We start from the raw sequence: 53,123 nt of genomic DNA, 5'->3' as shown, positions 1-53,123 counted from the left end.
CGCGATGGGCGACTGGCGGCATAATGCCGAGCTGGTCGAGGAGCTGAACCAGGCCTCCGTCGATGCCGGCCTCGCCCGCGACCGCGCGCAGAAGCTGTTCACGGCCGGTCTGACCGGATATCTGAACGTGCTGACGACCGAACAGACCGCCCTGTCCGCCGAGGACCAAGCCGTCGTCGGCCGCCTCGCCCGCGTCCGCAACGCCGTCGCCCTCTACATCGCACTCGGCGCCGGATGGCAGGGCAAAGCCCTCACCGACACCAGACTCCCCGTCGAAGTCAAACAGCAGAACGCCTTCGTCAGAGCATTCACCCGATAAGGCACGGGGCTGCATCCCCGTGAAAGCATTTGGCTTTTGCGGGGAAACGGGACAAGGTTCTGACAGGATTACCTCGCCCTTGAGTTAGGATCAGTGATGGGCAGACTGTCTTTCAGGCGGAATATTCCCTCTGCCTTTTTTGCTCTGCTCACCCTCATCCCCTCCGCACAGGCCCGATCCATTCATGACTGCGTCGTGACGAGTGAAGTCGTGCCTTTCCTGAACCCCGCCGGCGCGCCCGTGATCCATGTCCGGGTGAATGACCATGACGTCGGCGCCTTTTTCTCGACCTTCACCACGCGCACGAGCGTCTGGGACGCGAAGGGATTTGATTTTTACCGCGAAGATCCCATCAGGACCATTTCCGTCACGGGCACGGGCGGCAACTATTCCACCACCGTCCACAGCCTTCAGATCGGTCAGGCCGTTCTCAAGGACATGACCGCCCTGCTGGTCGGCGAACGCCCCCCGAAAGCGCCCGACGGGCTGCTCCTGATGGTGGATATCGGGTGGGACATCCTCGGGAACTATCATGTCCTGATCGACCGTTATTCCCAGAAAATGGCCATCTTTACCTACGACACGGCAGCCGACTGCCCGGATATCGGAACCCTCATGAAAGATCCGGGGCCCTTCATTCCCCTGGTGTCGTTCGATGATGAGTCCCCCCAGCTCAATCAGATGACGGCCGTGCTGGACGGGCACAAGGTGGACATGCAGATCAATACCAGCGCCAACCGCTCCATCATCCAGCAATGGGTGGCCCGGAAAATGGGCATTTCACGGCGCATGCTTGCTCAGGATGACGAGATCCGCGTCGGCGCGGGCGACGTCCTGCTGGGGCACAGGCATCATTTCAGCACGCTGCAACTCGGCTCGCACACGCTGCATGACATCACGCTGGACGTCGTCCCGGATGCGGAATTCAATATTCTTGGAATGGATGTCCTCAAGCACTTCAACGTCCTGATCAATCCCATGAGGGGCAGGCTCTGGCTTGAGGACTTCAAGCCCCCGCCAGACTATGTCGAGGAGAAGGCTCTCCCCTGGTCGCCGACCCATGACCGGCTCAGCATCACGCATGCCAGCGAGGAAAAGCAGGCACCACCCCAACAGGAGCAGGGGACGACACCTGCGCCCCACCCCGCCGAAAATCCGTGATCAGGCGTCCGTCGAGCCGCCATCCACATCGAATTTCACACCCTGCGCAAGCGGCAGCGTCCGCCCGTAATTGATGGCGTTGGTCTGCCGGCGCATATAGGCTTTCCACGCATCCGAGCCGGACTCACGTCCGCCGCCCGTTTCCTTCTCTCCCCCGAAGGCCCCGCCGATTTCCGCGCCGGACGGCCCCATATTGACGTTCGCAATACCGCAATCGGAGCCCTGGGCAGACAGGAACTGCTCGACCTCGCGGATATCGGTCGCAAAAATGGACGATGACAACCCCTGCACAACATCGTTCTGAAGCGCGATGGCTTCGTCGAGCGTGTCATATTTCATGACGTACAGGATCGGTGCGAAGGTTTCTTCCAGCACCGGCCCCGTCTGCGACGGCATCTCGACCATCGCCGGACGGACATAGAACGACGCCTCGCCGTTCACATCGACGCGCGTTCCCCCATGAACCGTGCCACCTGCGTCCGCGGCGGCTTTCAGGCTGTCCTGCATCATTCTGAAGGAGGCCGCATCGATAAGCGGACCAACGAGTGCATCACCCTCGACCGGGTTGCCGACCGAAATCGCCTTGTAGACAGTGACCAGCTTCGGCACGAGCGTGTCATAGACGCTGGAATGCACGAACAGGCGACGCAGCGTCGTGCAGCGCTGGCCGGCGGTTCCCATGGCCCCGAAGGCAACGGCCCGCAGCGTCAGATCCAGATCGGCGGATGGCGTGACGACGGACGCATTGTTGCCGCCGAGTTCCAGAATGGAGCGCCCGAAACGCCGCGCCACACGCTCACCGACATCACGCCCCATCCGCGTCGACCCCGTCGCCGAGATGACAGGAACGCGACGGTCTTCCACCATCAGTTCACCGATCTCGCGGCCACCGACCAGAAGCGTGCTGAGCGCGGCCGGTGCGTCACTGCCGAAACGGGCTGCGGCTTTCAGGAACAGGGCCTGCGTGGCCAGCGCTGTCAGCGGAGTCTTTTCCGAAGGTTTCCAGATCACGCTGTCACCGCAGACCAGCGCCAGCGCGGCATTCCAGGACCAGACGGCCACCGGGAAATTAAACGCCGAGATAATCCCTACCGGCCCGGCAGGATGCCACTGCTCCGTCAGGCGATGATCCGGCCGTTCGGACTGGATCGTCAGGCCGTAAAGCTGGCGGGACAGACCGACCGCGAAGTCGCAGATGTCGATCATCTCCTGCACTTCGCCCAGACCTTCGGACGGAACCTTGCCCACTTCCAGCGTCACCAGACGCCCGAGCGCCTCCTTGCTGGCTCGAAGCTCCTCCCCCAGCAGACGGACTAGTTCACCGCGCCGCGGCGCCGGAACCCTGCGCCAGGCTTTGAACGCGTCGAGTGAACTGGCGATCGTCTTCGTCGCCTGCTCCGCACTGATTTCCGCGACCTCGGCAATCACCTCTCCCGTCAGCGGAGACTTCACCGTCAGGCTGCCCCCCGTATACAGGTCAGGCGACACGCCAAGGCTGTCGAGGAGCGCTGCCACTTCGCAACGGAGAGATGCCGTCATTGTTCTTCCTGTCCTGGGTCTTTCATACCGGACGCGGGACACGGCCGAGGCTGCATGAAGCTGACCGAAAAGCATTTCAGGCCCGGTCCCGCGTTCGTTCTATTCACAAACCGTTATGACAGGTTCGTCAAGATGACGCAGCCAGAGCAGACATTTCCGAACGCTTTATGGACCGAAACTCAGGCCTGGATATCCTGCAGGACCTGAAAGCCCTCGAATACGGGAGGCCCCAGCGTCAGCACCGGTCCCTGCCCGGCACCCGCATGCGCGGCCCGGAATTCTTCCGATCGGGTCCAGCCGATGAAGGCATCGTAAGACGCCCAGACGGTATGAGAGGCATAAAGGACGTAATCTTCCATCGCCGGCCCGCGAAGAAACTGGAAGCTGACAAATCCGGGCACGGTTCTGAGCAGAACATCACGGTCCAGCCATTTTTTGCGAAAAGCCTCTTCGCTGTCCGGCCGGACCCTGAATCGGTTCATGGCAATATACATCGCGGCATCCCCATTTTCTCACCCTGCATGACCTGAGTCTGCGGGGCATTTTAACGGGCAGGTCACCCCTGCAGTTTCGCCTGGATTGATCACCCATTCTTCTGAGATGGAACCCCGACGCAGCGTACACAAGGCACCCACCCGCAGCCGGGCCATCTTCCTGTCTGTGCCGGATGCCGGAAAACCGGTAGGATATCCGCAAGCAGGACCACGCAGCCGCATCCTCGGGGACGCAGACTCCGCGTCGATGGCGGCTCAATCAGAAGATCCCTCTGAAGGCAGGACCCATGCAGAATTTTGAATTCTACAATCCCACACGCATCATCTTCGGCGAGAACACCATCCCGAAACTGGCCGATCACATCCCTACCGAGGCGCGCGTCCTGATCCTGTTCGGCGGGTCGAGCGCGGAACGCAACGGAACACTGCCGGCCGTCCGCAAGGCGCTTGAAGGCCGCTTCACACGGGAATTCGGCGGCATCGAAGCCAATCCGACATTCGAGACCCTGATGAAGGCCGTGGAACTCATCCGGGAGGAAAAACTGGATTTCCTGCTGGCCGTCGGCGGCGGGTCCGTCATTGACGGAACCAAGTTCGTGGCCGCAGCCGTGGATTTCGAAGGCGATCCGTGGAGCATCCTCACGACGCATGGCGCAAACGTCAAAGCCGCGATGCCGCTTGGCACCGTCCTGACGCTGCCGGCCACGGGTTCGGAAATGAACAGCTTCAGCGTCATCAGCCGCCAGGCCACACATGAAAAGCTGGCTTTCGGCAGCCCGCATGTCTTCCCGCGCTTCTCGGTCCTGGACCCCACCCGCACCTATTCCCTGCCCGTCCGGCAGGTTGCGAATGGCGTTGTGGATTCCTTCGTGCACATCATGGAACAGTATCTGACCTATCCCGCAGACGGGCTGGCGCAGGACCGTTTTGCCGAGGGGCTTCTGCTCAGCCTGATCGAGATCGGACCGAAAGTGCTGAGCGAGCCGGAAAACTATTCCCTCCGCGCCAATTTCATGTGGATCGCAACGCTGGCACTTAACGGAATCATCGGTGTTGGCATGCCGGAAGACTGGTCCACGCACAGCATCGGCCATGAACTGACGGCACGGTATGACATCGACCATGCCCGGACGCTTGCAATCGTTCTTCCCTCCATGCTGCGCACACGGAAAGAGGCCAAGCGCGGCAAGCTGCTTCAGTACGCAGCCCGCGTGTGGAACCTGCACGAGGGCACGGAAGACGAACTGATCGAAGCGGCCATCATACGGACCGAAGAGTTTTTCGAAAGTCTGGACATCCCCACGCGCCTGTCAGCTTACGACATCGGGGAGGACGCCATCGAGCCTCTGATCGGGCAGCTTGAGGCCCATGGCATGACGGCACTGGGTGAGCATGCCGACATTACGCCGGACGTGAGCCGCCGCGTCCTGCAGATGAGCCTGTAATAAAGACGGGGGGCAGCGCAGGCTGCCCCCCGTTCCAGTCAGAACGTCGTACCGATGACGTCCTGCAGATGCTGGCGGTAGGCTGCGAGTGTTGCCTCCACATCCGGCGCTTTCATCACGTCCGTCGCAAGAAAGGTCGGGAGCGCGGACATACCCAGGAACTCGTGAGCCTTGTGGAATGGGAAATACACCCCGTCGATACCCCGCCCTTCAAAGAACTGGTTCGGATCCGTGAAGGCCTCTGCCGGCGCATTCCAAGTCGTTGACAGCATATAGCGCTTGCCCTGTGCCAGACCACCCGAGCCATATTTGCGCTCCGGATGGGCCCGGCTGCGACCATCATTGGCATAGAGCTTGCCGTGACCGGCCGTCATGACTTCGTCGATATACTTCTTGACGATCCAGGGCAGCCCCATCCACCAGCCCGGGCACTGATAGATGATCAGATCGGCCCAGATGAAACTCTCGACTTCCTGCTCCACGTCATAGCCGTCATCGATCTTCGTCTGGCGGATCTCATGGCCGTTCCTGGACAGGATGTCCGCCGCCAGCGCCTGAAGCGTGTCGTTCAGCCGTCCGTGGGAATGGGCGAAGACCTTGCCGCCATTAAGGAGAAGAATTTTCGTCATGATCGCGTATCCGTTCTGTCAGGCATCGGGGATGGGACTGTTCGAAGACCATGATGAACCGATAACTCCCTCTTGATAATTGTTTCGATCTCCACAAAACCTGTGAAGCAGTTTCATAGATCGGAAAACAGATGGATAACCGTTTCGGGGAGATGAAGATCTTTCTCCGTGTCGTGGAGAGCGGCAGCTTTTCCGAGGCCGCCCGCCTTTCCATGACTACACCGTCCACCGTCAGCAAGCTAATCGGGCGGGTGGAAAACCGTCTGGGGGTCCGGCTCGTAGAGCGCTCGACCCGCAGACTGTCAGTCACGCCCGAAGGTCTGGCCTATTACGACCGCGCACAGGCTCTGATCGCGGAACTGGATGACATGGAAGGGTTCCTGTCCAAGAAAACCGTCCAGCTCACGGGGACAGTGCGGATCAATGCGTCCGTGGCATTCGGGACGCTGGCGCTGGAGCCGCTGCTCCCCGCATTCTGGGACGCCTATCCGGATATCGTGGTCGATCTGTCGCTCTCCGATGAGATGACGGACCTGTATCTGGACCGGACAGATATCGCCTTCCGCGTTGGAAAACTGCAGGATTCCAGCCTGACCACCAGGCATCTGGGAAGCGTGCCACGGCTGATCGTCGGTGCGCCCGGCTATCTGGAGCGGTTCGGACGGCCTGAAACTGTGGACGATCTGGAGCATCATCGGTGTCTGGGTTTCAATTTCCGCCGGGCGGCGCCGGTCTGGCCGCTGCAGGAGCGGGGCAGGATCGTGGACCGGATCGTTCAGGGCCCCTTGCTCGCCAATAATGGTGAGACCGTCCGCCGGGCCGCGCTCCGCGGGGCAGGACTGGCGCGGCTTGCAGAATATCACGTGCGTGAGGATCTGGCGGCCGGACGCCTGGTGGAAGTTCTGGCGGAAAGCGGCACGCGGGACGAAGAAGAGATCCACGCACTCTACCACGGCGGAAAACAGGTACCCCAGCGCATCCGCGGCTTTCTGGATTTTGTCGTCCCGCGCCTTCAGGCCAGCCTCATACCGCTTGCAGAAAATCTATGAACGCAATTCCCAGATCCTGGCTCAGGGGGTCCTTAAGGCAGCCCCGCCTTCTCCCCTGAACCGGACAAGTTCGCGTCGGATAACCTGAAAGACCGTATCGCGCAGCCAGCGGTGAACTCCGTCCGTATCCACACGGGGATGCCAGGCCTGAAAGGACGTGACAGGCGGCAGATCGAACGGGAAATCGAAAGCCTCAAGCTGGATCTGGGAGAGTGGCAGGCGGTCAATCACGATATCGGGCAGCGGCAGGATCATATCCGTCTCGCGCATGGTCTCGATCATGGAATGGTAAGTCGGTACGATCATCGCGATGGGGCGGGTCAAGCCGTAGCGTTCCTTGAGAATAGTGTCGATCGGCCCATAAGGGCGTCCTTTGCGGGAGACACTGATATGATCGTAATCGACCAGCGTCTGCGGCGTGATGCCGCGCGCGAAAATGGGGTGCCCTTCGCGCACCATGGCGCGGAATGACGTCAGGAACAGGGTCTGACGCATGATTTCGGGACGCAGATCGTCCGTGGCGCCCACATAGAGGTCGATCCGGCTGTTGCGCAGGGCTTCGCTGGCCGGTTCTTCCGCCTCGGGCGAGAACACGATGCTGCACTCCGGGCAGTCCTGCTTGAGAGCCATCAGGATTGCATGACCGAACGCCCCGACGATCAGGTCATTGGCGCGGATCGTGAAACGCGGCGAGAGATGCCTCAGGTTCAGCGTTTCGCTGTCATTCACCAGTGCGTCAGCATCCCGCACGATGCTCTGAACCCGGTCGCGGATCCGGTTGGCGAAAGTCGTGGCCACCATGCGCCGGCCCGACAGGACCAGAATCGGATCTCCGAACACGGTCCGCAGCGTGGCAAGATGGCGGCTCATGGCGGCATCGCTCACCTTCAGGCGCCGGGCCGCCTGTGAGACGCTCTCTTCTTCCACGAGAACCTGAAGATAGCGCAGAAGATCGAGATCATAGCGCCTTTGGCTGTCGGTCCGCCTCGCCATCGCACACTCCGTTTCCCGCGGGTTTCAGGCACATTTTCACGCCTTCGTGTGAAAAATGGAAGGGATTTCTGCAACCCTTGCGGAAAGTGGAAACATCACTTGCCGGAAACGTGGGTTTTCGGACTCATACACTCCGGATAGTGGCTGTCTGGTAACGGAAGAGATCCATGGAACCAGCAGCTTCGTCGCCATCTGCCGCACCACCCGCGCAGCCCTCCTATATTCCGCCTTTCGGCATGCGGACCATTGTCGGCTGTCTGGGGATGCTGCTGGCCGTCCATGTGGCCGGCTTCAACGAACACATCACGGAAATCGGCCTCGCCGACATCCGGGGCGCAATGCATATCGGGCATGACGAGGGGACGTGGTTCACCTCGATCTACGAGGCCTTCAACATCGCGGCCATGGCGTTCACGCCCTGGTTCTACATGACGTTCTCGATTTACAGGTTCTCGATCTTCATGACGGCCGTGCTCGCCATGCTGTCGATCCCCCTGCCCTTCATGCCGGACATGATCTCGCTGTGTTTTCTCCGCGCGGCGCAGGGACTGAGTGCGGGATGTCTGCCGCCCGTCCTGATGACGGTCATGCTCAAATACCTGCCGCCCCCCATCAAGGTCTTCGGTATTGGTGGCTATGCGATGAGCGCCACTTTCGGCCCCAATCTGGGTGGACCGCTCGAGGCGATGTGGTTCGAACATGTGGGCTGGCGCTGGCTGTACTGGGAGGTCATTCCCTTCAGCATCATCGCCATTGCCATGATGGCCTACGGGTTGCCACGTGATCCGGTGCATCTCGAACGGTTCAGGAAGTTCAACTGGCGCGGGTTCTTCATTGGCGTGCCGTCCATCCTGTGTGTGGTGACGGTGCTGTACCAGGGAGACCGGCTGGACTGGTTCCGCTCACCCATCATTTCCCATCTGACATTCTGGGGCGGGGCGCTGTTCGTGGGGTTCCTGTTCCATGAGTGGCATCACCACAGCCCATTCTTCCGGCTTCAGTACTGGAAGAACCGCAACATCACGATGGCGCTCCTCACACTCGTGGCGGTGCTCATCATCTGCGGACTGATGATGGAAGTGCCGATGACGTATCTGGAAGCGGTGCGCGGATACCGGCCGATCCAGGCGACCCCGGTCGCACTGACGGTCGCGCTGCCCCAGCTCATCATGCTGCCGCTGACGGCCGCGCTCTGCAACTCCGCGCGCGTGGACTGCCGGTATGTGCTGGCGTTTGGCATGTCGTGTCTGGCGCTGGCGGCGTTCCTTGGAACCTGGCTGACACCGGACTGGGTGCGGGACAATTTCTATGTCCTGCAGGGGCTTCAGATCCTCGGCCAGCCGATGGTCGTGATCCCGGTGCTGATGCTGGCCACCATGTCCCTTGGCCCGGCGGACGGGCCGTTCATCTCGGGCATGGTCAACATGCTCAAGGGCATGGCCAATGCGTTCGCCGCCGCCATTTTTGAAATCCTGCTGCGCCGCCGGGAACAGTATCATTCCACGATGCTGCTGGACCGGGCGGGCAACAACGCCACGTCGCTGTCCGGCATGGGCGATCCGATCCATGCAGCAATCAGCAACACCTCTCCTGACAGCGATCATGTGGCGCGCAATGCGCTTCAGATTTTCCACACCTATCTGCACGAACAGTCGATCACGCTGGCGCTGGTGGACATCTATTTCGTCGTAATGTGCATCTGCATCTTCTACGTCGCGCTGACCGCCGTGCTTCCGAAACGGGTCTATCCGCCCGGCAAGGGGCCTGCTCCGGCCATGCCTGCCGCAGCCCGCGAACCGGATCCCGAACCGGCCCCCTCCTCCATTCCCGCCACCGCGCACTGACGGACCTGCCTCAACATGATTTATGGAAAACCCCTTCTTCTGGCCGGATGTGCGGTCATTGTCCTGACGGGTCTGGCCTGGACGGCTGACCGCTTCTTCGTGGGTGACGGCATCCGTCAGGAAACCAACGACGCCTATGTCACGGCCGATTTCACGACCGTGGCCCCGAAAGTTTCCGGCCGTATCGACCGGGTGCTGGCAGAAGACAACGAATACGTCCATGCCGGAGAAGAACTCGCCCATATCGAAGATGACGATTACCGTGCGGCTTTGGGAGCCGCCCGGGGCGATACCGCTGCAGCGCAGGGCGATGTGGACAACCTTCAGGCTTTGCTGGACCGTCAGGGTTCCATCGTCGATGCGGCGAAATATACCGTGCAGTCCGACGAGGCCGCACTGGTCTTCGCTCGGCAGAATGCGGCACGGTATCGCAATCTCTCCGCCGGTGGGGCCAGCACGATCGAGCAGCAGCAGGGCGCTGAAGCCCGGCAGCTTGAAGCCGTCGCCGCCCTCGCCCGCGACAAGGCCGAAACCAGCACGGCCGAACAGCAGGTCGCGGTGCTGAAGGCGCAGCTCGAAAAGGCACAGGGCGCGCTCCTGAAAGCCCAGAGCGCGGAACATCAGGCCGAACTGAACCTGTCCTACTGCACCATCCCCGCCCCCGTGGACGGTGTGGTCGGCGAACGTGGCGTGCGCGTTGGTGCGTATGTCCATCCGGGCACCGGGCTGCTGGCGGTCGTGCCGGTCCGCAAGGCCTATGTGCTGGCGAATTTTCAGGAAACGCAGCTGACGAAGGTCCAGACCGGCCAGAGTGCGACGGTCTGGGTCGATACGTTCCCCGGCCATCCGCTCAAGGCACACGTAGACAGTCTGGCCCCTGCAACGGGTGTGGCTTTTGCCGCCATCCAGCCGGACAACGCAACGGGCAACTTCACCAAGGTCGTCCAGCGCGTCCCGGTCAAGCTGACCTTCGATCCCGGCCAGCCTCTGGCGGAGAAGGTCCGCGTGGGCATGTCGGTCGAAGCACGGATCGACACGTCCTCCACGCCTGAGGGCATCCATGCCCATGACGAGCGGTATCTCTGGAAATGAGACCTTCCATGTTCCAGCCCTCCCGCTACCTTCTTCTGGCCCTGACCGCACTGTCCGCCTGCACGGTAGGACCGGACTATCATCGTCCCGATCCGCATGCACCGGCCCACTGGCACCAGAGCCTGACACCAGCCGCCAGCCATCCGCAGGAAACATCCGCCATCAATGCGCAATGGTGGAAAATCTATCGTGACCCGACACTGACGGCGCTCGAAGAGGACGTGGCGCGCAGCAACCTCGACCTGCGCGAGGCCGCCCTGCATTTCACCGAAAGTCAGGCTGAACGGAAGATCGCCAGCGCAGCGCAGATGCCGCATATGGAAGGTGCCGCGTCCTATGCCCGGGAGCGTGCCAGCACGAACGGTATTCTCGGCCTTCTGGGAACCATGGAGCAGGCCGGACCCGGTGAGATTGCCAGCGGACAGCAGGGTTTCGGCCCGGCTGCAGCGGACGGTGCAAAAGGCAATCCGTCGTTCAACCTGCCGCAATACGGGTTGAGCGCCTCCTGGGAAGTCGATTTCTGGGGGCATGTCCGCAGGCAGGTCGAAGCTGCGACGGCGGCGATGCATGAAACGGATGAACTGCGCCGCGATGTGCTGGTCTCGCTTATGGCCGAGACGGCGCAGGACTATCTGAACCTGCGCAATATCCAGACGCAGATCGGCATTACCCAGCAGAGCATCGACATCGCCCGGCACAGCGTGAAACTGACGGAACTGCGCTTTGCACAAGGTACGGCGACGAAGCTCGACGTCGCCTATTCCCGCGGGCAGATGCATGGCTTTGAGGCACGCCTTCCGGTCCTGAAAAGCCAGGAAGTGCATCTCGTGAACGCCCTGAGCTTCCTGACGGCGCGGGAGCCGGGCGCGCTGAAGGCCAGGCTTGGATCGTCTCAGGCGATCCCGCCCGTTCCTACTGATATTCCAGTCGGGCTACCCTCCGAACTGGCGGAGCGCCGTCCGGATGTGCGGGCCGCCGAAGATCATCTCCATGCCGCAACAGCCAGCATCGGCGTGGCGATTGCGGACTTTTTCCCGCGCGTGACGCTCTCGGGCAGTCTGGATATTCAGGCATTGCAGTTCAGCGGGCTGGGCTCATGGGCGTCCCGTCAGTATGGGTTCGGCCCCACCATGACACTGCCGCTGTTCGAGGGTGGCCGCCTGACCGGACAGCTTCATCTGCGTCGGGCCCAGCAGAAGGAAGCGGCGATTGCGTTGCAGCGCACGCTCCTGAAAGCCTGGGAAGAGGTCGATGATTCCATGGCGGATCTGAGCGCCGCGCAGGAGCGTCGCAACCGGCTGGAAGAAACGGTTTCGGAAGACGAGACCGCCGTGCATATCGCGCAGCTTCAGTACAGTCAGGGTGCGGGAGACTTCCTCAACGTCCTGACGACGCAGAATGCTCTTCTGGCGAGCCGGAGCGCCCTGGCAGAGTCGAGCGCAGGCGTGTCGATCTCGGTCGCCCATCTGTACCGGGCACTGGGTGGAGGATGGACGCAGAAATCCTGACGTCCATCCACACAGAAACCGTTCTCAGCCGCCGTTCAGGGCCGTGTTGAGAACGGCGGCCAGACGCACACCCGCCTGCTCCAGACGCAGTTCCATGATCGGCCAGGTCAATGCGGTGTAGTCCTTGCCGATATCGGCGCCCTTATTGGCCGGAAGTGCACCATAGGCCACGCTGCGGGCCAGAGAATGGCTCTCGTCGGCCCAGTTGACGGTGGCGCTGTAAACATCGCCGCCGTCCAGATCCTGCACCCAGTATTTTGTCTCATCCGGCGTGATCAGGGCGCCGAGACGATCGGCTTCCTTCTTCGCGCGTGACGCATCGATACTGTAGAACGGGCCGACATGCAGATCTGCCTCATGGTCGCTCACGCCCTCATCCCACAGGGAATGCAGGTTCATGTGGCCGTTGGCATTGTTACCGAAATAGGTCAGGCGGATGGCGTTCCCACCCATATCCTTGTTACGCTCGGCAGCATGCAGCGGCTGATGGATGTCGCCCATCAGATGTACCACCCATTTCAGGGCGACCAGCCGGTCCTGAGCCGCAGCATGCGTATCGGCGAGGATTTTGATCTCCTCGGGCAGCTTCTCGACAACGCAGGCATGATCGGGACAGTCGCGGGCCTGATCATAGGCCGGATGGGATACGTCGATATCAACGTAATGCCATTTCAGGGTCTCCGGCGCGCCGCCCTTCTTCTTGGGAACATGACCGATCGTGTCGGGCCAGGAGGCGACCTGATCGAGAGTGTGATGGTTCTCAAGGGCCAGCAGGGCCGTAGTGGCCTTCTGGGCCTGCGGCGTCAGACGCTCCTGCGCGATATCCGCCACGATCGCATGACCGTAAGGCCCCCACGCAAATGCGCTGGAAGAAAAGACAAGAGAGCCCGCCCCCATCAGGGACGCACAAAGAAGACGAAAATGCATGGAAACCTGACTGTTCAACTCTGAAAGTGATGCTGCCCCAGTTTCTCACCGTTTCGAGAGCACGACAAGGCATGCCGCGGCACGGACCACGGCGTCGTGACTGCACATATTTCCGTGTTCCGGGAACACTCCCGCCCCGGTTGCCAGAGCTACGGAAAACAGAACCTCCTGCTCCATAAGCCCGACAGTCCAGAAAATCTTTCCTCTCTGCCTCCGTTTTTCATTTCATCTGCCAATAGTCACGAAACCACTGCCGCCACTCGCGGCAAGTATTTAGAGAATGCTCCGGTCCAGGCGTCACTTCCTGTCATTTTTTCCTACTCAAAGCCTAAACTTTTCAAAAATATTACCCCAAGAGAAAAGCGTTTTTACCACTCTGCACACATCAGGGGTGAAACTTTTACAAAGCAAGAAACGCAATAAACTAACTAATTAAAACAGTATGTCATAAAGTTTACCCGGGATTATATTCATCCCTTATTGCACTTGTTATTTTAGAAAAATACGCTCCACAAAATAACACGAGAAAAAGAGATCAATTTTCCAATTATCACTTAATTTTTATTTTGGAGTTCCCCTGAATGTCATCTTGGGCACAAGTCTACGATCCCATAGGAAATATCTGGATTTCCGGCGCGGTCGCTCTCCTTCCGATCCTGTTTTTCTTCTTTGCCCTGCTGTACCTGCACATGAAAGGGCATATTGCCTGTACGATTACTGTCGGAATTACCTTTGCACTGGCTGTCGCATTCTACGGCATGCCCGTTTTCATGGCCCTGGCAGCGTGTCTCTACGGTTTTGCCTACGGCTTATGGCCCATTTCATGGATCATCATCGGGGCGGTCTTTCTCTATAAAATCTCCGTCCGGACGGGTCAGTTCGATATCATCCGTCATTCGATTTCGACGGTCTCGGAAGACCAGCGCATCCAGCTTCTTCTCGTCGCCTTCGCGTTCGGGGCGTTTCTGGAAGGCGCTGCCGGTTTCGGCGCACCGGTTGCCATCACGACAGCCCTGCTCGTCGGCCTCGGCTTTCCGCCGATCTACGCCGCCGGGCTGTGCCTGATCGCCAATGCGGCACCTGGTGCGTTCGGAGCGATGGGCATCCCCGTGATCGTGGGGGCCCAGGTGATCGGGGCGGAACCATACATGGTCGGCCGGCTGGTCGTGATGCAGCTGATCGTGATCGGCGTCGTCATCCCCTTCTGGCTCGTCGGCGTGGTTGACGGGCTGCGGGGCATCCGTGAGACATGGCCCGTCATTCTCGTCACAGGTGCCACCTTCGCCATTACGCAGACCCTGACGGCCCTCGTGATCGGTCCCGAACTTCCGGACATCATAGCCCCACTGGTCACGATGGTGGCAATCCCCGTCTTCCTTCGGATCTGGAAGCCGAGCCGGATTTTCCGCTTCGAAACCGGAGAGCCCCCTGCCGACGCCATCGTCGAGAAGGCAACCTATACGGCACCGCAGATCCTGCGGGCCTGGTCTCCTTTCATCATCCTGACGGCTTTCGTGGCTGTCTGGAGCATCAAACCCTTCAAGGCCCTCTTCGCAGCCGGTGGACCGCTGGACTGGACGGTGCTCGTCATCCGCTTCCCGGGGCTGCACAACCTCGTTCTGAAAATGGCGCCCATCGTTCCCAGCCCGACGCCTTATGCCGCGATCTTCAAAGTGGATTTCATATCTTCCGTGGGGACGGCCATCCTGCTGGCAGGAGTCATGTCCGTCCTGTTCCTGAAAATGCGTCCCAAGGACGCTGTCGCGACCTTCACGGATACGCTTCGGGAACTGAGAACGCCCATCTATGCCATCGGCATGGTGCTGGCCTTCGCGTTTCTGGCCAACTATTCGGGCCTTTCCACAACGCTGGCCCTCGTTCTGGCGATGACCAAGGGCGCGTTCACCTTCTTCGCACCCCTTCTCGGGTGGCTGGGTGTTTTCCTGACAGGCTCCGATACGTCCTCAAATGCCCTGTTTGGCGGGCTTCAGGCGGCGACCGGCCGTCAGATCGGAGTCAGCGGGGAGCTTCTGGTCGCGGCCAATACGGTTGGAGGTGCCGTGGGCAAGATGATCTCTCCACAATCCATCGCCGTGGCTTCAGCCGCCGTAGGGCTGGTGGGACAGGAAGGCGCCCTGCTCCAGTTCACGCTCAAATGCAGTATCGTTCTGGCCATTCTGGTCGGGCTGATGACAACGGTGCTGGTCTTCATGGGGGCGGGCACATAGCCACTCCTTCTGACAGCAATATCGAGGGGGCGCAGGATCACATCTGCGCCCCTTTTCTTTTACAGGACCGTAAAAGTACCCTATTTCTTCAACAAGGCGCCAAGTTGCGAAACATTCGCAACTTAGAAAACACCCCAGATGAGACCCTGGGACCGACTCTGCCCAATTCACGAAAGACAGAGGTAATAAATCCTCCTGCAGATCTTCGGAAATCCTTGGAAACCACAATAAGACAACGGACGTTTCCGTTAGTTATCCTTCCCCGCCCCCTCTTCCAGACTTGCCCTTTGGTGGGATTATTTCCGGATAATTGGCCGTTCACGGTTGCATGATCATGCTGTCGCTGTAGGCTGCGGACCTCTGAAGGTGACACGGATCACGGTCCTGTCATCAGTCTCGAGTGTATGCGAAGAGTGATTTTACATGACGAAAGATCGTCACTGCCCTCTTGTTGACCTCCATGTTTCCTCTCCCAATGCCATGCGCCTGAACCGGCTGATGCGGATGTCACGTCGTGATACGCTGATGACAGGCATGGCCGGCATGGGTGTTCTGGCCGCTGGAAATGTCGTGGCCGCAGAGGCTGGAACCGGCGCCAATCCTGAACTTGAACGCTTCATGAAGGTCTCGACACGTCTGACGGACCGGCCCTCTCTCGACCCGCGGATCGGAAAGGCGCTTTACGAGCGCATTCTCCAGTCAGGGCCCGAGCGCAAGGCCCAGCTGTCAAAACTGGCTGATCTGCTGGACGGCGGAACCTACGAGAACGCCTCCGCCTTCGCCAAAGCGGCCGAACAGGCCGATCCGGCGTTCAAGGATGTCATTCATGACATCATGACCGGCTGGTATCGCGGTGTCGCGGACGGCAAGGTCGTGGTCTATCGCTCCGCCCTGATGTTCGACGTCACCAAGGACGCCATCTACCCCAAGACCTATGCCGCAGGCGGCCCGTTCTACTGGACGACGCAGCCACCTGAAGTCGACAAACCGACCGGCGCGCCTGCGCTGTCGCCATCGAAGTTCGACGTGGAACCTACCTGAGAGCGGGAACAGCATCTCCTATGTCTTCTGAGCAGAATCTTTCCGCCGATGTCGTCATCGTCGGATCCGGTGTTGCGGGCAGTTCCATTGCGAACGAACTGGCGCGCGCGGGCATTTCCGTCATCGTCCTCGAAGCCGGACCACGTGTGGACCGGCAGCATTTCGTGGACAATTTCCGCAATCTGGAAAACAAACCCTCCTATCAGGGGCCTTTCCCGTCCACACCCTGGGCCGTGCATCCGCCGAACCAGATGACGCCGAACCAGTACCTGCATACGAGCGGTCCGAATGCCGAAGCCTATCAGCAGGTCTATCTGCGGATGATGGGTGGCACGACCTGGCACTGGGCCGGTTGTGCGTGGCGTTATCTTCCGTCCGATTTCGAGCTCAAGACCCGCTATGGTCAGGGTCGTGACTGGGCGCTGAAATATGACGATCTCGAGCCGTTCTATTATCAGGCCGAAGTCATGATGGGCGTGTGCGGTCCGGACCCGAAAGTCGAGGATCTGGGCTCCCCCCGCAGGCAGCCCTACCCGATGGAAGCCCTGCCGATTTCCTATGCGGCGCAGCAGTTCCGCAAGCTCATCAGCGAAAAGACGCCCTATCGCGTCGTGCATGAGCCGCAGGCCCGGAACACGAAGCCCTATGACGGCCGCCCGACCTGCGAAGGGCACAACAACTGCATGCCGATCTGCCCGATCGGGGCGATGTATAACGGCGGATATTCCGTTTATCACGCCGAGGCCGCGGGCGCGAAGTTCGTCCCGAACGCGGTCGTCTACAAGATCGAGCGGGACAGCGCGAACAAGAAGGTGACGGCCGTTCACTACTACGACCCGGACAAGGGTTCGCACCGTGTGACCGGCAAGTATTTCGTCATCGCCGCACACTGCATCGAGACGGCCAAGCTGCTCTTGGTTTCGGCAGACGAGCAGAGCCCCGATGGTATTGCCAACAGTTCGGGCCATGTCGGCCGGAACATGATGGATCATACCGGCGTGCAGGTGACATTCATCAGTGGCGACAAGGCCCTGTGGCCGGGACGTGGACCGCTCGAGACGAACGTGATCGACAATTTCCGTGACGGCGCCTGGCGTGGCGATCGTGGCGCATATCTCGTGCACATGGTTGATGACAATCAGGTCGATTTCGCAACGCAGCTTGCAATTTCAAAGGGTTATGTCGGCAAGGATCTGGAAGAGCAGATCCGCTATCTGGCCTCCCACACGGTCCGCCTGTTCAGCCATAACGAGGCCCTGCCCGATCCGGACAACCGCCTGACGCTGAGCACGACACACAAGGATGCGCTCGGGATTCCGCATCCGGATGTCTATTACAAGCTGCCGGAATATACAGTCCGTAGTTGCGAGCACACGCGCGGGCTGTTCAAGAACCTCATCGGCCTGATGCATGGCACGGACGAGCAATGGACACCCGGTTACTTCCCGCAGGATCATCCCTCGGGCAGCACCATCATGGGTGTGGACCCCAAGGATTCCGTGGTGGACGGCCATTGCCGGACACATGACCACGAGAACCTGTTCATCGCGAGTTCGTCCGTGTTCTCCACGGTCGGGACCGGGAACATCACCCTCACCGTCGCAGCCCTTGCGCTTCGTGTTGCCGATACGCTGAAAAAAGAACTGCTCCATGCCTGATTTCAAACCCGTTTTCTGGTCTTTCCTCGTTGGCGGAACGGTTCTGAGCGGACTGTCCGGTCATGCTGCGCGGGCGGCGGATGTGGATCAGGATGTCATGAACCGTGGCGCCTATCTCGCCACGGCAGCAGACTGCATCGCCTGTCACACCAAGCCGGGCGGCACGCCGTTCGCAGGCGGTCTGAAGATCGCAACGCCCATGGGCGACATCATTTCCACGAACATCACGCCTGACGCCGATCATGGCATCGGGAAATACTCGGAGCATGATTTCGAGCAGGCCCTGCGTCGCGGCAAGCGTCGCGATGGCGAGAACCTGTATCCCGTGATGCCGTATGTCTCCTATGCCGGCATGACGGATCAGGACATTAACGCGCTGTATGTCTGGTTCATGAACGGGATCAAACCTGTTGCGGAAACACCCCCCGCCACGCAATTGAGCTTTCCCAGCAACATCCGCCTGACCCTGTCGGGCTGGAACATGCTGGCAGGCAGCGAGAAGCAGGAGACCGGGGATTCCGCCACCTATGACAAGCTGCGGCGCGGCAAGTATCTGGCCACGGCTCTCGAACATTGCGGGACATGCCACACACCCCGCAACGTGATGCTCATGGAGAAATCCGACGAGTTTCTGGCGGGAAGCCCGCTTTCCGGCTGGTATGCGCCGAACATCACTCCGAGCAGGACCGGCGGCATCGGAGACTGGAACGAAGACGACGTCGTCCAGTATCTGCGCACCGGCCGGGTCAAGAGCAAGAGCCAGGCGGCCGGCCCGATGGGCGAGGCTGTCGAACACAGCACGAGCCATCTGACGGATGCGGATCTGCATGCGCTTGCGGCCTTCGTGCTTCAGGTCAAGCCGATCGACGACACAGCCGATCATCAGCCGCGTGATGCTTTCGGCAAAGCGAACGATATTCCTGATCTGCGCTCAGGCGAGCTGACCCGGATCGACAACCTGTCCCACAAGAGCCCGGAAAACCTGTTCGACGCCAACTGCGCTGCCTGTCACGGGCAGAATGGTGCGGGCACGGCCGATCAGTATGCGCCGTCCCTGTACAAAAACTCCGTCGTTGGCGCCGGTCGCCCGGACAATCTGATCATGACGATCCTGACCGGCGTGAACCGCAAGACGGCGGATGGCCATGCCAGCATGCCGGCCTTCGGCAGCACGTCGGATGTGCAGCGACTGGATGACGAGGAGGTCGCAAGCCTCGTGAACTATGTCAGCAAGACCTTCGGCAGCGGCGCCTATCAGGTAACAACAGATCAGGTTGCTCAGGTCCGCAAGGAGCATACGCAGCACTGACGCCTGCCCGTTCCGCGCAGCAAAAAGGGGGAGATGGACCGGGTCCATCTCCCCTTTTTTACGGAACTGTCCGGAGTCAGCCTTCGCTGGAGCGCCTGTTCGTCAGCAGCAGGATGAAATACGGCAGGAAGAAATAGAGCGCGATCATGACCATGAGTGGCCCAAGAAGCCATGCCATGTTTTCATGAAACAGGGACTGGCTGAACAGGTTGCCCAGTCCCATCATGCAGCTGACGCAGAAGAAACCGCCCAGATTTGCAAGAAATCCACGATCGCCGTTGATCTGACGCAGCTGCTGGAAAAAAGGGCTGGACTGCTGCGAGACGGTCATGCGGACATACTTCCTGTTTGCCGGCAGAGGATGGGACAAACACGCCAGTCGCGTTCGCTCATTTTCCGGACTGGGGGAAAGGATACTGCCACCTCCCGCAAGATCAAAGCCGGAACTCCATAAAAAGCGCCTGATTTCACTTAGGCGATCTCTTTTCGAGAACAGCTTATGATATAATTTGATATATCCGCGAACGGTCAGATCATGAATGATGTCTTCTCATGTTCAGGAGCTTCCCATGATCGCACAGACCGCCGCCGCGCCCCTGCCCCGCAACTGCACGTTCGAAGCGGCGGACTGGGATCTTCTCTCCCGCTGCTGGCATCCGGTGGCGCTGGTGCGCGAACTGGAAGAAAAGCCGCTGGGCGTGACGCTTCTCGACGTCCCTCTCGTGCTTTATCGCGCGGGTGGGACGATCGTGATTGCCGATGACCTGTGCCCGCATCGTGGCGTCCCGCTCAGCATGGGCACGGGCAATGGGGAGACGATTGCCTGCGCCTATCACGGCTTCCGCTTCGGCAATGGCGGAAAGTGTGTGCGTGTGCCGGCGCATCCTGACAGCGCCATTCCCTCAAAGCTGAACCTGCGCACCTATCCGGCCATCGAGCGATACGGTCTGATCTGGACGTGCCTGAATTCCGACGGGACCGTGACGATCCCGCCAATGCCCCACTGGGACGAGACGGATTATCAGCAGATCAACTGCCCCTGGATCGACATCGCGGGCTTTGCAGGACGGCAGTTCGAAGGCTTCATCGACGTGGCGCATTTCGCTTTCGTCCATACCGAGACCTTCGCTGATCCCGACAACCCTATCGTTCCCTCCTACATGCCCAGAATGACGAAAGACGGGTTCGAGGCGGAATATCGCAGCACGGTCAGCAATTTCCCGGTCGGGCATGAGGACTGGGAGAAGCCGGGATTTGAATGGCTGCGGCATTTCCGCGTCCACGTGCCTTTCGTGGCCACGCTGGAAATCCATTTCCCGGATGACGGACGGCTGGTCATCATGAATGCCGCCTCGCCTGTTTCCGCCCGGATGACGCGCATGTTCTCGCCTATCTGCCGGAATTTCGACAAGCATATCCCGCTTCAGGCAGTCTATGATTTCAACCGGAAGGTCTTTGAGGAAGACCGCGCCCTGGTAGAGGCGCAAAAGCCCGAAAACCTGCCGCTCGATCCTACGCTGGAAGCGCATGTCATGGCGGATCGCAGCTCGATCGCCTATCGCCGGGCCCTGCGCGGAATGGGTTTCAGCCAGTTCTTCACCGCCTGAGGATATGGTCCCTGCCCCGCACTGAGCGTGCGAGGTAGCAGGCCGGGGCGACTTTTCAGTTTGTTTCCAGCTCCCGTGCCTTCAGATCGGAGGGAACGGGAGCATTTTCCGCCAGAAGACTGCGCTGTTTCAAGGCACTCCAGAAACCGGACGGAATCGGGAAACTGAACCAGTCCAAATTCTGCTCAAGCTGTTCAACCGTCCGGGTTCCGGCACAAAAGGCCCTGATAGCCGGATGGGCCACAACAAACTGCAATGCTGCCGCGGGCAATGGCACGTCGTATTCCCGGCAGACGGCTTCAATCCGTGAGACACGTTCGAGGATGTCGGCCGGTGCGGGCGTGTAATTGTATTTTGCGCCAGAGACGGCTCCTGTCGCGAGGATACCGGAATTGAAGCCCCCACCCACCAGAAGGGTGACTCCGCGCTCTTCGCAAAGTGGAAGAAAACTCTCAAGCGCGTCCTGCTCCAGCAATGTATAGCGCCCTGCCAGCAGAAAGCAGTCGAAGTCACGCTGTTGCAGAGCTTCGTAGCAGACCTGCCATTCATTGACCCCGACCCCGATCCCCTTCACCACGCCTTCAGAGCGCAGTTTTTCCAGCGCACGCCAGCTTCCATTCATGGCCGCTTTGAAATGCTCGGGCTGTGCATCACCATGAGTGAAGCGGTCAATATCGTGAATGAATACAAAGTCGATGCGTTCCAGTGCCAGCCGCTGAAGGGAATCCTCGAAAGCGCGCATCGTGCCGTCATAGCTATAATCGAACGCCATGGTATTGGCGGCGGCATTGCTCCAGGGCGCAAAATCAATGCTGGAACGGGGCGCCGGCTGAAGAACACGGCCAACCTTCGACGTCAGAACATAGTCATCCCGGTTCTTCCAGCGCAGGGCATGTCCCAGCCGAAGCTCCGCCAGTCCGTGGCCGTACATAGGCGCCGTATCAAACAGCCTGATCCCGCTGTCCCAGGCATGGTCGATCATGGTCTGGGCCGCGTCTTCCCCAACTTCATGAAGAAAATTGCCTAATGGGGCAGTCCCGAACGCAAAGGCCGTAACATCAACTCCGCTCCGCCCGAAGGTGCGTTTTTCCGTTGGTTTCATGCCGTGCTTTCCTTTTCAGAGACGTCTGTTCCGGGCGCTTCAATGCCGGGGCACGTCTTTGTTTAAGTCGAAGCTTGACGCCTCAAAGGAAAATCGGATTTTTTTTTACACGAAAACTTCATCTATATCGTGTATTTCAGATATATTTATTTCCGTTTTATTTTGTAATTCTGTTTTTATATCGTGACTATCAACAAAAAACCGGCGCTCCTTTCAGAACGCCGGTCAGTCAAATTAAGTTTAACGCTCAAGCCGCACGGATCGACGTGACCTCTGCGGCAGGCTGAACGGGTGGCGTCAGCGTGCGACGCACTGCATCGTGCCAGCCATCGATCATGATCCGGCGCTGTGCCGGGTCCATCTTCGGAGCAAAGACGCGCTCCTGCTTCCAGGTCGCCGCGACTTCGTCCAGGCTCTTCCACAGTCCGACCTGCAAGCCCGCGAGGAAGGCTGCTCCCAATGCGGTGGTCTCGATGTTGACCGGACGCTCGACCTCAGCCTTGAGCATGGAAGACAGGAACTGGGCGAACCAGTCATTGACGGCCATGCCCCCGTCGATGCGCAGGATGCTGGTGCGCATGGCCCCATCCTCCCGCATGGCGCGGATCAGGTCATAGGTCTGGTAAGCCACGGATTCCAGCATGGCACGCGCGATATGCGCCTGCGTGGAACCAAGGGTCAGACCGCAGATCAGACCGCGTGCATCCGGATCCCAGTGCGGCGCCCCAAGGCCCACAAAGGCCGGAACCATATAGACACCATGGCTGTCGGGGATACGGGTCGCCATGTCGTCAGTCTGCGAAGCATGGGTAATCAGATGCAGACCGTCACGCAGCCACTTGATTCCAGCACCCGCCACGAAGATGGAACCTTCCAGCGCGTAGAAGGTCTTGCCACCAATGCGATAGGCGATCGTGGTCAGAAGCCGGTTGTTGGACATGATCGGCTTCTCGCCGGTGTTGAGCAGCATGAAGCAGCCTGTGCCGTAAGTCGCCTTGGCCATTCCCTCGTGGAAGCAGGCCTGTCCGATGACAGCGGCGTGCTGATCGCCCGCCATGCCGCCGATGGCGATCTTCTCGCCGAACAGCTTGGCTTCCGTCTCGCCGAAATCGCTGCTGTTGTCGCAGACTTCCGGCAGAAGGGCGCGCGGCACATTAAAGAGCTTCAAAAGCTCCTCGTCCCATTCCTGCGTGTGGATGTTGAACAGCGACGTGCGGCAGGCATTGGTGATATCCGTCGCATGACGCTTGCCCCCGGTCAGACGCCACAGCAGAAAGCTGTCGATCGTGCCAGCCGCCAGTTCACCCGCTTCCGCACGGCGACGGGCATCGGGGACATGATCAAGCAGCCAGGCGATCTTGCTCGCCGAGAAATAGGGGTCCAGCAGCAGGCCCGTCTTTTCACGGACCATGGCTTCCTTGCCCTGCTGGCGCAGAAGGTTGCATTCATGCGCCGTCCGGCGGTCCTGCCAGACGAGAGCCCGATGGATGGCACGGCCCGTCTCGCGGTCCCAGATCACGATGGTTTCGCGCTGGTTGGTGATGCCCAGGGCCGCGATGCGCTCCGGCCCTCCGACCTCATCGATCGTCTCGCGGGCGGTGGCGAGCACATCACGCCAGATGTCTTCGACATCGTGCTCAACCCAGCCCAGTTCGGGATAATGCTGGGGGAACTCGCGGCGGGAAATGGCCAGAGCCTGCGCATCCTTTCCGAAGATGATGCTGCGGGTCGAGGTCGTGCCCTGATCAATGGCGAGGATGCAGTCTTTCTTGCTCATGATGTGTTCTCCGGTGAAAGGTCTTGGAAGTTCGAAGGGTTTCAGACGGATTTCAGGAGACCCGGTTGACCGCGGGAAACGCGGGGTCGTTCGGGTTGGACACGACCAGGACCGGCTCGGCGGGATTGATCCCGTCCGGCGCCACGGTGATGGTCTGTTCCAGATAACGCGGCATGAAGGGACGCAGGCCGAACTGGTACAGGGCCGCCCCGATCGGACCACCGACGAGCGGCGCCACCACAGGAACCCAGAAGTAATTGCCCGGAGCCGGCAGTGCGCTCTGTCCCCATCCTGCGAAGAAGCAGAACAGGCGCGGGCCGAGATCACGAGCCGGATTGATGGCCCAGGCATCCAGATAGCCACAGGACGCACCGATGATGGCGACCAGCAGACCGATGATCAGCGCGCTGGAGTTCGCCTGCGGCGCCTGCGTGTTGTACTGGCAGGTGATCGCGAAAATCCCGAAGACCAGAGCTGCGGTCAGGACCAGCTCGTCCCAGAACGCATGCGCCACCGTCACGAAGTCACCGGGATGGGTGAAGAACACGCCCGCCGAGCCACCATCGACGGCACGCGTCAGGTTATGCGCCATGTTGAAATGGTCGATGACCGGCACGTAAAGCGAGTACACTAGCGCCGCACCGGCAAAGCCGCCGAGTACTTGAGCGCTCATGTAAGGAATCACTTTCTTCCACGAGAAGCCACGGAACATGGCCAGGGAAAGGGTGACCGCCGGGTTTGCATGCGTGCCGCTGATCGCGCCGGTGGCATAGATCGCCACCGTCACGCCCAGACCCCAGACGATGCACACGCCCCAGTAGGCCGATTTGTACGGACTGGGATCGTAGAGCGAGTACATGGCCGCAACCCCATCTCCGAAGAGGATGATGATTGCGACAGCGAAGAACTCCGAGAGGAGTTCACCAAGGTAACGCCTGTTTTCTGACATGACTGGCATCCGCCATGAAAAAGGAAGCGATAAGACTCAGGCGACGTTCTGACGTGCGACCTGGCCTGGATTGGAAAGAGGAGTGACACCCCCCTGCAGACGGCCTTCGACATAGGTCTGAAGGGCCGCGCGATCGGCATCGCTGACAAACAGGCCAAGCCGCGAGCGACGCCACAGGATGTCCTCGGCGGTACGGGCCCATTCATTGTCGATGAGGTAGTCCACTTCACGGGCGCTGAGCGTGTCGCCGAACATCTGCCCCATCCCCTCGGGCGTGGACGTAGCGATGCTATAGGCGCGCAGGCCGTAATTGCGCATCAGGCGCCAGGAGGTACGCTCGGACAGATGCGGCGCATGGGCCCGGAAACGGCTGAGCTGGGCGTCAAAATCCTTCGGCGCGAACTCTCCGCCCGGAAGCGGCGTGCCGTCCGTCCAGCCCGGCTTGCGCAGAACCGGAAGATGGGGCGCGAGCTTCTCGACAGCGTGCTCGGCCAGCTTGCGGAAGGTCGTGATCTTGCCACCGAAAACCGACAGGATCGGCGCGGCAGTCGCATCCACATCCAGGACGTAATCGCGCGTGACAGCCGAAGCGTTGCCCGAATTGTCGTCATAAAGCGGGCGCACGCCCGCATAGGTCCAGACAACGTCCTCGGGACGGACGGTCTTCGTGAAGTAGCGGTTCACGCTCTCGCACAGATAGGTGATTTCGTCGGGCGAGATCTCGACATGACCCGGATCCTGCTCCCATGGAACATCCGTGGTGCCGATCAGGGTGAAATCCTGCTCGTAGGGAATGGCGAAAACGATCCGCTTGTCCGGGTTCTGGAAAATGTAAGCCTGCGAACCTTCGAAAACGCGCGGAACCACGATGTGGCTCCCTTTGACCAGACGCACGCGATTGCGGCTCGGCACGTTCAGGCGATCCTTCAGCAGTTCGGCAACCCACGGACCTGCCGCATTGACGACGGCCTTCGCCTGAACCGTGCTATGCTCACCCGTGCGGGTATTTTCAAGCGTGGCGGTCCAGCCCTGTGCTCCACGCACGGCTTTGACGAGACGGGTCCGCGTTTCGATCTTCGCACCAACGCGCACGGCGTCCATGGCATTGAGAACCACGAGCCGGCTGTCCTGCACCCAGCCATCCGAATATTCGAAACCGCGCACATATTCCGAACGCAGCGGCTTCCCTGCCGGAGCCGTCCGCAGGTTCAGAGCCTTCGTTCGCGGCAGCGTCATGTTCGGGCAGAGATGATCGTAAAGGAACAGTCCGGTCCGCAGCAGCCAGGCGGGGCGCAGCATTTTCGAATGCGGCAGTACGAAGCGCATCGGCCAGATGATGTGCGGTGCGATCTTCAGCAGACGCTCGCGCTCCATCAGAGCCTCGCGGACCAGCCGGAATTCATAATATTCGAGATAGCGCAGGCCACCGTGAATCAGCTTGGTGCTCGCGGACGACGTATGGCTTGCAAGGTCATCCTGCTCGACGAGAAGCACGCTTGCCCCCCTGCCCGCGGCATCCCTCGCAATTCCACAGCCGTTGACCCCGCCACCCACAACCAGCAGGTCATAAGGCGCGGATGCGCCGGCCGGGGATGAAACCTCGTGAATCGATGACATCACACTCTCCTGTCATCACGCTCCAAAACGAGCGGTCGATGTTCGTTTTGGAGCATGTTTAGCGATAAAGGAAGTGTTTTATGTGATTCGTAACGCAATAGTGTGGTGCTATGAGGGATCAGGCGTTATTTTCAGCCACATGGAGCGTGACGCCGGCCGCGTCCAGATGACGCTGAAACGCCTCGGAGACCGGCCGGTCAGTAATCAGATCATCAATATCCTCAAGATTGCCGACCCGCCCCATGGGGTGACGACTGAACTTGGTGTGATCGGCCAGAAGCAGGACGCGACGTGAATTGCGGATGATGGTCCGCGCGCACTGGATCTCGCTCAGATCGAAATCCAGCAGGGTTCCGTCTTCCTCGATTCCGCTGATTCCGATCACGCCGAATTCCGTGCGAAAGGACGACAGAGTCTCAATGGCGGTCGCGCCAAGAATGGCCCCGTCCCGCGGTCGCAACTGTCCACCAGCCAAGACGGTATGAAAATCCGCACGCCCCGAAACCAGAGACGCGACATGCAGGTTGTTCGTCACAATCCGCAGATCCCTGTGGTCTGTCAGCGCACGGGCGAAGGCTTCCGTCGTGGTGCCGATATTGATGAACAGCGAAGATCGGTCTGGAATCAATGCCGCCGCATAACGCCCGATCGCGGTCTTTGACGCGGAATTGAGAATCTGACGCGCGTCATAATCCAGGTTCTCGACCGTTGATACCGGTGTCGCGCCACCATGATGCCGACACAGCAGACCGAGCCCGGCGAGATATGTCACATCCCGGCGAATGGTCTGGACCGCAACGCCGAAATGCTGGGCCATCTCCTCATTGGCCATATAGCCCTGACTGCGGACCAGACGCACGATCTGGTCCTGCCGGGGGCTGATCTGAGGGGTCTCATGAGGCATGGTACGATCCGGACAGCGAATGTAAGAAAACGAACATAAGCGCACATTGTATCACACAAAAAGCCGCTGAAGACCCTCCCCGCCCTTTCCATCACACCAAAAGAAACCGGGGCTCTTCCGGGCCGTTACATCGCGCGGTCCATAAAGCCATATTCCAGCCATGCTTGAAGGGCTTTATGACAGTTCAGAGCATGCCCCGGCCGTTTCAGCCGGGAGGTCATGACTGGGTTTGAAGGTGCGTTATGAAGACAAGACTTTTTGCAGGACTGATGGCTGCCTGCTTCCTCGCCGCAGCTCCTCTCGCCTCTGCTGATCCGCGTGGCGGCGGCCCTGGCGGTCCGGGTGGCCCCGGCGGCGGTCACGGGGACTTCCGCGGTGGCGGTCATGGCGGCGGACAGAACCGCATCTGGCGTCGTGGCGACCGTTACGACGGTCCCCGTGGCAGCCGCTGGGCCGTGAACAACTGGCGCAACTATCGCGGCCTCTATGCACCGCCGCGCGGCTATTACTGGATGCGCTACGGTAACCAGTTCCTGCTGACGGCCCTGGCGACCGGCCTCATCGCCGGCGTCGTTACGGCGAACAGCGGAGTGATGCAGCCGGGCGTTCCCGTGGCTCCCCCGCCGCCCCCTCCGGGTACCGTGGCTCCGGGATATGGCCCCGGACCGTACTGATCACGCCCCGTTCCAGACCGGAAAGGCAGGGCTCCCATGGAGTCCTGCCTTTTTTTCGTGCCTGCGCAAAACGGAAGTGATCCGGGGATCATTTCGACATGCAGGTACAGTAAACATGCACGATGGCGAAAATGACGAAGCCGGTCATCCAGAAATAACTGGCATGAATATGCCCCGCGGCATCCATTGTCGTCGTCATGCAGGCGACAAGAAAAAACGCCGTCATGAGAGCGCCGGACAGAACCATCCAGATAATGCGTTTTCTGGTCATTTTCCCACAGGTCCATTCTGAAATTTTGTGCCGGGGACCCTGAACCCAAAAAACTGATGGCGCAAGCAGGGTTTTTTCAGACCCGGATCAGAGCTTCGACCTCATTCCATTCCGGGGCAGCATCGGCAGCGCCATGACGGGTCGTGGCGAGAGCCCCGCAGGCGGACGCAATCCGTGCCGCATCAGGCAGGCTTTCCCCACAGGCCAGTGCCACGGCCAGACCTGCGTTGAAGCAGTCTCCGGCTGCTACGGTATCGATCGGAACCACCCGGAATGGCGGCAGATGACCCGATCCTGTCCCGTCATGCCAGAACACGCCCTTCGCGCCCATCTTCACGAGAACCGCCCGGACACCTTTCGCCAGAAGGATTTCCGCGGCCTTGCGCGCCTCTTCAACTGTTGTGGGCCGAATACCGGTCAGGCTGAAGGTTTCGCTTTCATTGGGCGTGAGAATGTCGATCTCGGACCACAGCGCTTCGGGCAGTCCATGCTCCGGCGCGGGAGCAGGATCCAACACGACAAAGCCACCCGCGCTCCGGGCTCGACGCGCCGCAGCCAGAACGGCAGACTGGGGGACTTCAAGCTGAAGCAGCAGGACCTTCGCCCGATCCAGCCAGGGCGCCGCGGCCACGATATCCGTTTTATCCACCGCCATGTTCGCCCCACCCGCGACGGTGATGCAGTTTTCAGCGGCGGCATCGATCCCGATCAGGGCAATCCCGGTCGGGTTGTCCGCATCATCCCGCAGGGGCGACAGATCCACCCCGAACCCGGCAAGACTGGCCCGGGCCTGAGCCCCGAACGCATCGCAACCTACCCGTCCCGCCAGTGCGACATCCACGTCGAATGCCTGCGCCAGTCTCGCGGCCGCGGCGGCCTGATTGCTGCCCTTGCCGCCCAGACCGATCACATAGCTCTCGGCATGAACGGTCTCGCCCGGGCGCGGAAGCCGCTGGCTGCGGGCCGTCAGATCAATGTTGATGCTGCCGAAGGAGAGGATCAGGGGCGTCCGCAAGGTCATGTCCAAAGGGCCAGAAGCTGGAGAAACAGGGATTTTTCCGAATCTGCTTATCGGATGGCCCGCCGCCCTTCAAGCATGACGGAGATTACTTCATGAGGATCACGGTCTCGACACGGACCATGGGGTCCACCGAATGAAGAAGCGTGCTCATACCCCATTGCCGCTGGTCAAAGCTGCCATGGCTGACGATGCGCATCAGGGTGTTGCCCTGGAACTGAAGCTCCGTCGTAAGAACGAGCGGATGCGTCTGTCCACGCATGGTCAGTTTTCCCGCAAGTTCCATACGGAGTTGCCCCTTGACGATCCGGGGCCGGCAGTCCCCCACATATTTCATGACGGGGTGGGTGTCGCTATCGAGCATGATACCCGAGAGCATGACCTGTTTCAGGACGGCACTCCCGACTTTGAGGGAGCTGACATTCATGGTCATATCCACGTGACAGCTCTGCCGGTCCAGATCGTAAGTCAGTGCTCCGGACACATCTCCGAAATTTCCGTCAATATCCGTCAGGGCCGAGCGCGCATGCAGAAGAGCCTGAGTATTGACGGGTGACAGGACAAGGTCCTGCCGGGCGGCGAAGGCCTGCCCACTTGCCAGCAGACCCAGAAGAAACATTGCAGGGAAAAATCTGTCCGTCATTGCTTCACACCATCGTCCTCAAATTTCCTGTCTACTGAAACTTCCGCAGGGCGCTCCGGTTTTCTTTCCCGACCTCTCCTCCTTCCCGCTGGACTGTGGCTTTCAGAAAAGGATGTGATAGGCTCCGAGTCCCTGTTATGGCCGCGCGAAAGTTCCATTCCCCTCATGCGACCTGCCCGCCTCAGCCCCTGCCTTTCCGGCCTCGCCCTTCTGGCGACAGGGGGATGTTCTCTTCGTGGCGCTCCGTCCTTTCCCATTGTGGGCGCCTATTTTCCGGACTGGATGGTCTGCGGGCTCGTGGGTGTCGCCACAGCTGTTGGACTGCGGGTCCTCTTTCTGCTGACGGGTCTCGACGCCCTGCTCAGTTTCCGCCTTTTCACCTATGTCGCCCTGGGCGTCATCGCCGCACTGAGCGTGTGGACTCTGGTATTCGGACCCTGACCGTGCAGCGCATTCCCGTCTCCGCCAAAAAGCCGATCGGCATTGTCATCGCGGTTGTCTGTGTGGGAGCGGCCGTCATGTTCGGCGTTCATGTCTCCCACGAAGACAGCACCCACCCCTCCTCCGACAGCGGAAGCATCGATGCGGAAATGGTGCATGTCGCCTCGACCGTAGGCGGGCGGCTCAGGGAACTGGACGTTTCGGTCAACCAGCATGTCCATAAGGGCGACGTGCTGTACCGGCTGGATCCCGAGCCCTACGAACTCACCGTCCGGCAGGCGCAGGCCAATCTGGATCTGGCCAGCGCGGAAGTCGAAAACCAGACGCGTCTGCTGAGCATCAAGACATCCAATGCCGCCACCGCCGACGATCAGGTCGTCCGGGCCCGGACCAACCGTGATCTTGCGGCGCGCACCGTCCAGCGGCTTCAGCCTCTGGCGGGAAAATCCTACATCCCCTGGCAGCAATACGATCAGGCCCGCGTCGCCCTGCATGATGCCGAAGTTTCTTTGGCCCAGTCCCGTAACCAGTCCGCTGCGGCGACCACCGCAATCGGGGATCTGAAAAGCTCGATCGCCGCGCGCGATGCCAGTCAGGCGGCACTCGACCATGCGCGTTATGAACTGCGACAGACCACGGTGATCGCCCCGGTTGACGGCTATGTCACCAGCCTGCGGGTCAAACCGGGCGAAGTTCTGGCGCCGTCGCAGGTCCTGTTCACGCTGATTGCGGATGATGAATGGTACGCAACAGCCAATATCCGGGAGATCAATCTCGGCGCCGTGCAGATCGGGGACTGCGTGACGGTCCATTCCATGATCGACCGGCGTACGCCGCTTCGGGGGCATGTCGAGAGCATTGGCTGGGGTGTGCTCTCGGCGGAGTCCGCCGGAATTGCGCGCTCCCTGCCGATCGTGCCCCGGCAGATGGACTGGGTGCATGTCGCCCAGCGTTTCCCGGTCCGCATCCGGCTGGAAAAGGCGAACCCCCTTCTGCTGCGGCTTGGGGCCACCGCGACGGTCGAGATCCGGCATGGCGCTGCCTGTCCCTGAAACCATCCGCTCACTGGACGGCCCACGGCCGGGCCTGATGCGTCCGGGACTGGGGTTGTCCCGGATCTGGCGTCTGGTGTGCACTCCCGCTCCGGGACGAATGGGCTATGCGCTTCGCATGGCGGCCGGATGCACGGCGACGGTTCTGGTCGGGGAAATCTGGCAGGTGCCGGATCTGGCCGTTCCCGCGCTTGTGACAATGGCGCTGTGGCAGAAAGACCGCGTTACCAATGCGCTTGCCGGCGTGGGGGTAAATATCGCGATTCTGATCCTGCTGACCATCATTTACGGACTGATCCGCCTGACGCTGGATCAGCCGATGGGACTGGTGATCGTCATCGCCCTGCTTTCCTTCATATTTTTCTTTCTGGGCTCGGCCAGCAAGCTCAAGCCCGTGGCCTATATGCTTGGGCTGGTCACGGTGTACGGCCTGATCGCGATCGACGAGATCCCGGTCGGCGAAGTCGTGACGCGCGCACTCCTCTATACGGACCTGTTTCTTGCGGTTCCCGGCGCGGTCATGGTCGCACTTGGCCTTTTGATCTGCCCGTCCCCGCGCCGGATCCTGACCGATGACATTGCCGCGCGACTTCGCATGGCATGCCGTCTCCTGCGCGATCCGGATGAGCGCATCCGCGAACAGGCCACGGACATGCTGCGCACCGGCACGACTGACATGATGAAGTCGGCGAAAATGGCAGGGCTGGAAAAAATCTGGTCTCCCCGCGATCTGGCGTGCCTCAGACAGGCCGCAAGCAGCAGCGTGGCCGTCCTCGCCCTGGCCGACGAGGCCAGCCGAAGCGGGCTATCACAGGCTGACACCGCCGGCCTGATCCAGACACTTGAAGACATGGCCGCCCTTTTCGCGGATGGCGATTATCCGGCCGCCATCGAACGGCCCGCTGTCAGCCCGGCATCCGCCACCGCCTGCGCTCTGGCGGATCTGTTGCCTGATTTTGCGACGCCCTCTGCGGATGATGCGAAAGCACCCTCACAGGATAAAAAATCCGGCTTCCTGGCCGATGATGCCTTCAGCAATCCCGATCATGTCCGCTTTGCCGTCAAAGGCACGGCGGCGGTCATGCTGAGCTATCTGACATTCAAGGTCCTGAACTGGCCGGGCATTCATACCTGCATCATCACCTGCTTCATCGTCGCCCTTCCGACGATGGGGGAAATGGTATCGAAGCTGACCCTTCGCATTTCAGGTGCCCTCGTGGGTGGGACGCTCGGGATTGCCGCCATCGTTTTCGTGATGCCGCATCTGAACGACATCACCGGCTTTCTGGTGCTGGTCTTCGTGGTTTCCCTGATCGCGGCCTGGGTCAAGACCGGCGATGATCGCATTGCCTATGCTGGCTTCCAGATCGGGCTGGCCTTTTACCTGACGGATCTGAAAGGCTACGGCCCCACAGCCGACATGGCGACCGCCCGGGACAGGATCGTGGGGATCATGCTGGGCAATTTCATCACCTACGCCATGTTCACGAGTTTCTGGCCTGCCAGCGCCTTCGACAGGATTGGAGACGGACTGCACAAGCTGGCGAACGCCCTGAAGGGTCAGGCAAATGCCTCAACGCAGCAGGCCAGCTCGGAGGCCATCGCCCGCACCCAGTCCGCCCTGCTGGAAAGCGAACGCACACTGGAATATGCCATGTCAGAACCTGCCCATATGCGCACCGATCTGCCCCAGCTCGAAGCAACGCAAAAGGCGCTCGACGACGCGGCAGAACTTTCGGAAGAGCTGCTCGTCACGCCTGGCCGACCGGACTTTTCTGACCGCATGGCACGACTGGAACAGATTGCCTGATGACCCGCCCTGCCCGTCCTTTTCCGCGCCTGATCCCGGTCACGCTCTGTTCGGCTCCGCTTCTGCTTTCGGCCTGCGCCACGCAGGCTCTGGACAGCGCTCCCGCATCACCTGACCGACCCTGGCAGCCCAATATCGCGGCCAATGGCGAAATCCTGCCCGGCAGACACGACCCGCACGCCCTGAACCTGCCGGCCGGATACACCCTGCCTTCGAACACGCAGATCCACGTGCGTCCCCCAGCCCCGGAAGTTGCGGTGCAGAACGGGCATGCCTATTCGCTGGCGGAACTGATCGATATTGCGCAGTCCGCCAATCCGGAAACACGCCGGGCCTGGAACCTCGCCCGCGATTCTGCTCTGGCGGTCGGCATTGCCCGCAGCGCCTATCTGCCCCGCCTCACCGCAACCGTGGTGGGGGGCTATAATCACAGTCGCAATGACGGCGCGAACCCCACGATCAGCAATGCGGGCGCAGCCGAAGGCATCGTCAATTCGGGTCTGAGCGGGCTGGAAAACGCACTGGGCGGCGTGCGCAACAACAATTCGGGCGCGGGTGAAGTCCAGACGCTGGGCATGGAATGGCTCCTGTTCGATTTCGGTAAGCGCGAAGCCGTAATCGAGGCCACGAAACAGGCCCAGATCGCCAGCAACGTGCTGTTCACCGCCGCGCATCAGAAGATCATCTATGGCGTGACGACGGCCTATTACACGCATGCCGCCGCCGCGAGCCGGGTGCGTCTGCTGCGTCAGGCGCGGGACAATGCGCGCTTTGTGGAAGCGGCCGCGGAAGCCCGGCTCCATCAGGGTCAGGGCACGATCGTCGATGTCACACAGGCCCGGCAGGCGACAGCCCAGACGGAACTACGGCTCGTCCAGGCTGAGGGTGACGAGGAAAACACCCGGCTGGAACTGCTCAACGCCATCGGCATTTCCCCTGCCACGAAGCTGGAAACACTGGATATTTCCGGCCGCCCCCTCGCTCTGGATGACATGCGCCTGACAGATGCGTTCGTACAGCAGGCTGTCTCGCGCAGACCGGACGTCCTGGCCGCCTATGCCAGTGCCAGGGCCGCAAAAAGCAGGGTTCAGGCGGCGCGCAGCGAGTTCCTGCCCAAGATCTTCATGACGGGCAACGTGGCCTACACCACCGGACGCCTGGCACTGTCTTCCATTCCCGGTGTGGGAAGTGAGGCACCGCCGACGCTCAACCTGTCCAGCAATGCCTTCAGCAGCCTGATCCTCGGTGGCATCACGGTGCCGATCTTTGATGGAGGAACCCGTGCGGCTCTTCTGAAACAGGCACAGGACCAGTCTGACAGTGCGGATGCGACCCTGCGGCAGACTGTGGACAGTTCAGTCAAACAGATCGTCACGGCGGAAAATGCCCTGCGGACCAGCCTGAGCGCCTATGCCGCATCCGGCAGACTGGAGACGGCCGCGCGCACCAGTTTCGAGGCTTCGTCCGCCGCCTATCGCAGCGGCGTAGGCTCCCTGACCCAGACCAGCATTGCCCAGTACGGCTATCTGGACGCGACCCTCAGCCATTCGGATGCCTATTACGCCGCGCTGATTGCAGCGGCCGGACTGGCCTTCGGGACGGGATCACTCAGTCAGGAATGATCCACTCAGCACAAAGCCTGCCGGGGATGACCCCACGGCAGGCTTTGCGACAGAGGCTGGAGAGGGATCAGGATTTATGAGACGCCTGTCCACCTTTTCGCCCGGCCTCGGACGCCTTCTGCGAGTCTCGGGCGAAGCCGCGGCCTGAGTGCTCACTCTCACCTGTGGAAGAGGATGCTCCCTTGGTAGAGTGACTGTTGTGGCCGCCCTTGCGTCCGGCTTCCGAGGCCTTTTCGCGATCCTGCGAAAAATTGCCCGGATTGCCGGAATTGCCGCTTCCGGCGCCCTGAGCTGCGGAAACGATACGGAAATTCTCTTCATATTTACGAAACATGATGGTTTTCCTTCTACGGGTGCCGGTTCGTCCTCTTCTGAAAAAAGAAGTTCTGAACCGGACCACCCGACAACAGAACCCCATGCTTACAGTTGCTGAAATACAGAACAAGAATAGTTTACTTTAAGTAAAGATTTTTTTGTTCGGAATGACATATTTGAAATACTTATTCATCAACAAACAACTGCCTCACCTAAAGTATTCACTTATTTTTATCAGCCCCGATAGCCACCCCCTTGCCTTGGCTCTCGAGCAGGCCGACAGTCTGCTCCTCTCTCAGCTCCGGAGCATCCCATGACCCCCTTCCGCCTGCGTCTGGCCGTCGATATGGATGAAGTCCTGGCCGATGCGTTCTCTGCGCAACGCGTCTGGTTCCGCAAAACCTGCGGCTATGAGTGGACCGATGCAGAACTGCGCGGACGCCGCTTCCGGGATCTTGTGTCTCCTGAAGACCATGCAGCCATGGAAGCCATGCTGCACCAGGGCGACTTCTTTGCCTCACTCGCCGTCATGCCCGGCGCACAGGATGCCATTTCGGCCCTGTGCGAGACCTGCGAAGTTTTCATCACGACGGCCGCCATGGAATATCCGGCGTCCTGCGCGCCCAAATTCGCCTGGCTCCGGGAACATTTCCCCTGCATCTCGCCGCTGAACGTCGTTTTCTGCGGCGACAAGAGCATTCTGGCCGCCGATGTGATGATCGATGACAACCTGCGGCATTTCCGGCGCTTTCAGGGTCAGGGCGTGCTTTTCACGGCCCCTCACAACGCTCTGGAAACCTGGAGTCCGCGCGCGGATAACTGGCAGGATGTGCTGACGATCGTGGATCAGATTGATGGGGACCGGTAAAATCGGCCACATCTGTGTCTTTCAGGAAACAGCCACGGACAAAGCGGACCAGATGGGTCGCTGAATCAGGCGAATCATTTTGACACTGAGTGCCATAAAGTAGAGAGGGAATTCCAGCTTTACGATATCGACCGATCAGGACCGACCACCCATGAAATCCGCACGCCTGCTGCTTTGTCTCTTCTCCGGATCTGTACTGAGCAGTATGCCAGCATTTGCAGCGGAGACACAACCGGCTTCCAAGCAGAAAGCGGCAAATCCCGCGGCGCCGGCCAAGGCCTCCCCTGCCGCACCGAAAGCTGAAAACATCACGGTTCACAGCCGCAACGGCACCGGTACGGCCGCCGATTACCGGACCAAGGACGTGGCGCTCGGCCCGCTTGGGACACGCTCCGTCCTCGATACGCCCATGTCCATCATGGTCGTGCCGCATGATGTTCTGGTGAACCAGCAGGCGCGTAATATCAACGATCTTGTGGCTTATGTGCCCTCTGCACAGCTTGAGATGCGCGGCGATCCGAACACCAGCCGCCCGCAGTCCCGTGGTTTTGAAGGTGACGTGATTGCCAACACCCGCATGGACGGGCTGAACATGGTCATCACCACGCCGTATGCGGCCGAGCAGTTCGACAGCATGCAGGTCCTGAATGGTCTGGCAGGCGCACTTTACGGGCCCCAGAATCCAGCTGGCACGTTCGACTTCACGCTCAAGCGCCCGACGGATCGCATGACCGAGCGACTGGTCGTGGGTACGGATTCCATTGGTGCCCCGCTGGAAAGTGCGGATGTTTCTGGCCGCGTGGGCCGGAACGGCTGGTTCGGCTATCGCCTGAACCTGCTGAACCAGAACGGTGAAGGCTATGTCGAGGGCTCACATCTGCGGCGTGATCTCGTCAGCGGCGATTTTGACATCCATCTCTCGCCCAATACGGTCATCCAGCTCGACGCCAGCCAGTACACCTATGCGGAGCGCGGATTTCCGGGTGGCTTCGCTTACAGCACCGCGATCCAGCTGCCTCAGGCCCCGGATCTGAGCCAGAAGGGTTATGGCCAGCCACAGGCGGGCTATAACATGGAAACCGATACGGCCATGGCCAAGATCATCCATAACTTCAACGACAACTGGAGCCTCAAGCTCGGTGGTCTGTGGCAGAATGCGGCCCGTAACGTCTTCAGCACGTCCAACCAGCTTCTCAACTCCGCAGGCCTGTACAAGCAGACGATCTCCGCGGCTCTCACGGCCAACGACTTCGTGGCCGGCAGCAACATGGCCTACCTGAACGGCAAGTTCCGCACCGGCCCCCTGCGTCACCAGATCGAGCTCGGCACGAACGGCTACGTGATGGGGAACTACAACCCCACCTCCTCCACCGGCACCCTAACGCTGGGTGAGGCCACGATCGGCCATCCCAAGAGCTTCGCCAGCGCGCAGCCCTACTATTCCGGCCGTTACAAATCCGCCGATACGATGAACCAGTCGCTTCTCGCAGGTGACACCATCTCGCTCGGGAAGCACTGGTCGATCATGGGCTCCCTCGCCTGGAGTTGGCTGAGCACGAACAACTACGCCAAGACGGGAACCAAGACGTCCAGCTACAGCCGATCGGCCGCATTCAGCCCGATGACGAGCCTGCTGTACAAGCCGACCGAGAACCAGACCGTCTATTTTACCTGGGGCAAGTCGCTGCAGGCCGGTACCATCGCACCTGCCGGATCGGTCAACGTCAATGAAGTGACGGCGCCGCTGCGTTCGGAAGAATATGAAGTCGGCTACAAGATCCTCATTGCCAAGCGCATGCAGCTGAACATCGCCGGCTTCCGCATGGCGCGTCCCTACGGCTTCACGGACCCCGTCACCAAGGTCTATGCCAATTACGGTCTGCAGCGGAACTACGGTGTGGAGTTCCAGGCTTCCGGCAACATCACCGACGATCTGACGTTCCTCGGCGGCATGACCTGGCTGGATGCGCAGATGCTGGGTACGGGATCATCGCTGACGGCCAACAAGCAGGTCGTGGGCGTGCCGCCGCTGATGGCGAACGCGCTGCTGGATTATCGCCTGCCGTTCCTCAAGGGCGCTGCCGTCAATGCGAATGTCCATTACATGGGCCGCCGTGCTGCCAACGTGTACAACACGACCTTCGCACCGTCCTATGTCACGCTGGATCTGGGGGCACGTTACGCGACCCATGCTTACGGACAGCCGCTGGTGTTCCGTTTCGGGGTGAACAACGTGACGAACCAGAGCTACTGGGCCTCCGTCTATCCGTCGAGCATCAATGGTGTGAGCACAGCCACGAACTCGGCCGTGGCTGGTCTGCCGCGCACCTACCACTTCAGCATCGAACTGGACCTCTGAGGAGGTTCAGTTCGAACTCTCAGCCTGAACTCAGGGGGAAGTCGTCCTGCCACAGCAGGGGCTGGAGCGTGAACGTCTGACGCAGGATGGCTTCCAGATCGGATTTTCCCTCGGTCTTCATCCATTCGTCCAGCGCTGTCCGGAACGTCGCAATCGCCGTCCGGGCCAGCAGACGGGCCACGAGAGACGGCATTTCGGTCGCCGGCAACCGGGCGATCAGGGCACTGGCCAGCGTCTCTTCCCATTCGGAATATCGGCGCAGGGCCATGTCCCTCAGGGCCGGCGTCCTTTCCACGAGCCTGACAACGGCATAAGCGTCCATCCTGTCGGACGAATAACACGCCACGACCGGCACCAGTCCGGCCAGAACGGCATCCTGCAGCGGGACATCCAGCGGCACGTCACGAATGGCCTCGGTCAGGATCGTGGTCACGCTGCCGGTCCAGGCCAGAATGATGTCCGCCTTCCCGGGGAAGTACCGGAACAGCGTCCGCCGCGAAATCTGTGCGGCTTCGGCGATTTCGTCGACCGAAGTTTCTTCATAACCATGGGTCGAGAACAGGCGCATGGCCTCACGCACCAGCGCGGCGTGGGTGCGGTCCTTCTTGCGCTGCCGGAGCGGCCCGTCCTGTTCTGCGTCAGTCGTCATGCCGTCCAGTTATCCCGAAGTCCCCAAGGAGCATAGACCCCATCTGAAAAACCCTTCAGGGCACAAGCCTGTAACGGGCGCGGACCAGAACGTCATTTTCAAGCTGTTGCCGGACCGCCACAGGATCCTGCGCCCCTGTCATGACTGCGACTTCGCGGAAAAACGGGCGCCTGCCAACCACACGATCCTGAAAAACCTGAGCCAGAACCATGACCACGGGATCACGCGTACAGCACAGACATCCCGCCGCATGGCGGTTCATGAAGGGCGAGGCTGCCGGAATAGCGGCCACATCCCCCCACCCGCCATCCGCTCCCGCATCACCGATGAGCAGGGCGTCTCGCCTGCGTTCTTCGGGCCATTCCGCCGGATCAGACAGGAGGGTCAGCGGGATCAGTGCGGTACCGGAAGACGTCATGCGATCTTCTGTAGCAGCCCTGCGCAGAGCGGGCAGCATTTTCATGGTGTTGCCTCTTTGCCGGAGGGGAACCGTTTTGCTACACCCTCCTGTCCCTGACCGTGTATAGAGCGCAAGCCCGATCGCGGCTCCCATATCCATTCCCGGTCATCCACAGCTACAGAGCGTTCTGCCCATGTCCTCACGTCCCCATCTGCTTGACGCCCTCGCCGATCAGGTCCTGCTGTGTGACGGCGGCATGGGATCGCGCGTGCAGATGCTGGATCTGGAAGTCGAGCGCGATTACTGGGGACAGGAAAACTGCACGGAAATCCTGAACCTTTCGCGCCCGGAACTCGTCCGTGAAATCCATCGCGGCTATTTCGAAGCCGGTGCGGACATGGTCGAGACGAACACGTTCGGCGGCTCCATTGTCACGCTGGCGGAATTCGGGCTTCAGGACCGCACGCGCGAAATCAACCGCACGGCCGCGACACTGGCCCGCGAGGCCGCCGAGACGTTTTCGGACGGGCGCCACCGCTATGTCATGGGCTCCATCGGTCCAGGCACGAAACTGCCGACGCTGGGCAACATTGCCTATGACGATCTGGAAGCCGGTCTGGTCGAACAGTGCCGCGGGCTGATCGACGGTGGTGTGGACGGGTTCCTGATCGAAACGTGTCAGGACACGCTTCAGATCAAGGCTGCCGTGAATGCCGCCAAGATTGCCCGGATCGAACTCGGCTCGGATGCGCCGATTTTCGTGCAGGTCACGGTTGAAACCACGGGCACACTGCTGGTCGGTCCCGATATCGCCGCCGCTGCCACGACCGTGCAGGCGCTGGACGTCCCTTCCCTTGGACTGAACTGCGCCACCGGTCCGCAGGAAATGGGCGAGCATGTCCGCTGGCTGTCGGAAAACTGGCCGGGTCTCATTTCCATGCAGCCCAATGCCGGTCTGCCCGAGCTTGTGGACGGCAAGACCGTCTATCCGCTCAGCCCCGAGGAAATGGCCGTCTGGATGGAACGTTTCGTCAAGGAAGACGGGCTGAACCTGATCGGCGGCTGCTGTGGCACGTCCACACCGCATATTCAGGCGCTCGACGGCATGCTGCGTCGCCTTGGTGGCACGAAGTTGCGCCCTGCCCCGGTCAAGCGCAGCACGGTCTGGATGCCGTCGGTCTCCAGCCTCTACACCCAGACGCCGCTGCGTCAGGAAAACAGCTACTTCTCCATCGGCGAGCGCTGCAACGCCAATGGATCCAAGAAATGGCGCGAGCTTCAGGAAGCGAACGACTGGGACGGATGCGTCGCCATCGGGCGTGAACAGGCGGCCGAAGGTTCCAACGCGCTCGATATCTGCACGGCTTTCGTCGGACGGGATGAAGTCCGCGAAATGAACGAAGTCGTCACGCGCTTTACGTCGTCCGTGAATGCGCCGCTGGTGATTGACTCGACAGAGACACCCGTCATCGAAGCCGCGCTGAAGCTGCATGGCGGCAAGCCTATCATCAACTCGATCAACTTCGAGGATGGCGAGCAGCAGGCCCATGACCGCATGAAGCTGGCCCGCAAGTTCGGCGCGGCCATGATTGCGCTCACGATCGACGAAGTCGGCATGGCGAAAGAGCCGCAGGACAAGCTGCGCATTGCCGAACGTCTGGTCGATTTCGCATGCAACCAGTACGGGCTGCCGCAGTCCGACCTAATGATCGATCCGCTGACCTTCACCATCGCCACGGGTGTGGAAGATGACCGGAAGCTCGGCCAGTGGACGCTTGAGGGCATCAAGCTAATCCGCGACAGGTTCCCAGATATCCAGATTATCCTTGGCCTGTCGAACATCTCCTTTGGCCTGAACCCGGCTGCGCGTGCGGTACTGAACTCGGTGTTCCTCGACCATGCGGTCAAGGCCGGCATGACGGGTGCGATCGTGCATGTCTCCAAGATCCGCCCGCTGCATCTGATTGCCCCCGAAGAGGTCAAGGTCGCGGAAGACCTGATCTTCGACCGCCGTACCGAGGACTACGATCCGCTCCAGAAGCTGCTGGAGCTGTTTGCGGGACGTAAAGCCGCCGACGCCGTCAAGAAGCGTCGGGCGGAGACGCCGGCGGAGCGTCTGAAGGACCGGATCGTCGATGGCGACCGCAAGGGCATCGAACAGGATCTGGAAGACGCGATGGCGGAAATGCCGCCGCTCGACATCATCAACAATGTCCTGCTCGATGGCATGAAGGTCGTGGGCGAGCTGTTCGGCTCGGGCAAGATGCAGCTTCCGTTCGTGCTGCAATCCGCCGAGACGATGAAGACCGCCGTCGCCTGGCTTGAGCCGCACATGGAGCGCGTGGAAGGCCAGCATCGCGGCACGATGGTGCTCGCCACCGTCAAGGGCGACGTGCACGACATCGGCAAGAACCTCGTGGACATCATCCTGACCAATAACGGCTATCAGGTCATCAATCTGGGCATCAAGGTGCCGCTTGCGGACATGATCGCGGCCGTGAAGGAACACAAGGCGGATGCGCTCGGCATGTCCGGGCTTCTGGTGAAGTCCACGGTCATCATGCGCGAGAACCTTGAAGAAATGCACCGTCAGGGCTTTGATGTTCCGGTCATTCTCGGCGGCGCGGCCCTCACCCGGAATTATGTCGAGGAAGAATGTGCCCGCTCCTATGGTGCCGGTGAGCCGGGGCGCGTGGCCTACGCGCGTGACGCGTTCGACGGTCTGGGCCTGATGGACAAGATCGCCAACAAGGAACTCGATTCCTATCTGGGCGCAATCCAGACACGCCGCGCCAGCCAGGCAAGCCGCAAGACGGCCCGTGCTCCGGAAATCGCGGAAACACGCGGCTTCGGCGTGGTGGATCGCGAGGCTGCCAAAGCCCGGCGTGAACGGATTTCAGGCTCCGAGCCGGTCATCACGCCGCCTTTCTGGGGCGGACGTGTTCTCGAGGCGACGCCCAATGCGGTTCTGCCGTTCCTCAATGAACGCTCTCTGTACCAGTTCCAGTGGGGCTTCCGGAAACAGGGCCGTTCACTCGACGAGTTCATGGAATACGCCAAGACCGAACTCCGCCCCGTGCTGAAACGCATGCTGGCGCTGAGTGCGGAGCAGGACATCATCCGGCCGCAGGCGATCTATGGGTACTGGAAAGCCGCAGGCGACGGGAACGATCTCGTGCTGTTTGAAGAGGACGGCACGACGGAAGCCGCGCGTTTCACCATGCCGCGCCAGCCCAAGGATGACGGCGAGTGCATCGCCGATTTCGTCCGGGACATCAGCGATGACGTCCGCGATGTGGTCGGGCTTCAGGTCGTGACCGTCGGGCAGAAGGCGTCCGATCTGGCCCGGGTGTGGTTCGAGGAAAACCGTTATCAGGACTATCTGTACCTGCATGGCCTGTCGGTCGAGATGGCGGAAGCCATGGCGGAATACACCCACAAGCGCATCCGCGCCGAACTGGGTTTTGCCGGCGAGGACGACCGCGACATGGAGAAGCTGCTGTCACAGTCCTATCGCGGCTCGCGCTATTCCTTCGGCTATCCCGCCTGCCCGCGGCTTGAGGATCAGGAACCGATCCTGAAAATGCTCGATGCCGAACGCATCGGCGTCTCGCTTTCGGACGGCTATCAGCTTCACCCCGAGCAGTCGACATCGGCCCTCGTGATGCTGAACCCGCGGGCAAAATACTTCACCGTCTGAGGACGGCAGGTTTAAAAAAAGACAAGAAAAGACATTCCATGACGGCCATTTCAGTTCCGCAGACCACCTATGTCCTGACGCTCTCCTGCCCCAACCGCCCGGGCATCGTGGCGGCAATCAGCGGCAGGCTTGCGGAACTGAACGCCAACATCACCGAAGCCCAGCAGTTCGATGACCGCGACAGCACGGTCTTCTTCATGCGGATCGTTTTCGAGATCACGGATGGCCAGACCAGCATGCAGCAGCTTCGCGAGGCGCTGGCTGTTCTGGGTGAGACGTTCAGCATGGACTGGGCGCTGCATGACCGGAGCGTGAAGCCGAAGGTTCTGCTGATGGTCTCGCGTTTCGATCACTGCCTGGTGGATCTGCTGTATCGCTGGCGGATTGGGGAACTGCCGATCAAGCCGGTCGGGATCGTATCAAACCATCCGCGTGAGGTTTTTGCGGATCTCGACTTCTACGGCATTCCGTTCCACCACTTTCCCGTCACGAAAGATACCAAGCCAGCGCAGGAAGCACAAATTCTGGACCTGCTTGCCTCAACGGGAGCCGAACTGGTCATTCTCGCACGCTACATGCAGGTCCTGTCCAACGAAATGGCCGCCAGCCTGTCAGGGCATTGCATCAACATTCACCATTCCTTCCTGCCGGGATTCAAGGGCGCGCGTCCTTATCATCAGGCCTTTGCGCGTGGCGTGAAGCTGATCGGCGCGACAGCCCATTACGTCACGCGCGATCTGGATGAAGGCCCGATCATCGAACAGGACGTGGAGCGCATTTCCCATGCCGACACACCCGATGACCTGATCCGCAAAGGACGCGATATCGAGCGCCGCGTTCTGGCGCGTGCCGTGCGGTATCACATTGAACGCCGGACCATCATCAACGGCAACAGGACAGTCGTCTTCACGCCCTGAAGGTTTCTGTCCTTCTGCCGGACATGAAAATTTCGCACGACACCCGGAATATTCTCTCCTAGGCTCGGCTTTATCAGTTCATAGCCGGCAGCACTATTCAGATGACCGTCCGTAAAGCCCTTCTCTCGCTTGCCCTGTTCACCACTCTCCTCACACAGGCAGCATGTTCCGGTGATGTGGTTCTCGAGAAACGGCTGACACCTGCGGATACCCTGCGCGAGACCACGAACCGGACCGTCGTGCCCGGCACGTTCGTCATGACCGTGAAAAGCGTAAATGTCTTCAACAAGATGGTCTTCCTCAATTCGGAAGAGACCTATCTGGACCGGGCCAATGTCGCCGTGCAGATCACGTCAGCCGTAGCCTATAATGCCGATATCCGTTTCGGTGGCGATTTCCGCAAGATGGTTCTGAACCGCAAGATCCTTGTGATCGGGTCTGCCATGAAGGTTGGCGCTGATCTCGAACAGGGGATCATCGTGAACAACAAGGACGATTACCGGACCTATATCTTTGTCAGCCGGGCGAGCAATATTTTCCTGAGATAGTCACGGATAATATCTGATCTTGCATCGTACATTCATTTGCCGACAGATTATTCCATTTTCTTCCCCCATATTGATCCGAAGATATTTCCCGGGGCTCCGATCCGGCTTATGAAGGGCATCCTTTCTTCATGCCGGAACCAGTCATGACCGTCTCTTCCGCCTCCGCTCCGGACCGCCTTCAGGCCGTTCTCAAAGCCCTCCAGCCTGTCATGGGCAAGCGGATCAGCACGGCACCCTCCGTGCGCGAAGAACACAGCCACGGCGAGGCCATGAATGCCTCCCGCCTGCCCGAGGCGGTAGTGTTTGCGGAAAGCACGCAGGATGTCGCAACCGTCCTGCGGCACTGCCATGAATGGCGCGTTCCGGTCGTGGCGTTCGGCGCCGGAACCTCGGTCGAAGGCCATGTCGTGCCGCCCGAACAGGCCATCAGCCTTGATCTGTCCCGCATGACCGCCATCGTGGAACTGAATGCCGAGGATCTGGACTGCCGGGTGCAAGCGGGCATCACGCGCCAGACCCTGAACGTGGAAATCCGCGATACGGGCCTGTTCTTTCCGGTCGATCCGGGCGGGGAAGCCACGATCGGCGGCATGTGCGCCACACGCGCCTCTGGCACGGCCGCCGTGCGCTACGGCACGATGAAGGAGAATGTGCTGGGGCTGACGGTCGTTCTCGCAACTGGCGAAATCATCCGCACGGGCGGCCGCGTGCGCAAGTCGTCCACCGGCTATGACCTGACATCCCTGTTCGTCGGCTCGGAAGGTACGCTCGGGATCATTACGGAAGTCCAGCTCCGTCTGCACGGGCGCCCGGACAGTGTTTCGGCTGCAATCTGCCAGTTCGAAAGTCTGCATGACGCGATCCAGACCGCCATGGAAATCATCCAGTGCGGCATCCCCATCACCCGCGTGGAACTGATGGACAGCATGCAGATGGCGGCTTCCATCCAGTATTCCGGCCTGAGCGAATATCAGCCCCTGACCACGCTGTTCTTCGAGTTCACGGGCTCGCCCGCAGCCGTACGGGAACAGGTCGAGACGACCGAAGCCATCGCCTCCGGCAATAACGGACTGGGCTTTGCCTGGGCCGAAAGCCCCGAAGAGCGCACGCGCCTGTGGAAAGCGCGGCATGACGCCTACTGGGCCGCGAAGGCCATCGTTCCCAGCGCACGTGTTATTTCCACGGACTGCATCGTCCCGATTTCCCGTCTGGGCGAGCTGATCGAGGGCGTGCACCGCGACATCGAGGCGTCCGGCCTGCGCGCGCCCCTTCTGGGCCATGTGGGCGACGGCAATTTCCATACGCTCATCATCACGGACGATACTCCCGAAGGACATCAGCTCGCCCTTGATCTGGACCGCAAGATCGTCGCCCGTGCGCTGTCCCTGAATGGATCATGCAGCGGGGAACATGGCGTGGGCATGGGCAAGCTGGAGTTTCTGGAAACCGAGCATGGTGCGGGAAGCCTTAGCGTCATGCGTGCCCTGAAGAATACGATGGATCCGCACCATATCCTCAACCCCGGCAAGCTCCTGCTGGCCGGCCCTGTTTACACGGGCTGAGCTTTCGGGGATCTTTCAGCCGCCTTTCTTTCCAGTCCCTGCCGGATTTCAGCATCATGCCGTCACTCTCCAGCCTCTGCCCCGATATCGTCCTGATCGGTGCCGGGATCATGAGTTCCACGCTTGCCGCCCTGCTGCGCGAGCTGGATCCGTCGCTCTCGATGGTGATGTTCGAGACCCTTTCCGACTGCGGGCAGGAAAGCTCCTATGCCTGGAACAATGCCGGGACCGGACATGCGGGCAACTGCGAACTGAACTACACACCCCAGCGCGCGGATGGCAGCGTCGATATTTCCAAAGCGTTGGCCGTCAATACGGAGTTCGACCTCTCCCGGCAGCTCTGGGCCCATTGGGTCCGTGAAGGCCGCATTGCCGATCCGGCCTCGTTCGTGCAGCCCTGCCCGCATATCAGTCTGGTCTGGGGTGCGGAGAATGTGGCGTTCCTCAGGGCCCGCTATGAGGCCATGGTCGCTCATCACTGCTTTGCCGACATGGAATACACCGATGATCCTGCCATCATCGCGCAATGGGCCCTGCTCGCCATGGCGGGTCGCGATACGACACAGCCCGTCGCGGCCACGCGCATCAAGGAAGGAACGGACGTCAATTTCGGCGCCCTGACGCATGCCCTGACCGCATCGCTCAGGACAGACCGTAACGTCTCCATCCACTACAACCATCGCGTCACGGATCTGACCCGAACCGAAGACGGCCGCTGGCGCGTTACGGCAACGGATACCGAAAGCGGTTATGCCACAACGGTCCTGACGCGCTTCGTCTTCATCGGCGCCGGCGGCAATGCCCTGCCGCTGCTTCAGAAATCCGGCATCCCCGAGGCGACGCATTACGCGGGCTTCCCGGTCAGCGGGCTTTGGCTGCGCTGCACCGACCCGGCCATCACGCGCCAGCACCACGCCAAGGTTTACGGCAAGGCCCCTGTCGGTTCCCCGCCCATGTCGGTCCCGCATCTCGATACGCGCGTGATCGACGGGAAATCCTGCCTGCTCTTCGGGCCGTATGCCGGTTTCTCCACGAAGTTTCTCAAGAGCGGGTCGTGGACGGATTATTTCCGCTCCCTCACGCCAAAAAACATCATCCCGGCCCTGACGGCCGGAAAAGACAATCTTGGCCTGCTGGACTATCTCGCAAAGCAAGTCCTCCAGACGAACGAGGCACGTTTCCGGGCGCTTTTGGACTTTTATCCGACCGCGCGGCCCGAAGACTGGAGCAAGGTCGTGGCCGGGCAGCGGGTGCAGATTATCCGGCCGGACAGAGGCCTGCACGGAAAACTCCGCTTCGGCACTGAACTTGTCAAAAACGCCGACCGCTCTCTCGTCGCGGTGCTGGGCGCCTCTCCCGGCGCCTCTATTGCAGCATCCGTGGCGCTGCAGGTCGTACAGGGCTGCTTCCCCGAACGGCTTGTCGAGGGTGACTGGCTGCCCCGTCTGCGTCAGGTTTTTCCCGCCTATGGCGTGGATCTGACGCAGGATGCAGCAGCCTGCGCAACGCTGCGCCGCGACACGGCAAAGGTCCTGGGAATTGCGGAAGAGGCCGGATGATCACCTTTTTAAGGCCGGATTGTGTCCATGAGGCGTTACAGACCTGTTCCGGCCTGATATGGTGGATGTGATTTTACATTCATCTGTTTGCTTTCACGCTCAGGAATCGATTTGAGACATGACTGATGGTTCGGGCTCCGTGATCCCCACCGCCTTGCCGCAGAGTTCAAAACGACGGGATAATTCGGCCCGCCAGAAACAGATCCTCGACGTTCTTCTCGAAACCGGCAGCGCCACGATCGAAGGTCTGGCCGAGCGTTTCGATGTCAGCCGCATGACGATCCATCGCGATGCGCATGCGCTGGTCCAGCAGGGTCTGATTGACAAGCTGCATGGCAGCATCGTTCTGCGCAACAAGGTTACAACGCAGAAAACCGTCAATTTCCGCCGCTCCCGGGCTACGGATCTCAAGGACGCCATCATCCAGCGGGCTATCTCGCTGATCCAGCCCGAGCAGGTTCTGGTCCTGGACGATTCCACGACCGTCGCGGCGATGCTGCCCCTGCTCCCGGCCCTGGCGCCACTGACGATCATTACGAACGCCGTCGGCGTGATCCAGGCACTCTCGCCCTATCCCAATCTGAAGCTGATCTGCCTTGGCGGCGACTACAATCCACCGCGCAACGCATTTTTCGGCCTGGTCTGCGAACAGGCGGCACAGTCGCTGCGGGCAAACATGATGTTCCTCTCGACATCCATCATCCACAACGGAACCGCGTTCCAGAACGATCAGGACGTGGTGAAGGTCAAGCGGGCCATGATGGACATTGCGGATCAGTGCGTCCTGCTGGTGGACAGCACGAAATTCCGCAAGGGCGGCCTGCACCGTCTGGCATCCCTGTCGGAATTCGACCGGGTTCTGACGGACTCACATCTCAAGCCGTCCATCGCCAAGGCTCTGGCGCAGGACGACGTGAAGCTCGAAATCTGCACCTGACTCCCGTTCTCAGGCGTCGGGCAGCGCCTGCATGAACTGTTTCAGATTTCCGCGAAGCGCCTTTTCGAACAGGGTCAGGGTTTCGCTCCCGACGTAATGCTCCACGCCTTCGGCATCGACGCGGGCATTTTCCTCGCTCACGCCCAGGGCCAGCAGGAACGCTTCCACGATCCGGTGCCGATGCCGCGCCCTGTCCGCCATGTCCTGTCCAGCAGGCGTGAGGAAAACACCCCGATAGGGCTTCTGTGTTACGTAGCCTTCCGTTGCAAGGCGGGCGAGCATCTTCGCCACCGTCGGCTGCGACACGCCCAGACGCCCGGCGATATCGACCTGCCGGGCCTCCTGCCCTTCGGACAGCAGATCCGAGATCAGTTCCACATAATCCTCGACCAGCACATTACGCCGCGCCTCGCGATTGGCGCGGAACCCTTCGGAATGGGTTTCGACGTCAGGCAGCGTCTCCTTGGGCGCGATATCCCTGAGACGTCTTTTCCGTTCCATGCCCCGCCCTGTGCCTCCATGCAGAAAACATTATTCACGGCGGAATAAAACATTCCCGACATGTGTGCCAGTAGGATCCATCACGTTTTCCCGATATCCCGGTTTTTCATGAGGCTCATCAATATAGCATGTTGAATATTCATTCCCGATGGGATTGAATACACTCCTGATGTCAGACACCCCCTCGCCCCACACACCGTCCCCGGAGATGCGCCCGAGCCTGCCCGATGCCTTTTCCAGCATCCGGGTTCCGGGAGCGGATGCGTCCTGGTTCCGGCGCTTCCTGGCTTTTGTGGGGCCGGGGTTCATGGTTTCGGTCGGTTATATGGACCCCGGCAACTGGGCCACCGACCTGCAGGGCGGGTCGCGCTACGGCTATACGCTGCTCTGCGTCATCATGCTGTCAAACCTGATGGCGATTCTGCTTCAGGCCCTTTCCGCCCGCCTCGGGATCGCGACGGGACGCGATCTGGCGCAGGCGTGCCGGGATCATTTCTCGCCGAGCGTGAACATCGTGCTGTGGCTGGCGTGTGAACTGGCCATCATTGCCTGCGATCTGGCAGAAGTGATTGGTACGGCAGTGGCGCTTCAGCTTCTGTTCGGACTGCCGCTTCTGGGCGGCGCACTCCTCTCCATTCTGGATGCGCTGATCGTGCTGCTGTTGATGAATCAGGGCTTCCGCTATCTGGAAGCATTCGTGATCGCGCTTCTGGGAGTGATCGCGCTGTGCTTCGGGATCCAGCTTGTCGCTGCAGCTCCGCCCGTACACAGCATTCTGGCCGGGCTCCTCCCCGATCCGAAGATCGTGACGACGCCGGGGATGCTCTATGTCGCCATCGGCATCATTGGTGCCACGGTCATGCCGCATAACCTGTATCTGCATTCCTCGATCGTGCAGACCCGCGCCTATGACCGCACACCAGCCGGGCGGCGGGATGCGATCCGCTGGACAACCTGGGACAGCACGATTGCCCTGACACTGGCGCTGTTCATCAATGCGGCGATCCTGATCGTAGCGGCCGCCGCGTTCCACACTTCCGGCCATCAGGACGTAGCGGAAATCCAGGATGCCTACAGGCTGCTTTCCCCGATCCTCGGGCTTGGCATGGCGTCCACGCTGTTCGCGCTTGCCCTTCTGGCAGCAGGGACGAATTCGACGATCACCGGCACGCTGGCCGGACAGATCATCATGGAAGGCTTTCTGCACCTCCGCATCCCTCACTGGGCCAGACGACTTCTGACACGCGGACTGGCCATCGTTCCCGTGGCAATCGTCACGCTGATCTATGGCAACCGGGGCGTAGGCGATCTGCTGATGGCCAGTCAGGTCATCCTGTCGCTGCAACTGCCGTTTGCCGTCATACCGCTGGTCATGTTCGTCTCGGACCATCGGAAAATGGGCGAATTCGTGATCTCGGCACCCGTCCGCGTCCTGTCCTGGGGCGTTGCGGGACTGATCCTGCTGCTGAACTTCAAGCTGCTTTACGACACGCTGGCGGGCTGAGACTCATTAGGCCGGGTTGGCAACCCAGGGGCTGGCGCGGAAAACTGACCATCCCGTATGCTGCACCAGCCGTTCCAGCGCACGTGTGCCCAGCAGGGAATTGCCTTGAGCATTCAGTCCCGGCGACCAGACGGCAATGGACGCCACGCCCGGCGCAATGGCGAGGATCCCGCCCCCGACACCGGATTTTCCCGGCAGACCGACACGGATGGCGAAAGCGCCGGAGCCGTCATAATGGCCGCACATCATCATCAGCGCGAGGATTGTCTGCGCATTGCGCTCGGACATGACGCGCTCGCCCGTAAGTGGGTTCCGGCCGCCCGTCATCAGACAGGTCCCGACCTGCGCCAGCTGGTGACAGCTCATGGTGAGTGCGCACTGATGGAAATAGAAATCCAGCGTGTCCTCGACCACGTTGCGGATATTCCCGAAGGTCCGCATGTAGTTCGCCAGCGCCATGTTGCGAAAACCGGTCTCACGCTCCTGCCGGGCGACATCGGTATCAATGTCAATCGAGGACGGATCACTAACCAGCGGACGCAGGAAATCCAGAAGGCGCGTCTGGGCATTCTCGCGGCCATAACGCGAGACCAGAATATCAGCGATGACGATGGCGCCCGCATTAATGAACGGATTGCGGGGGATGCCGTGCTCGTTTTCAAGCTGGACGATGGAATTGAACGCGCTGCCTGACGGCTCCTGACGCACCCGTCCCCACAGCTCGTCACCCATCGCATTGAGCGCCATGCTCAGGCTGAAGACCTTGGACACGCTCTGGACCGAGAAGGGGACTTCCGCATCCCCGACCGTATGCGTCTCCCCGTCCATGCCGACAACGGCCATGCCGAACCGGTTCAGATCCACCCGTGCGAGCGGGGGAATGTAGTTGGCGACCGTGCCCCGCTCGGAGGCCGTGCGCATTTCCTCTGCGATCGAGACGATAATGGACGCAACTGTGCTCATGGGGCCCCGGACTGTGAAACGCGATGTGACTGAAAGAACAGGAGTTTCACAGGCAGGTGAGCCCGTGAGCAACCCGCAGGATCATACGGAGCGATATGCACTCAAAGCATGGCTGAAAGACTGCATCTGCCTGCCCTGCAGATCCACTCACGTCAGGGCGAGACGACCCGATGGCGAACCACCTGTCCGACGATCACCAGCGCAGGCGATTTCACCTGCGCTTCGGCTGCTTGCTGCGCGATGGTGGACAGCGTTCCGGTAAAGACCCGCTGCCCCGGCTGCGTGCCCCGCTCCACGATCGCTACCGGCCAGTCAGCCGGCAGTCCTTTTCCTAGAAGTCCGGCGGCAAGCTGCGGCAGGGTCGAAATGCCCATATAGATCACGACCGTCTGGCGGCGATCGGCCATGTCGTCCCAGGGCAGATCCAGAATGCCATCCGCCTTTGCATGTCCGGTCACGAACAGGCAGGCCTGCGCGCAGTCCCGATGCGTCAGCGGAATGCCGGAATAGGCTGCGCATCCATTGGCCGCGGAAATGCCCGGAACCAGCCGGAACGCGACCCCGGCGGCGACCAGAGCTTCGATTTCCTCACCGCCACGCCCAAAAATGAACGGGTCCCCGCCCTTGAGACGCAGGACACGCTCGCCGGCCTGTGCACGGCGGACCATCTCGCGGTTGATCTCGTCCTGCGGCAGGGCATGACGGTCCCGCTGCTTGCCGACGAAGACGAGTTCGGCATCCCGCCGCACCATATCCAGCAGAGCTGGCGAGACCAGATTGTCATAAAGAACGGAATCCGCATTCTGCATCAGGTGCAGCGCCTTGAGGGTCAGCAGATCCGGATCGCCGGGACCGGCCCCGACCAGCCAGACTTCTCCCGGCTTGCGATCCCCGTCCAGAAGCGCCTCCAGTCGCGCGTCCGCCCGGCTTTCATCCCCGGAACGCGCGGCTTCCGCAGCAGGACCATCCAGAAAATCCTCCCAGATGCGTTTGCGGTCCTGAACATTGGGATAGCGCCCCGAAACGAGGGCCCGGCGCGACTGCATATAGGCCGCCAGACGGCCTGTGCCTTCGGGCAGCAGCGTCTCGATCTGTTCGCGCAGGCGGCGCGCCAGAACGGGCGCCGCGCCTCCGGTGGAGACAGCCACGCGCACCATGCCCCGGCGCACCTGAGCAGGCGTGATGAAGCTGGAAGGGCCTAGGTCGTCCACCGCGCAGACGGGGATATTCAGTTCGTCAGCCAGGGCCGCAACCTGACGGTTGATGTCCCGGCTGTCGGTCGCGGCATAGACCAGCCGGCAGCCCGGAAGCAGGCAGCGCAACACCGCATCATCCGCGCGTTCGCCAACTTGGCGGACCCTGCCATTCTTAACCCAGCCCTGCACGACCGGGTGCAGCTTTTCAGCCAGAACGTCGATCCGCGCTCCGTGATCGAGCAGCAGCCGCCCCTTGTTGACGGCAATTTCCCCGCCGCCCACGAGCAGGACCCGAGCGCCTGAAAGACGGATGGAAATGGGAAACCAGCCGCCGTCCTGAGGGGAATCCGGGCTGGAATGGTGAGGCTGGGTGTTCATCGAGGCACGGATTTTCCGGATCGGGGGAGACGCTTGCGTGCCGC

46 protein-coding genes and 1 pseudogene are annotated in these 53,123 nt (G+C 60.7%); 27 read left to right on the top strand and 20 right to left on the bottom strand.

From position 1 onward, the window contains the following. Positions 1 to 319, top strand: a pseudogene (locus KP701_RS05285) (secretion protein); the annotation flags it as partial. Positions 320 to 415: 96 nt separating this feature from the next. Further along, entirely contained in the window at positions 416 to 1,480 is a 1,065-nt protein-coding gene (locus KP701_RS05280) for a retroviral-like aspartic protease family protein (RefSeq protein ID WP_215746196.1), read from the top strand. Here KP701_RS05280 and KP701_RS05275 read toward each other — a convergent pair whose 3' ends face one another. Both KP701_RS05275 and KP701_RS05270 read right to left on the bottom strand, forming a co-directional pair. After that, on the bottom strand, positions 1,481 to 3,019 hold the full coding sequence (locus KP701_RS05275; protein ID WP_215746195.1) for an aldehyde dehydrogenase family protein: 1,539 nt from the start codon (positions 3,017 to 3,019) through the stop codon (positions 1,481 to 1,483). Positions 3,020 to 3,198: 179 nt separating this feature from the next. Next, positions 3,199 to 3,513, bottom strand: coding sequence for an antibiotic biosynthesis monooxygenase (locus KP701_RS05270; protein ID WP_062268981.1), 315 nt, complete (start codon positions 3,511 to 3,513; stop codon positions 3,199 to 3,201). A gap of 287 nt (positions 3,514 to 3,800) precedes the next feature. Between KP701_RS05270 and KP701_RS05265 the strand changes: the two genes are divergently transcribed. Continuing rightward, on the top strand, positions 3,801 to 4,958 hold the full coding sequence (locus KP701_RS05265; protein WP_215746194.1) for an iron-containing alcohol dehydrogenase: 1,158 nt from the start codon (positions 3,801 to 3,803) through the stop codon (positions 4,956 to 4,958). 38 nt (positions 4,959 to 4,996) lie between these two features. Here the strand turns inward: KP701_RS05265 and KP701_RS05260 are convergent, their stop codons facing one another. Then, entirely contained in the window at positions 4,997 to 5,587 is a 591-nt protein-coding gene (locus KP701_RS05260) for an NAD(P)H-dependent oxidoreductase (RefSeq protein ID WP_215746193.1), read from the bottom strand. A gap of 131 nt (positions 5,588 to 5,718) precedes the next feature. On the opposite strand from KP701_RS05260, the gene KP701_RS05255 reads away from it, so the two are divergent. Further along, the gene (locus KP701_RS05255; RefSeq protein ID WP_215746192.1) at positions 5,719 to 6,636 is read left to right on the top strand and encodes a LysR family transcriptional regulator; all 918 of its coding nucleotides are present in this window, start codon (positions 5,719 to 5,721) and stop codon (positions 6,634 to 6,636) included. A gap of 21 nt (positions 6,637 to 6,657) precedes the next feature. Here the strand turns inward: KP701_RS05255 and KP701_RS05250 are convergent, their stop codons facing one another. Further along, complete coding sequence (locus KP701_RS05250) at positions 6,658 to 7,629, bottom strand: LysR family transcriptional regulator (protein WP_215746191.1); 972 nt, start codon at positions 7,627 to 7,629, stop codon at positions 6,658 to 6,660. A gap of 167 nt (positions 7,630 to 7,796) precedes the next feature. Here KP701_RS05250 and KP701_RS05245 point away from each other — a divergent pair, with 167 nt between their 5' ends. From KP701_RS05245 to KP701_RS05235, 3 genes are read left to right on the top strand one after another with little or no spacing between them, the layout of a single operon-like run. Then, positions 7,797 to 9,473 (top strand): MFS transporter, encoded by a 1,677-nt coding sequence (locus KP701_RS05245; protein ID WP_215746190.1) that lies wholly within the window; start codon positions 7,797 to 7,799, stop codon positions 9,471 to 9,473. A gap of 15 nt (positions 9,474 to 9,488) precedes the next feature. Beyond that, entirely contained in the window at positions 9,489 to 10,565 is a 1,077-nt protein-coding gene (locus KP701_RS05240; RefSeq protein WP_215746189.1) for an HlyD family secretion protein, read from the top strand. An 8-nt stretch (positions 10,566 to 10,573) separates the two neighbouring features. Then, on the top strand, positions 10,574 to 12,073 hold the full coding sequence (locus KP701_RS05235; protein ID WP_252345410.1) for an efflux transporter outer membrane subunit: 1,500 nt from the start codon (positions 10,574 to 10,576) through the stop codon (positions 12,071 to 12,073). 24 nt (positions 12,074 to 12,097) lie between these two features. Here KP701_RS05235 and KP701_RS05230 read toward each other — a convergent pair whose 3' ends face one another. Then, positions 12,098 to 13,000: a S1/P1 nuclease gene (locus KP701_RS05230; protein ID WP_252345409.1), complete on the bottom strand. Its 903-nt coding sequence runs from the start codon at positions 12,998 to 13,000 to the stop codon at positions 12,098 to 12,100. Between the two features lie 96 nt (positions 13,001 to 13,096). Here KP701_RS05230 and KP701_RS05225 point away from each other — a divergent pair, with 96 nt between their 5' ends. The 5 genes from KP701_RS05225 to KP701_RS05205 all read left to right on the top strand — a co-directional run bounded on the left by KP701_RS05225 (position 13,097) and on the right by KP701_RS05205 (position 19,236). Next, the gene (locus KP701_RS05225) at positions 13,097 to 13,423 is read left to right on the top strand and encodes a hypothetical protein (RefSeq protein WP_215746187.1); all 327 of its coding nucleotides are present in this window, start codon (positions 13,097 to 13,099) and stop codon (positions 13,421 to 13,423) included. A 158-nt stretch (positions 13,424 to 13,581) separates the two neighbouring features. Next, on the top strand, positions 13,582 to 15,228 hold the full coding sequence (locus tag KP701_RS05220; protein ID WP_215746186.1) for a lactate permease LctP family transporter: 1,647 nt from the start codon (positions 13,582 to 13,584) through the stop codon (positions 15,226 to 15,228). 423 nt (positions 15,229 to 15,651) lie between these two features. Then, positions 15,652 to 16,269, top strand: coding sequence for a sorbitol dehydrogenase family protein (locus KP701_RS05215; RefSeq protein ID WP_215746185.1), 618 nt, complete (start codon positions 15,652 to 15,654; stop codon positions 16,267 to 16,269). 20 nt (positions 16,270 to 16,289) lie between these two features. Then, entirely contained in the window at positions 16,290 to 17,927 is a 1,638-nt protein-coding gene (locus KP701_RS05210) for a GMC family oxidoreductase (RefSeq protein WP_215746184.1), read from the top strand. Further along, entirely contained in the window at positions 17,920 to 19,236 is a 1,317-nt protein-coding gene (locus tag KP701_RS05205; RefSeq protein ID WP_215746183.1) for a cytochrome c, read from the top strand. Before KP701_RS05210 ends, KP701_RS05205 begins: the two co-directional genes overlap by 8 nt. A gap of 76 nt (positions 19,237 to 19,312) precedes the next feature. Here the strand turns inward: KP701_RS05205 and KP701_RS05200 are convergent, their stop codons facing one another. Beyond that, on the bottom strand, positions 19,313 to 19,567 hold the full coding sequence (locus KP701_RS05200) for a hypothetical protein (RefSeq protein WP_215746182.1): 255 nt from the start codon (positions 19,565 to 19,567) through the stop codon (positions 19,313 to 19,315). A gap of 238 nt (positions 19,568 to 19,805) precedes the next feature. Here KP701_RS05200 and KP701_RS05195 point away from each other — a divergent pair, with 238 nt between their 5' ends. After that, positions 19,806 to 20,843, top strand: a complete 1,038-nt coding sequence (locus KP701_RS05195; RefSeq protein WP_215746181.1) for a Rieske 2Fe-2S domain-containing protein — start codon at positions 19,806 to 19,808, stop codon at positions 20,841 to 20,843. Between the two features lie 55 nt (positions 20,844 to 20,898). On the opposite strand, the gene KP701_RS05190 is transcribed toward KP701_RS05195, so the two are convergent. From KP701_RS05190 to KP701_RS05170, 5 genes are all read right to left on the bottom strand, one after another. Continuing rightward, positions 20,899 to 21,945 carry an aldo/keto reductase gene (locus KP701_RS05190; protein ID WP_215746180.1) on the bottom strand — a complete coding sequence of 349 codons (1,047 nt, stop codon included), beginning with the start codon at positions 21,943 to 21,945 and terminating at the stop codon, positions 20,899 to 20,901. A 247-nt stretch (positions 21,946 to 22,192) separates the two neighbouring features. Next, positions 22,193 to 23,722 carry a glycerol kinase GlpK gene (gene glpK, locus KP701_RS05185; protein ID WP_215746175.1) on the bottom strand — a complete coding sequence of 510 codons (1,530 nt, stop codon included), beginning with the start codon at positions 23,720 to 23,722 and terminating at the stop codon, positions 22,193 to 22,195. Positions 23,723 to 23,774: 52 nt separating this feature from the next. Beyond that, positions 23,775 to 24,671 carry an MIP/aquaporin family protein gene (locus KP701_RS05180; RefSeq protein ID WP_215746173.1) on the bottom strand — a complete coding sequence of 299 codons (897 nt, stop codon included), beginning with the start codon at positions 24,669 to 24,671 and terminating at the stop codon, positions 23,775 to 23,777. 36 nt (positions 24,672 to 24,707) lie between these two features. Continuing rightward, positions 24,708 to 26,288: a glycerol-3-phosphate dehydrogenase gene (glpD, locus tag KP701_RS05175; protein WP_215746171.1), complete on the bottom strand. Its 1,581-nt coding sequence runs from the start codon at positions 26,286 to 26,288 to the stop codon at positions 24,708 to 24,710. A gap of 118 nt (positions 26,289 to 26,406) precedes the next feature. Next, positions 26,407 to 27,192 (bottom strand): DeoR/GlpR family DNA-binding transcription regulator, encoded by a 786-nt coding sequence (locus KP701_RS05170; protein WP_215746169.1) that lies wholly within the window; start codon positions 27,190 to 27,192, stop codon positions 26,407 to 26,409. A gap of 242 nt (positions 27,193 to 27,434) precedes the next feature. On the opposite strand from KP701_RS05170, the gene KP701_RS05165 reads away from it, so the two are divergent. Beyond that, positions 27,435 to 27,866, top strand: coding sequence for an RcnB family protein (locus tag KP701_RS05165; RefSeq protein ID WP_215746167.1), 432 nt, complete (start codon positions 27,435 to 27,437; stop codon positions 27,864 to 27,866). Positions 27,867 to 27,954: 88 nt separating this feature from the next. Here KP701_RS05165 and KP701_RS05160 read toward each other — a convergent pair whose 3' ends face one another. The 3 genes from KP701_RS05160 to KP701_RS05150 form a co-directional block, all read right to left on the bottom strand. Further along, the gene (locus tag KP701_RS05160; RefSeq protein ID WP_024717098.1) at positions 27,955 to 28,137 is read right to left on the bottom strand and encodes a hypothetical protein; all 183 of its coding nucleotides are present in this window, start codon (positions 28,135 to 28,137) and stop codon (positions 27,955 to 27,957) included. Between the two features lie 76 nt (positions 28,138 to 28,213). After that, positions 28,214 to 29,158 carry a ribokinase gene (locus KP701_RS05155; RefSeq protein ID WP_215746165.1) on the bottom strand — a complete coding sequence of 315 codons (945 nt, stop codon included), beginning with the start codon at positions 29,156 to 29,158 and terminating at the stop codon, positions 28,214 to 28,216. A gap of 85 nt (positions 29,159 to 29,243) precedes the next feature. Then, positions 29,244 to 29,798 (bottom strand): YceI family protein, encoded by a 555-nt coding sequence (locus tag KP701_RS05150; RefSeq protein ID WP_215746163.1) that lies wholly within the window; start codon positions 29,796 to 29,798, stop codon positions 29,244 to 29,246. Positions 29,799 to 29,963: 165 nt separating this feature from the next. Between KP701_RS05150 and KP701_RS05145 the strand changes: the two genes are divergently transcribed. The 4 genes from KP701_RS05145 (at position 29,964) to KP701_RS05130 (ending at position 34,723) form a co-directional block, all read left to right on the top strand. Further along, positions 29,964 to 30,239 carry a YtcA family lipoprotein gene (locus KP701_RS05145; protein ID WP_215746162.1) on the top strand — a complete coding sequence of 92 codons (276 nt, stop codon included), beginning with the start codon at positions 29,964 to 29,966 and terminating at the stop codon, positions 30,237 to 30,239. 77 nt (positions 30,240 to 30,316) lie between these two features. Next, positions 30,317 to 31,291 (top strand): multidrug transporter subunit MdtN, encoded by a 975-nt coding sequence (gene mdtN / locus KP701_RS05140; protein ID WP_252345419.1) that lies wholly within the window; start codon positions 30,317 to 30,319, stop codon positions 31,289 to 31,291. Between the two features lie 100 nt (positions 31,292 to 31,391). Continuing rightward, the gene (locus KP701_RS05135) at positions 31,392 to 33,101 is read left to right on the top strand and encodes an FUSC family protein (RefSeq protein ID WP_215746208.1); all 1,710 of its coding nucleotides are present in this window, start codon (positions 31,392 to 31,394) and stop codon (positions 33,099 to 33,101) included. After that, positions 33,101 to 34,723 carry a TolC family protein gene (locus KP701_RS05130; RefSeq protein ID WP_215746158.1) on the top strand — a complete coding sequence of 541 codons (1,623 nt, stop codon included), beginning with the start codon at positions 33,101 to 33,103 and terminating at the stop codon, positions 34,721 to 34,723. The genes KP701_RS05135 and KP701_RS05130 overlap by 1 nt, the downstream gene beginning before the upstream one ends. Positions 34,724 to 34,790: 67 nt before the next feature. Here KP701_RS05130 and KP701_RS05125 read toward each other — a convergent pair whose 3' ends face one another. After that, positions 34,791 to 35,057, bottom strand: coding sequence for a general stress protein (locus KP701_RS05125; RefSeq protein WP_215746156.1), 267 nt, complete (start codon positions 35,055 to 35,057; stop codon positions 34,791 to 34,793). Between the two features lie 294 nt (positions 35,058 to 35,351). On the opposite strand from KP701_RS05125, the gene KP701_RS05120 reads away from it, so the two are divergent. Beyond that, positions 35,352 to 35,906, top strand: coding sequence for a 5' nucleotidase, NT5C type (locus tag KP701_RS05120; RefSeq protein WP_215746155.1), 555 nt, complete (start codon positions 35,352 to 35,354; stop codon positions 35,904 to 35,906). A gap of 151 nt (positions 35,907 to 36,057) precedes the next feature. Beyond that, positions 36,058 to 38,265, top strand: coding sequence for a TonB-dependent siderophore receptor (locus KP701_RS05115; protein WP_215746153.1), 2,208 nt, complete (start codon positions 36,058 to 36,060; stop codon positions 38,263 to 38,265). 19 nt (positions 38,266 to 38,284) lie between these two features. On the opposite strand, the gene KP701_RS05110 is transcribed toward KP701_RS05115, so the two are convergent. Both KP701_RS05110 and KP701_RS05105 read right to left on the bottom strand, forming a co-directional pair. Continuing rightward, positions 38,285 to 38,914, bottom strand: a complete 630-nt coding sequence (locus tag KP701_RS05110) for a TetR family transcriptional regulator (RefSeq protein ID WP_215746151.1) — start codon at positions 38,912 to 38,914, stop codon at positions 38,285 to 38,287. A gap of 55 nt (positions 38,915 to 38,969) precedes the next feature. Next, the gene (locus KP701_RS05105; protein WP_215746149.1) at positions 38,970 to 39,377 is read right to left on the bottom strand and encodes a hypothetical protein; all 408 of its coding nucleotides are present in this window, start codon (positions 39,375 to 39,377) and stop codon (positions 38,970 to 38,972) included. Between the two features lie 130 nt (positions 39,378 to 39,507). Between KP701_RS05105 and metH the strand changes: the two genes are divergently transcribed. The 6 genes from metH (at position 39,508) to KP701_RS05075 (ending at position 48,537) form a co-directional block, all read left to right on the top strand. Next, the gene (gene metH, locus KP701_RS05100; RefSeq protein WP_215746147.1) at positions 39,508 to 43,014 is read left to right on the top strand and encodes a methionine synthase; all 3,507 of its coding nucleotides are present in this window, start codon (positions 39,508 to 39,510) and stop codon (positions 43,012 to 43,014) included. Positions 43,015 to 43,052: 38 nt separating this feature from the next. Then, entirely contained in the window at positions 43,053 to 43,931 is an 879-nt protein-coding gene (gene purU / locus KP701_RS05095; protein ID WP_215746145.1) for a formyltetrahydrofolate deformylase, read from the top strand. A gap of 101 nt (positions 43,932 to 44,032) precedes the next feature. Continuing rightward, the gene (locus KP701_RS05090; protein ID WP_215746143.1) at positions 44,033 to 44,479 is read left to right on the top strand and encodes a hypothetical protein; all 447 of its coding nucleotides are present in this window, start codon (positions 44,033 to 44,035) and stop codon (positions 44,477 to 44,479) included. A 143-nt stretch (positions 44,480 to 44,622) separates the two neighbouring features. Next, a complete protein-coding gene (locus tag KP701_RS05085) occupies positions 44,623 to 46,041 on the top strand; it encodes an FAD-binding oxidoreductase (protein ID WP_215746141.1) in 1,419 nt (472 codons plus the stop codon). Between the two features lie 56 nt (positions 46,042 to 46,097). Beyond that, positions 46,098 to 47,600: a malate dehydrogenase (quinone) gene (gene mqo / locus KP701_RS05080; protein WP_215746139.1), complete on the top strand. Its 1,503-nt coding sequence runs from the start codon at positions 46,098 to 46,100 to the stop codon at positions 47,598 to 47,600. A gap of 118 nt (positions 47,601 to 47,718) precedes the next feature. Further along, the gene (locus KP701_RS05075; protein WP_215746137.1) at positions 47,719 to 48,537 is read left to right on the top strand and encodes a DeoR/GlpR family DNA-binding transcription regulator; all 819 of its coding nucleotides are present in this window, start codon (positions 47,719 to 47,721) and stop codon (positions 48,535 to 48,537) included. 9 nt (positions 48,538 to 48,546) lie between these two features. Here the strand turns inward: KP701_RS05075 and mntR are convergent, their stop codons facing one another. After that, a complete protein-coding gene (mntR, locus tag KP701_RS05070) occupies positions 48,547 to 49,038 on the bottom strand; it encodes a manganese-binding transcriptional regulator MntR (RefSeq protein ID WP_011253581.1) in 492 nt (163 codons plus the stop codon). Positions 49,039 to 49,207: 169 nt separating this feature from the next. Here mntR and KP701_RS05065 point away from each other — a divergent pair, with 169 nt between their 5' ends. Continuing rightward, positions 49,208 to 50,542, top strand: coding sequence for an Nramp family divalent metal transporter (locus KP701_RS05065; RefSeq protein ID WP_215746136.1), 1,335 nt, complete (start codon positions 49,208 to 49,210; stop codon positions 50,540 to 50,542). A 6-nt stretch (positions 50,543 to 50,548) separates the two neighbouring features. On the opposite strand, the gene KP701_RS05060 is transcribed toward KP701_RS05065, so the two are convergent. Both KP701_RS05060 and cysG read right to left on the bottom strand, forming a co-directional pair. Then, entirely contained in the window at positions 50,549 to 51,505 is a 957-nt protein-coding gene (locus KP701_RS05060; protein ID WP_215746134.1) for a glutaminase, read from the bottom strand. 152 nt (positions 51,506 to 51,657) lie between these two features. After that, positions 51,658 to 53,079 carry a siroheme synthase CysG gene (gene cysG, locus KP701_RS05055; protein WP_215746132.1) on the bottom strand — a complete coding sequence of 474 codons (1,422 nt, stop codon included), beginning with the start codon at positions 53,077 to 53,079 and terminating at the stop codon, positions 51,658 to 51,660. Positions 53,080 to 53,123 lie beyond the last annotated feature (44 nt).

Origin of the sequence: Gluconobacter sp. P1C6_b, from assembly GCF_018811945.1 — a bacterium.
Classification (GTDB): Bacteria; Pseudomonadota; Alphaproteobacteria; order Acetobacterales; family Acetobacteraceae; genus Gluconobacter.
This window is presented reverse-complemented; position numbering and strand designations above follow the sequence as displayed.

Excerpts from the sequence above, each read along its gene's own strand:
- KP701_RS05280 (WP_215746196.1), top strand. The coding sequence starts at position 416 with ATGGGCAGACTGTCTTTCAGGCGGAATATTCCCTCTGCCTTTTTTGCT.
- KP701_RS05275 (WP_215746195.1), bottom strand. The coding sequence starts at position 3,019 with ATGACGGCATCTCTCCGTTGCGAAGTGGCAGCGCTCCTCGACAGCCTT.
- KP701_RS05270 (WP_062268981.1), bottom strand. The coding sequence starts at position 3,513 with ATGTATATTGCCATGAACCGATTCAGGGTCCGGCCGGACAGCGAAGAG.
- KP701_RS05265 (WP_215746194.1), top strand. The coding sequence starts at position 3,801 with ATGCAGAATTTTGAATTCTACAATCCCACACGCATCATCTTCGGCGAG.
- KP701_RS05260 (WP_215746193.1), bottom strand. The coding sequence starts at position 5,587 with ATGACGAAAATTCTTCTCCTTAATGGCGGCAAGGTCTTCGCCCATTCC.
- KP701_RS05255 (WP_215746192.1), top strand. The coding sequence starts at position 5,719 with ATGGATAACCGTTTCGGGGAGATGAAGATCTTTCTCCGTGTCGTGGAG.
- KP701_RS05250 (WP_215746191.1), bottom strand. The coding sequence starts at position 7,629 with ATGGCGAGGCGGACCGACAGCCAAAGGCGCTATGATCTCGATCTTCTG.
- KP701_RS05245 (WP_215746190.1), top strand. The coding sequence starts at position 7,797 with ATGGAACCAGCAGCTTCGTCGCCATCTGCCGCACCACCCGCGCAGCCC.
- KP701_RS05240 (WP_215746189.1), top strand. The coding sequence starts at position 9,489 with ATGATTTATGGAAAACCCCTTCTTCTGGCCGGATGTGCGGTCATTGTC.
- KP701_RS05235 (WP_252345410.1), top strand. The coding sequence starts at position 10,574 with ATGTTCCAGCCCTCCCGCTACCTTCTTCTGGCCCTGACCGCACTGTCC.
- KP701_RS05230 (WP_252345409.1), bottom strand. The coding sequence starts at position 13,000 with ATGCATTTTCGTCTTCTTTGTGCGTCCCTGATGGGGGCGGGCTCTCTT.
- KP701_RS05220 (WP_215746186.1), top strand. The coding sequence starts at position 13,582 with ATGTCATCTTGGGCACAAGTCTACGATCCCATAGGAAATATCTGGATT.
- KP701_RS05215 (WP_215746185.1), top strand. The coding sequence starts at position 15,652 with ATGACGAAAGATCGTCACTGCCCTCTTGTTGACCTCCATGTTTCCTCT.
- KP701_RS05210 (WP_215746184.1), top strand. The coding sequence starts at position 16,290 with ATGTCTTCTGAGCAGAATCTTTCCGCCGATGTCGTCATCGTCGGATCC.
- KP701_RS05205 (WP_215746183.1), top strand. The coding sequence starts at position 17,920 with ATGCCTGATTTCAAACCCGTTTTCTGGTCTTTCCTCGTTGGCGGAACG.
- KP701_RS05200 (WP_215746182.1), bottom strand. The coding sequence starts at position 19,567 with ATGACCGTCTCGCAGCAGTCCAGCCCTTTTTTCCAGCAGCTGCGTCAG.
- KP701_RS05195 (WP_215746181.1), top strand. The coding sequence starts at position 19,806 with ATGATCGCACAGACCGCCGCCGCGCCCCTGCCCCGCAACTGCACGTTC.
- KP701_RS05190 (WP_215746180.1), bottom strand. The coding sequence starts at position 21,945 with ATGAAACCAACGGAAAAACGCACCTTCGGGCGGAGCGGAGTTGATGTT.
- glpK (WP_215746175.1), bottom strand. The coding sequence starts at position 23,722 with ATGAGCAAGAAAGACTGCATCCTCGCCATTGATCAGGGCACGACCTCG.
- KP701_RS05180 (WP_215746173.1), bottom strand. The coding sequence starts at position 24,671 with ATGTCAGAAAACAGGCGTTACCTTGGTGAACTCCTCTCGGAGTTCTTC.
- glpD (WP_215746171.1), bottom strand. The coding sequence starts at position 26,288 with ATGTCATCGATTCACGAGGTTTCATCCCCGGCCGGCGCATCCGCGCCT.
- KP701_RS05170 (WP_215746169.1), bottom strand. The coding sequence starts at position 27,192 with ATGCCTCATGAGACCCCTCAGATCAGCCCCCGGCAGGACCAGATCGTG.
- KP701_RS05165 (WP_215746167.1), top strand. The coding sequence starts at position 27,435 with ATGAAGACAAGACTTTTTGCAGGACTGATGGCTGCCTGCTTCCTCGCC.
- KP701_RS05160 (WP_024717098.1), bottom strand. The coding sequence starts at position 28,137 with ATGACCAGAAAACGCATTATCTGGATGGTTCTGTCCGGCGCTCTCATG.
- KP701_RS05155 (WP_215746165.1), bottom strand. The coding sequence starts at position 29,158 with ATGACCTTGCGGACGCCCCTGATCCTCTCCTTCGGCAGCATCAACATT.
- KP701_RS05150 (WP_215746163.1), bottom strand. The coding sequence starts at position 29,798 with ATGACGGACAGATTTTTCCCTGCAATGTTTCTTCTGGGTCTGCTGGCA.
- KP701_RS05145 (WP_215746162.1), top strand. The coding sequence starts at position 29,964 with ATGCGACCTGCCCGCCTCAGCCCCTGCCTTTCCGGCCTCGCCCTTCTG.
- mdtN (WP_252345419.1), top strand. The coding sequence starts at position 30,317 with ATGTTCGGCGTTCATGTCTCCCACGAAGACAGCACCCACCCCTCCTCC.
- KP701_RS05135 (WP_215746208.1), top strand. The coding sequence starts at position 31,392 with ATGGGCTATGCGCTTCGCATGGCGGCCGGATGCACGGCGACGGTTCTG.
- KP701_RS05130 (WP_215746158.1), top strand. The coding sequence starts at position 33,101 with ATGACCCGCCCTGCCCGTCCTTTTCCGCGCCTGATCCCGGTCACGCTC.
- KP701_RS05125 (WP_215746156.1), bottom strand. The coding sequence starts at position 35,057 with ATGTTTCGTAAATATGAAGAGAATTTCCGTATCGTTTCCGCAGCTCAG.
- KP701_RS05120 (WP_215746155.1), top strand. The coding sequence starts at position 35,352 with ATGACCCCCTTCCGCCTGCGTCTGGCCGTCGATATGGATGAAGTCCTG.
- KP701_RS05115 (WP_215746153.1), top strand. The coding sequence starts at position 36,058 with ATGAAATCCGCACGCCTGCTGCTTTGTCTCTTCTCCGGATCTGTACTG.
- KP701_RS05110 (WP_215746151.1), bottom strand. The coding sequence starts at position 38,914 with ATGACGACTGACGCAGAACAGGACGGGCCGCTCCGGCAGCGCAAGAAG.
- KP701_RS05105 (WP_215746149.1), bottom strand. The coding sequence starts at position 39,377 with ATGAAAATGCTGCCCGCTCTGCGCAGGGCTGCTACAGAAGATCGCATG.
- metH (WP_215746147.1), top strand. The coding sequence starts at position 39,508 with ATGTCCTCACGTCCCCATCTGCTTGACGCCCTCGCCGATCAGGTCCTG.
- purU (WP_215746145.1), top strand. The coding sequence starts at position 43,053 with ATGACGGCCATTTCAGTTCCGCAGACCACCTATGTCCTGACGCTCTCC.
- KP701_RS05090 (WP_215746143.1), top strand. The coding sequence starts at position 44,033 with ATGACCGTCCGTAAAGCCCTTCTCTCGCTTGCCCTGTTCACCACTCTC.
- KP701_RS05085 (WP_215746141.1), top strand. The coding sequence starts at position 44,623 with ATGACCGTCTCTTCCGCCTCCGCTCCGGACCGCCTTCAGGCCGTTCTC.
- mqo (WP_215746139.1), top strand. The coding sequence starts at position 46,098 with ATGCCGTCACTCTCCAGCCTCTGCCCCGATATCGTCCTGATCGGTGCC.
- KP701_RS05075 (WP_215746137.1), top strand. The coding sequence starts at position 47,719 with ATGACTGATGGTTCGGGCTCCGTGATCCCCACCGCCTTGCCGCAGAGT.
- mntR (WP_011253581.1), bottom strand. The coding sequence starts at position 49,038 with ATGGAACGGAAAAGACGTCTCAGGGATATCGCGCCCAAGGAGACGCTG.
- KP701_RS05065 (WP_215746136.1), top strand. The coding sequence starts at position 49,208 with ATGTCAGACACCCCCTCGCCCCACACACCGTCCCCGGAGATGCGCCCG.
- KP701_RS05060 (WP_215746134.1), bottom strand. The coding sequence starts at position 51,505 with ATGAGCACAGTTGCGTCCATTATCGTCTCGATCGCAGAGGAAATGCGC.
- cysG (WP_215746132.1), bottom strand. The coding sequence starts at position 53,079 with ATGAACACCCAGCCTCACCATTCCAGCCCGGATTCCCCTCAGGACGGC.